Below are 57,431 nucleotides of genomic sequence, written 5' to 3' on the forward strand. Positions count from 1 at the left end.
TATCGGTGCTACCCCGGGTATATTCCAATTATGCCCGAATGCTTCCTCATGGCACGCAAGCTCCACCATCGCTTTAGCCCCATCCTTGGTATATATGAATTCCCGGGCGACATTCCGGGGACCTACGAACCCTGCTTTCTTCTTTGTCAACAATTGCTCTAGTGTAAAGTGAATATAAGTGTTGGTCGCGTTCGGTCCATAAAAGTCGGGGAAATGGCAGATAAGTGCCGGAACAGAAGATTGCTTGATCATCTGTTCCATTTGTAAGCGCAGTTTTCCTTTACGTGTAAGAGGGTGTTTTTCTCTTTCTTCTGTCAGCTTTTCACCCCCGCTTCGCCCGTAGGCATAGATATTGTCTACAACGGCCAACCTGGCGTTGTTTTGTTCCGCTGCAAGGATGATGTTCCCTGTAATCGGACTTAACTTATGTTTCCACTCTTCATAAGGAAGGTTCATGGCATGAAAGATGATGTCACTGCCCTTTGCGGCATGATTAAGCTGGTCTTTATTTTCTGCGTCCCCAGGCTTTATGGTGACACACTCTATACTTCCGAATAATCTGGTCAACTTCTCTTTTCCTCTTGCAAATGCAACGACCTCGACACCCCTGCTGATCAATTCCATGACAAGGGCATACCCCATTCCTCCAGAAGCACCTACCACCATTGCCTTTTTCATTAAAAGTCCCCCTTTAATTAACCACTGGTCAAATATATCCAAAAAAATTTTATCCTATTGATTTCAGGATAAAATTTACGTGCGATTGTGCAAGATTCTCCACTTCCGCGTAGGTTTCATCACAACGGCAATAATGACTGACAAACCCGTGTAGTGCCAGGAATATCGACCATATCTGCTGGATGGTGATCTCATGGTCGCTTAGCTGGATAAGGGCTTGCGCGAATTTTTCATAGGATTCGTTCGGTCCTTTGTTCACGTAGCTTTTGACTTCCTCATCAGCAAGCAGAAACATCATTTCATACTGGCTTTTATGACTCAGGCCGAATCGAATGAAGGCGAGAAGAATCCCCCTCAATTTCCCTTCGTTATCCATATCCTGATCCATCACATCATCCAGCCACTGATCCAACAGCTTAAAATCGGTTTCAATCATGGCATAGAACAATTCTGCTTTATTTTTGAAATGGTAGTAGATGGAGCCGTGACTATAACCAAGCTCAGACGCAATCTGTCTCATGGACACCTGCTGATAGCCCTTCTTCCGAAAAAGCTCACGTGCCGCTGCCATCACCATTTCCTTCGTAAGCTCCTGTGCTACTGCTTTTCTCGGTGACATACAATTCTCATCCTTTTTATTGACCAGTGTTTAATTAAATAATACTTCATATATGATGTTAATGTCAAGGGATTTTTTACCAATAAGAGGGACGGACCTCCGCTAAGCCGGAGGTCCGTCCCTCTTATTTACTTACCCAAAAAACCACCCTCTGATTTGATCAGCTGCCCGGTAATCCATCCGGAGTCATAACTGGCTAAAAATCGGATCAACTTTGCTGCATCCTCGGGTTGACCCAGACGACCCATTGGAAACATCGGAAGCAAGTGATCCCTTAACTCTTCATTGATCCACCCTGAATCGGTCGGACCCGGATCAATCGAATTGACGGTGATGCCAATTGGTGCGAGGCCGACGGATAATGGCTCCGTGATGGCAATTAACATGCCTTTTGATGCAATGTAGGCCAGGTTATTGGGATCCGGACCCTTTGACACCATGTTGATGATCCGCCCGTCTTTTCTTTCAGGAAAGGCTATTCCATATCTCTTCGCAAACTCCATCGTCAGCATGAGGGTACCGCTATTGTTCACTTGATAATGTTTATCCAGAATGTCTTTGTTCAAAGTCCTGAAATTAGCCGGTGACTCGAATGTGGCATTGTTTACTAGTATGCTTGGTGTTCCCAGAGTTTCCTCTACCCGATCCATTATTCGACGAGGCGATCCCTCTTCGCTCAGGTCAACCTCTATATGAAAAGCACGTACGCCCATTTGTTTTAATTCTTCACAAAAGGTTTCCGGAAACTCATTCTCTACTCCATTTCCACTCGCCTCATCAAACGCGGTCCAATGGGTAAAAAAGATATCTGCCCCGGCACCAGCAAGCGAACGGCAAATCGCTGCTCCTATTCCTTTTGAACGGCTTGCTCCTGTCACGATTGCCACTTTATCTTTTAGATTGGTCATTTCATATTCCTCCAATTTTTACAGGAAGCTAATAGATGTCACTAAGAGATGTATATATCCCTGCACACAAAAAAGCGGATACACAAGTATCCACTCAGGGTGTCGGGTATTCAATCACACCAGGTGCTCCTTGTATATGATGGCCAAATAGACACACTTCTCCCGTCAGAATGATAGGTTCATAGTCTATTGATCTCGTTCATCATTACAAGATTGTCCACATGTCTGATTGAAGTCCCCTTTCGTCTACATCTCTCACTAAGAAGTATAATGGAATTTTTTTCAATAGACAATCTATGGTTTTCGAAAAAGCTTCCTTTGTTTCACATAATCAATCGCCTTGGTCTTATTCTTCTGCACAGAGACATACTCAGCTTCCTTTTTATCTCGATAAAAGGAATGAAATCGTTCCTCAGAAAGAATACCATCCCCAATGGCTTTCTTGACCGCACAGTCCGCTTCATCAATATGCGCACAGTTAGAGTACCTGCAGCTCCTTGATAATTCTGTGATATCTTCATAACCTACCAACTCGAGATCTTTCCCATTAGAAGACAATGATCAACTTCCTTCCACATATTTATAGAATCTGACACTACACACCAAGCTTTCACCAACTTAAATCCATCTCCTTTACACTGTTTAAGGGGTGTACAGAATAAATGTAATAGAATGCGTTTTTCTCCTGCAGATGGTTCTTTCATAGCGTTTCTGTTGGTGAATCTCCTTCATAATCATTAATCTCGCAAACTGACAGAAGAAAAAAGCCCAGAAAAGATTTTCTGAGCCTTCAGATCAATGCCCCGAGCCGCCACCGGAGTCACGGCCACCTCCCATGGTGTAATTCCGATCTTCACCAGGTTTAGCAGAAGGGTGAATCCCCTGTACATGCCGGTCGTTTCCCCTTCTCTTTCGCCTGATATCGATGAGTAAAGCAAATAGTAAAGTTCCCGCTATCAGGATCACAAACCACCACATCATTCATCACCCCTTATACAGAGTATGAAGGCACATTGAATTTATCCTTTATTTCAATATCAAATTAATGGTACATCCCCGTATCAAAAATCGATATAAAACGGGTGTTTCGTTTCATCCAAACAGTATTCGATTCTTTCCCTGAAGTTCTTCCAATTGACCATATCCAAAGCTTCCTCAACCGGAAAGAACCCGACTTCCAGACTTTCCGAGGAAGTGGTTGGCATCCCTCCTATCGCCCTGGCTAAAAACAGTGTGTTACAGATCGAACGGCTTACATTCTGAAACACCCCGCAAAATTTGACTACTTCGATATCTATCCCTGATTCTTCCTTCGTTTCCCGGATGGCCGCTTCCTTCAGGGACTCTCCTTCTTCCACTTGTCCCCCCGGCATTTCCCATCCTATTCTGGGACCTTTGATTAACAGGATTTCTCCTTTTTCATTCTGTACGATCGTTGCTGCTGAGATGATATGTTTGGGTGGTGAGTAAATCGTTTGTGTACGAAGATCATTTGGAATTAAAAAACTTCTCCTCCTCTTCCTTACCACTACCAATTATTTCAAAAAATAATAAGGAACTCAATCGTTGTTTTAATAAAAAATGGAAAATCAAAATACTGATTCCCAGTTTTATTTTATAAGGTACAAGGGACAGCTTAACTTAGTTAAGCTATCCAACCGTTATCAAGTCTTCAAAACAATATCAGCACTTTCCCATGGATGAAAGGTATTCAAATAATAATCTTCCGCCTTCCAATATCTATTCTCAAACTTGTCCCGTTTCTGTTTAGCAGTTTCTGCTTCCCGCATAAATCTCTTTTCCCGGGGACAATCCAAAAAGATGAGGTGGTGATAGAAGTCTGCCCATTCCTTCCTTTGGAGGAAGACACCTTCCACGATGATGAGACCTGACTGTGGAAGCGTAATCGTTCTACTGTCACGGGTATCCGTATGTGGATCATAAAACGGAAGGGTGATTTGATTGTCTTGCAACAGCTTGCTAAAAAAGTTTTCTCTTAACCAAACAACGTCCCATTGCAGGTGAAAATATTCATACCACTCTTCAAATCCAGTATGATATCGTCGGTTGCGTTCAACGATGTGGTCATCGATATGAAAGATATGATGATCAATCTTTTCTTTTTTCAGGCTTTCCCTCAGTTGCTCCACAAACGTTGTTTTTCCGGAACGGCTCAGGCCGTCTATTCCTAAGATGGTTCTGTCATCAGATTGAATGGTAGCCAGGAGTTCCTTTATATCAAGTTGGATTTTCATTATGTTCTCCTTTTTTTTAGAATCCGTCTCTATGCAATGTCGCATCAATGGCTTCGCTCATAAAACCCCAATTTATACATGAAATGGCCTCTCATAACAAAAAAGCGGACTTAGAGGGATGTATGAGTGAGCGGAAAGAAGTTTGTAGGTCGTTTGAGTACAGTTATGATCCAGTTTGAGCAACTTTTGATCCGGATTCGAGATTTATGGTCCGGAATCAGGATTTATGAACCGGTTTTCAATGTTTATGTTCCACATTTTTAATATATGAACATCTTGTCGAATATTCACTATCCAGATTCAAGGTCCGTCCCTCTATTATTAAAAGCTGTCTTCATATATCACTGTGCCATCTTGATTGTAGATCGTTAGATGAAGTTCGTTGTGGATGGTGAGATCCCTTTTGTTTTTATCATAAAACAAGATCATTCCTCGTTTACCGTCTAATGGCTGAATGACCGTTGTGCCGTCATGAAACTCAACCTTCACTTCCTTCGCTTCGTCGAGGAGGCGCTCATCGTTTATGATCACATGGGCATGAGGCATTCCGGTATTGCTCAATCCCAGGTTCACTTTTTGATTGTCGTTCTCACTCCATCCGACATAGCCTTCTACCAACTTATCACTCTCGTTGTTGGATAGATAATAGATCCCATTCTGGAGTAGTAGGATGGTAGAGTCCTTTGTCTCTTCAATGGTTAAGGGATAGATATCATTTTCCTTGATAAAGTCGTCCACTTCCTGCCTGGAAGGAGAAGTATAATTGATGTGCTTTTCTTGATTAGAACACCCGATGACGGGATAACCCACAAGTAAAAATGCTAGGAGCACTTTTCTCATAGAACGTTACCTGCAGTCACATAGTCCACTAATTCCTCAACGCTTCCGGTACATACTTCAACCTCTGGCAAATGATAGAATGTCGTTGTCTGAGCAAAGTCACTTACTTCGTCATGAGGGGAGTATAAAATAACTCGTTTATCGAGGCCAAGTGCTATCCCAAGTTCAACATGACTTCCTTTCCCCCCTGGCAATAATACGAGGACCACATCGGATTCGATGATGGCCTGTTTTTCCTTTTCACCAATCTTTTTCAGCTCCTCAACCGTCGAAGCCCTGCTATTCTGAGTCCAGTCATATGTATGGATATACCCTTTTCTTTTTAAACGGTCACTTACTTCACGTACTTGCTTAATGTTATGAAAGCTTGATGCAACATAAAAGTTCATGTGATGCTCCTTTCTTATTGAAATCACAACCTGATTTTACCATAATATCTCAATTAAAAAAGGGAACACCTGCTAACCAGGAAGCTCCCTTCAGAATTTGCCAGATGGAAAAAGGATGCTTACCCACCCGTATAAACACTTGCACAAGATCCCGCTGCCGGTTCATAATAACAATGATTTTTAAATTGACCGGAAAAAGGTTGATCGTACCAGGTTGGAGGACATGGGGCATAGGGGTTGAAATACCAAAGAGCATATTTCGCCGGGTGCTGAGCCCAATAATCCAAATTCTTTTTGGCTAATTTTTTTTCAACCGACCTCGCCCTGTTATAAAAGAGGTTCCCCTTTTGGACGGCTTCAAAGGAATAATTTCCTCCCTGTACATGAAATATGACTTGTCGGATACTTCTCACTTTTTTAAAGTCTAAACAATCCGCTTTCGCACGATTCACGATGACGTTTCCGACGTATAACATACCTTGTTTCCCTTCACCCTCGGCTTCCGCTCGCATCATCCTCGCCATTAAAGCAACATCTGCATCTGTGTATTTGACTCTTGGCATTTTTTTCACCTCAGAAACATTTTATGAAAAAAGCCCACATTGATGTCATTATTTATAAAATAGGAGCGGTTAGTTTTTAAGTACCTCTCTCTATTCAAACAATAAAAGTCCTGGATCCTTGCCACATTGCACCAGCATGGAGTGTAGTTGTCCTCTATGATGATACATATGAGCGACTATTTCTAAAAGCCATTCATATCTTGTGTATGTCACTCCCCAATGGGAGGTTGTTTCCGTGAGAAGAGCTTTTTCTGATAAAGTTTGATAGTTAGAACAAAGTGATTCAAAATGTTCCAGCAATCCTTCTCGTATCGAGGTTAAATCTTGATATGAAACCGATAAATAATAAGCTTCCATATCGTCTTGAGAAGCTTCATTGGATATGCGCCAATCCGCTTCACAAATGAGTGCAATATGCTCTAAAAGTTCTCCGACGGAAAGCTTGTCTGGAGCAGGTCTTACATGTAAGTCTTTCTCTTCCAATTGGTCGATCATTTTCACCAGGGTTTCGATACAAACCTGAATTTGATGTAATGCTGATTTACAATAGGGATTCATCTTAACCTCCTCCAAGGAAAGTTTGTATTTGAAGTTGTAAAGTGTACGTTGTTCAGGATGGATACTGATGCCATCCCCCTATAATTCACCTCTTCTTCCGTTCATTTCCCCTTTTAAAATTACCTGTTATCTTCGCCATGATGAGTTGTACGGCTTTGTCATTTTCAGCCGAGTTCACATTCCTGATAAACTTTTCGGCGTCCTTTCCTTTTAAAATTTTCACCTGTTTCCCTTCATATTCGATAAAGACGGATTGATCTTTGTTGACCCGATACCGAAAAGGAGCTTCATCTAAACGGTTTCTTTTGTCGGTATTATCCATTGTTTATCCTCCATTATTTGTACCTTCTGGTTATTCTTCGTGCGATGTAATTTCCACATAATCACTTCCAGCAATGATTTCCTGCTCATGCATGCTTGTCCACTTTCCAATCGAAACTTCAGGATGATGTTTCAAATAGCTTTGTACAATTTCAAAGCCGATTTTATAGTTGGCCCATTGTGGAATACCTTTTGAAGGATTGCCGCTTCTGAGACCTAAGTAAAGTCTTGGATCGCCTGAATCCCCGATTTCCATTAATTCCTTCACTATTTTTTCTTTTGTTTCTTCATTCATCGCTTCTTTCCAAGGTACATCGATTTGTGGATAGAGGCTACTTGCAAACACATCTGCTTTCCCTTCCATCACAACCGCACCCAATATACTGTGCATCATCCCATCATTGCTTTCTCCCTCAATGGCATGGTTATATTCGTGGGCAACCGTATACTTCAATATGTCTTTATCGAATGATGCCGAAAGCTTCAACACAATCACATCCTCGGCCAGGACGATTCCTTCGACACCACCCATTTCTTCCACAGTGAACGTGTCTTCAGGATTTGCCGGTAAGATAAAAATTTTCTTATTGTCTCCAGGAAGCTGCTTTGCCGATTTGATTAACGCTTCCTTGATGATCTGATCGGTGGAATCTTTATCCCGAATCAAGTCCGCGATTGTTTCTTCTAACTTGTCCAAATTATTCGTGGGCTCAAAAGGAAAAGCTAAGCTGAAACCTTCCATTTCGGACAGCTCTTTGAATGGTTCAAAAACCTGGTCAATGTACACCGTCTCATTGCTGCTTCCAGATTCCTCCCGGACGCTGCTAATGTATTCCTTCATTTCATCATACATGTAAATGATCTCGAACTCCTGTTCATTGTGTGTGAATGTAATCGGAGCTTCCTGTTCCCTCTGATGCACCGGTTGATCATTTGAACAGCTTATGAATAACAACGATATCAATGGTATGACTAGTGTCTTTCCTAATGGTTTCATTCTTCTCACACCTTCCTGCTTAACATGCTCATCCCCTTGTTTGGAAAGGGATAAAACCCCATTTTACTTTTTCTATACGTAAACCACTGGAAAAAGTTTCATTTTACAATAAATATAGCAAAAACTGATTAATAATAGCATCTTTTCTTTTTAATTCGATCAAGGTCCGTCCCTCGATGCATCTCAATGTATTCCATAAAGTTTTACCGAAATAATAAAAGGGAAAAGAGAAGCTATGATCAATCACCTGAGAGGAGGAATTCCCATCTTTGGAGAATCTGGAGTTGCGTTATTTGTCATCATACCGATGGCCATTATCTTGGTCCTTATTATAGCTACGATCCTCTTTTTCAAAAGAAAATCAGAGAAGGATAAAAATTTTTAAGGTTCCAGTGGTCAGAATGGAATCGTTGGAAATTCATAAATAAAGGGTTGGCCCAATAGTCGTTAATGCAACTTTTCGGCCAGCCCCTTTTTAGACAGCATACACGTTTTCTAGCTTTTCATTTGAATAGGACCAGAATATATACCCATTCATTCCACCTGCTGCTCATATTGATCCTTTAGTTTCTCAATCGAAACCCCTGCCTCAATGTAGCTCCTTACCAGCTTCCACTCGCTATGTTTGTTCTTCTTAAATGTATTAAAAAAGATATTGGCTGTCTCCATTGATTTCCCTTGGATATGAATGGTTGCTGATAGGATGGCCATGGTTTCATCTTCCCTTAACGGAATGATGGACATTTCATTTAGATCCCACTTTGCATCGTTGACCTTCACAAAATGAAACCCTTGCTTCCACCCTTCAATCGATTCTTCATAACCAAAGTCTGCGATTTCTCCTCCCGTCACTTCTCTTGCTTGATACTCCTTTGAAATGAAATATGCCAGCTCCATTAAAGATGACCGATTCCAAGCATCCAAAAAAGTATCAATAAACGGTCTGAACGTATCGTCGCTCATAAAATACCCCCTAAAATGATTTGATCAATTATCAGTCTTATCTAAAGGAAACGTAAATCCTGTTTCAATTTCCCAATACCTTCAGCCTCCTGCTCTGAGTAACACATTTTATCCTGAAAATGCGGAAGCCGTATTTATTGGACGGAATTCGCTTTTTGATCATTTATTTTTTTCTGCGCCAGCCAGGTACGTATCATGCTTGGAACGCCAGCTGCCATACTGACCATAAAACTCCACATGACATAGCGCCAATCCCCTGTGAACAGCGCCACACAGATGAAAAATGCCAGTTGACCAACCAGTGCAAACCAGGAAGCAATCCATGCCAGTTTCATATTTTCTTTCACTCAGACTCCTCCTCATTAAAAATCACCCTATACTATCCCTTTCTTCCAATTATTTCAAAACACTCCTCCAAACTCAATCACTTTTATAAAAAAAAGAAACGTTGTTTAGAAAAGAAACGTTGTATAGAAAAGAGGGACGGACCTTGAACTTCTGATTTGAAGTACAAGGTCCGTCCCTTTGTATTAACATTTAAGCCGGTCCGCTACTATATAGGTCTGCATCTATTTGTTCAAAGAACGGACTCGGTTCGCCTACGCTGAACAACTGCAGCTCGTGCATGGCTCTTGTGCAGGCTGTGTAGAACAAACGGCTGAGGCTTTCGTCACCATATGATTGGGCGGATGCGTCATAGAGGATGACGGCGTCAAATTCGATGCCTTTTGCCAGGTAGGCCGGGATGACGATCACGCCCTGTTCGTATTCAAGAGAAGCGCTTTTCATTAGCTTGATGCCTTCCACACCGGTTAAGGAGGCGTATGCGGCTTCACTTTCTTTCGCAGATTTACAAATGACGGCAATAGAATGATAGTCCCGGTCCTGCCATTCTTCAATTTTCGCTGCAATACGGCAGTGAAGTTCATCCTGATCAGCGACCTTGGTGAGCACCGGTTTATCTCCGTCCCGGTCAAATGGGGATATCTGCTCGCCACCAGGCACAAGCCGGCGTGTGAACTCGATGATCGGTTTGGTGGACCGGTAGCTCTGAGTCAGGTTGATCACGTTGGTTTCATCCTGTCCGTAAAGTCCTGTCAGTGTGCTGAAATCCACGTGCTTACGGGCATGGGCAAAAATCGCCTGATTAAAGTCTCCGAGGACGGTCATTTTGGCTGAAGGAAACAGACGCTTGATGAACTCGAATTGAAAAGGTGAGTAGTCCTGAGCTTCGTCGATGAGCACATGCTTAATCGACGTATTGGTCTGAAAGCCGAGAATCAGCTCTTTTAACAATAAAAAAGGAGTCGCATCCTCGTAGGACAGTTCCCCTTCCTCGAGCATGTTCACTGTAGAACGGCAAATATCCTCCCACTCTTCAGGGATCTCCCCACCCCATAATGTAGAAATGTCCGCCGGATCTGCAAAGAGCTGATGATACATTCCCTTCACGTCCACATATTGAAATCTCCCGATCACTTTACGCAGTCCCTTGAATCTCCTGCGAACGATCAATCGGGCCAGCGCCTCATACTCAATCTCATAATCATTCGAAGGATTTTTCTTCTGCAGGTGCTGATGCGCTTTGTGATAGTCCTCATTACTCATCAGTTCTATTTCTTCTTCGACCCAAGGCTTGCTCCGCTCAAGCTTTTCTGCTTCATCGATCCGTTTATGGATCCACTCGGTCAATTTTTCCAGCCTGTTATGAAAACGCAGTGACGTATCACTGGTATAAAATCGTTCATTGATTTGCCTGGCTGTGACGATCGGCTTTCCACGAAACTTAATTCCTTTGAATCGCATACCGGAGTCCTCCAGTGATGTTCTGTATAATTTAATGATGTCAAAGAAATCCGTCGATGCCTTGAAGGAGATACTCGCTGTCCTGGTCCGGTACGATGGGGCACCTGTTTCAGTCAGGACATATTCCAATTGACTGTATGGACCCTCCAACTCGAACTCCGCACTCAATCGATGGTCCAAATATTCCTGAAAGGTCACCTGTTCCATATTCTCTTCACCAAGCTCAGGTAATACGTTCGATACGTAGCTGTTGAACATGGCGTTCGGGGAGAACAGAATGATTTGATCAGCCTTGAGGCTGCCCCGATATTTATAAAGTAAATACGCAATTCGCTGAAGGGCGGCCGATGTTTTCCCGCTTCCCGCTGCACCTTGAACAATGAGCAGCCGGCCGTGATCGTGCCTGATGATTTGATTCTGCTTCTGCTGGATGGTCGCCACGATGCTGTTCATATGGGTATCGGTCCGCTTCCCAAGCACCTCCTGCAAAATTTCATCCCCGATCGTCAGGCTGGTATCGAACATGGAGTCGATGACGCCGTCCCGGATGAGATACTGCCACTTTTTCTCCAACGTCCCTTCGATTGTCCCACCGGGTGTGGTGTATTCTGCGGGACCTGGCGGATAATCATAGTAAACGCTTGAAATCGGAGCACGCCAATCATAGATCAGGAAGTCCTCACCACTTTCATCCGTGAGAGTGGCAATTCCGATATAGACCTTTTCAGGCGCCGCTCCTCCTCCTTCGGTAAAATCAATGCGTCCGAAATAAGGCTTGCCCTTCATGCGTTGTAGAGCGGATAATTTTTTTACTGCCTGCCTGTGAGTGCTTTGACTGACGGTCAACACTTGTGCCTGCTGCCTCAAACTGAGGACGGTTTCCAGAAAGTCATCGAACGTATCCGTATTCACCTTGACCTCATCCCAGAAGTGTTTGCGGATCTCCACCACTTCTTCCTGGCGCCGTCCGGTTTCATCCTCCAGGCGTCCGATTTGCTCCACAATTGTCTCAATGACACGTTCCACACGTTTCTGCTCCTGCCTAATTTCAAGATTCATCCAAGTACTCCTTTTCCTTAAAAAATTGAGGGTTGACGAAAGAGTAAATTATGTTATATAATTATTATTGAGGTAATATGTTTTAATTTACTCATTTTACGTGTTTCTGTTCTAATTTATCACAAATATCTATTCTAATCAATATAAATATGAAGACTGTTGAACGATCGATTTTCGTTTGGCAGTCTTTTTTGTGTGAGAAAAAGAGGGACGGACCTCATGCCTTTATTTGAAAGCACAAGGTCCGTCCCTCTGCATTATAGTAAACCATATCCCTTAGCAACATAACTTTCCATAATCGATGAAGGCACTAAATTCCCACCTGTCGCCCACACTAGATGAGTCGCATGATTTAATTGATTACTGGTTAACGAAAGTGATTCAAGATGCTTACGTATTGGTGGCAAGGTTGGACCTAACATCCCTGCAAGCGCGGAAGGTTCTAATGAAATGGACTCTGATTCATGTAAAAGAGCAAGCATTTTAAATAAGTTCTCATCGCTCACTGTGTACACACCGTTCACGGTTTCCTGCACCATCCTTCCTGCTAATGCCGAAGGGCGCCCGACTGCGAGTCCATCGGCTTCTGTCCGATTGCTTAAACCTATATCCCGGACAGAAATATTTTCGTGTTTTCCAGTCGATAGTCCAAGAAGCATACATGGAGAATTGGTTGGTTCAGCAAAGTAACAGTGAACATGATCACCAAAAACATGCTTCAATCCGTACGTCACCCCTCCAGGTCCACCCCCAACGCCGCATGGCAAATACACGATCAATGGATGATCCCCGTCGACAACTACCCCTTTTTCTTCAAACTGCTGACGCAACCGCAGCGCAGCGACTGCATAGCCCATGAAAAGATCCTTCGAATTTTCATCATCTATGAAGAAACAATTCGAGTCCTTCAAGCATTGCTTTCTCCCCTCTTCAACGGCATAGGAGAAATCATTCTGATGCTCAATCACCATCACACCTTTTTCTCTGAGAAGCTCCTTTTTCCACTCTTTCGCTTCACGTGACATATGAACCGTCACATTGAAACCAAGAGCTGCACCCATGGTTCCGATACTTAAGGCCAGGTTTCCCGTCGAGCCTACAGCAATGGAGTACTGTGAAAAGAACTCCTTAATCGAGGGATCGGCTAACACGGAATAGTCATCCGTCAATTGAATCATATCGTGTTTTAGCAAGAGTGTTTCTGCAAGTTTCAGAACTTCGTAGATACCTCCCCTTGCTTTTATGGAACCGGCAATGGGCAGCTCATTGTCACATTTCAACAGTAGCTTTCCCGGTATAGTGGTTTGATAATACGTTTCTAATTCTCGCTGCATAACCGGGAGCCTTTGGATAGGTGACTCAATGATTCCATTCTTCTCTACTGTTTCGGGAAAAGCTTGTTTTATGTAGGGCGCAAATCGCAAAAGCCTCTTTTCTGCGTCAAAGATATCAGTTCCGTCGACAGTGTTTGTTTCAGAATGTACGCAGGATTTTAGTGATGAGTTTGACCAGAAGGTCTCTTTCATTGCTTTTAGATCGGAAAGCAAAGCCGGTTTCAAGCCGTATGTTTGTTCCATCATTCATCCCCCCTTAATTTACGTATCATTTTACAGAAGTTTCGTATCCTTTAGAAGTTTAATGTTGACTATTTCTTGGAGGTGATGGAACAGCATGACACTGTTTGTAGAATTCTATTATTTTTTAGCAATTTCCGGGGAAATAGTTGTAGAAATTTGGAGGACAAGGCAACTGCTCCCTCGTCCCATAAGAATATATCATAGTGTTTTTGAATTTGTTGGTACAAGGTACCTGTCCCCCTGTCCCATTCGATTGGAATGGAGAGCCATTGTGACGCTTAATAGTATAGTGATTGCCCCAATCATTTGCATAGGGCTTACCGATTCTTTCAATATAATGTATCCGACCACCATTGCCACAAATGGTTCTATATTCAGGAGCAGGGATGTATTCGTAGAGCCGATTTCTGATATGCAGTGATTCCAGATTAGCGGGCATATCCCATGCATGATGATCGCTGTGAGAAAAAGCAGCATCCATATGCTGAACGGAACGGCCTTCAGAATGGAGACTTCTGAGAATGGTAAAAACACGGTCATGAAGATCAACCCTACCATGGTCGAATAAAAGGTCAATAGAATAGAAGAAAGGTGCCTTGCATATCGTTCCACAAGGATCATGAAGACAGAAAATGTAAGCATCGTGAGGAAGATATATCCTTCTCCCATACCGATCACGATGGCCCCTTTCTTCATGATGACCAGAAGCACGCCGAAAAAGCTGAGGAGGCTCCACATCCAGAAAAACAGGCTTTTACGTTCCTTAAATACAACCGAATTGATAAGGGATGTACAAATGGGTGCCGTAGCCAGGATCAAGGCAGCCGTTACGGGTGATGCCGTGGTCAAGCTGGCATAGAAGCTCCAGTGATTCAAAGTCACGCCAATGAAACCGATGAAGAGCAGTGGGATGATCAAGGATTTCAACGAACGAAATTGACGAATTGGCTTGAAGAACACCATAAGCAGGAACAGAGTAATAAAAATAAGCCGTAGAAAAGCGATTTCCATCGGCTTGAAATATTGCACTAAAATCGCACCGAATATAAAATTACTTCCCCAGCATATCACACAAAAAAGGAGGCCCATGTAGAGATACACGGGCTTTCCATTTACCTTTTCTTTCATTTTACCAGCTCATGAGTACTCCAGAGAGACCCATATACCACTTTCCCTTTGTTCATCACCGCCAATCGTTTCGGTCTTCGGGCAACGACCTCTGCTGATGAAGCGGCCTCGACGAAGATAAAGCTTGCATCATCTTCCACTTTCGGCCACTTGTATTCACCTGTTTTCGTCAATGCTGTTGTTCCTCCAGTTATCCACTTCAGACTGTCCCTTAAGGATACTTCATCACTTCTTCTTGTCACCTGTCCGTATTTATACACTTTCTCTAACACGTCACCGTGCCCCAGTGGACTCCAGGAGTCATAGAATCCATCACACCCAAGATGGACTTTCACGCCATGATCATCCAAGAGCTGTATTGGCGGAAGGGATTTTGTCAAAGGAATGGTCGACATAATCGAAACGCCATTTCCCCTCAAACGCTCTGCCAATTCAATTTGTTTCACTTCCGGGACCTCCCCGATACAGAAGGCATGGCTGATAGCTGTCCGGTTCTGCCAGTTGGACTCTTCCACCATATCCATCCACTTATCGATCGTGTAGGTTCCCACATGCCCGCTATCGTGTAGATGGATGTCTACATCCACATTAAACTCCGTTGCGATATTCATCGTTTCATAGAGTGATTTTTCAATAGACCGATCGATTCCTGCAGGGTCAAGGCCTCCTACCATGGTGGCACCATTCCTCATCGCTTCTCTCATCAATGTCGGCACGGAATCTCTTAATAATCCATGCTGAGGGAAGGCAATGATATCTGCGGTGACAGCATGTTTATAGTCGTCCAGTGCCTCGGTGACACCTTCAAGGTTCTTCAACCCAATGTATGGATCAATGTTTACGTGAGTGCGGATATGCGTTGATCCGTTTGAAAGGATTTCGTCGATCATCCGTTTCGCTCTTTGTTTGGTGGTTGGTGCGAGTTCTGTCAGCTCCTCTGCTTCAAACTGCAGTCTTTCTTTCAGGTTTTTAACGGGCTTCGTTGCTTTCCATCCAAGGGTTAGATACGTTTTGTCCAAATGGTTATGCATTTCTTTAAAGGTTGGAATGGCCAAGTGACCTTTTACATCATAGATCACATCAGCAGTCTCGGGTATGGACTGTGTATGAGACAGCTGTTGAACAATTTTCCCTTCCTTGACCCCGAGATGAAAAAGCTCTGTTTTCGTTTCGGTCATTCCTCCATTTTCCATGTTTCCTACTTCAAGCTTCACATTTTTCAGCCAGATCATTGAAACGTCTCCCATCTATTATTTATTGATCAGTACGGATTCAGATTGTGGCAGCACCACTTTTTCCCCGTTTTTATAAACAGAATCAATTTTTGCTCTCCTTGCCACTGCTTCCGCTGAACAGCTTGCTTCGACCAGGACAAAGTCTGCTGCGTCCCCTACTTGAGGCCAAACCTGTTTCCCTGCATCATCCAGCGGCGTGATTCCGCCAGAAGCATATTTCCATGTACGGTTGATGGAGTACTCATCGATCAATCGGAATCGTTCAGCAAGGATATTCAGCTTCTCGATCGTATCCCCGGTTCCAAAAGGTGACCAGTGATCGGTTAAGCTGTCATGACCTACGGATACCTGTAAACCGTATTGATCCAGAGTCGGAACCGGAATGGTTGGGCGGTTAATCGGGATCGTCGTGGTAATATCAATCTCTTGATCTTTCAGAATGGCCATCATGTCTGTAAGAGATTGCCCCTCAAGATCTCCAAGTGCAATGGCATGACTGATCGTGACACGCCCCTTCAAGTTCGCCTCTCTTGTAAAATCAGCAAGACGTTCAAAGGTGAAAGCCCCAAGTGTATCCGGGTCATGAAGGTGAATGTCGACACCGGCATTATGCTCAGTGGCAATGTCAAACGTCGTATAGAGCGATTGATCGATATGTCGGTCCACTGTCGCCGGATCGACTCCCCCAACAAGGGTGGCACCACTTTTCATAGCTTCCCGCATCAGTTCCACTGAATTGCTGCGCAGGAGCCCATGCTGAGGAAACGCTACAATGTCATAAGTGAGGTGATGTTTATATTTCTCTAATGCTTTAACGGTTACTTCCAAGTGCTTTAAACCGGAAGTCGGTTCTATGTTGCAATGCGTCCGGATGTGAGTGTGGCCATTTTGAAGCAGTAGCTCGATCATCTTTTCAGCTCTCTCCTGGGCGTATGGCAATTGCTTAGGCAGCAACTCCTGTTCTTCTTCTATTCTTGTAAAAATACCTTTTGTGATCGGACGGCATGCCTTCCAAGGACCGCTATAGTAGGTTTTATCGATATGGATATGCATTTCACGTAAGGAAGGCAGGATCAGCTTCCCTTTTGCATCCAACACGGCCGCTCCCGTTTCAATCTCTGACTCGTCATTTGAGATGGCCGTGATCTTTCCCCCTTCTATTTTCACATGGGCATATTCCGTAAGGGTTCCTGTCACAACTTCATTCTCTTTCTCAAATCCCGTTTCCATTCTCACATTTTTCATCCATACTGTTTTCATCAAATCAACCTCCACTTTTTATTTACAGGGATTTCGGATGGTGCCATCCCCTATTCGATCGTTGCGTCATTCACCATTAAGTAGTTGGCGGCACTCAACCAGAAATCTTTCACTTCATTGTTGTACACTGCTAAATGCTCGTAGTTTCGAATTGGAATGTATACCGCTTCTTCCATTTCAATGGTCATCGCTTCTTCATATAATGTCTCTCTTACTTCAGGGTCCACTTCTTTTCTTGCCTGCTCGATGAGATCATCAACTTTTTCATTTGTATAATAGAAATGGTTTCCTGGTGAACCGTGTGAAGCAGAGTGGAACAAGTTGTATTGGTTGTAGTCACCGTCACCGGTTGCATTTCCCCATCCACCGATGAACATATCTTGTTCTCCTGTGTCTACAGCTTCAATATATGCACCATATTCAAGCACCTGAATATTCACTTTGATCCCGATTCCTTTCAACTGGGACTGAATGACTTCTGCCATATTGATCCGTTCTTTACGGTCACTCGTAATCAATGTTAATTCGAGACCTTTTTCAAACCCTGCTTCTTTCAAAAGCTCCTTGGCAGAATTCGGATCATACTCATACGGCTTCACATTTTCACTATGACCGAATACTTGTGGACTCATGGCAGCATTTGCTAACGTTCCCACTCCGTTATACACACCTTTAATGATTGCTTCTCTTTCAATGGCCATGGAAATGGCCTGTCTTACCTTTACATTATCGAAGGGCTCTTTTTGTGTATTGAATCCGACATACTCGACGGCTAATCCTTCTGTTCGATACAGATTCAATGTGTCAGAGCTTTCAATACGCTCGATTTCAGTAACGGGCACTTGATCACTGATATGGGCTTCACCCGTTTCAATCATCGCTAATCGTGTCGCGTCCTCTGGTACAACCTGAAACTCGATTCCATCAATATTCGGAAGTTCTCCCCAATACTCTTCATTTTTTTCAAGGTTGATGGACTGACCTGACTTCCAGGATTCGAAGGCAAATGGCCCGGTTCCGATCGGGTGCTTAGCAAGACTATCAGGATTTTCTTTCACAGCTTTAGGGCTCATGATGCTTCCTTCGTTACTTGCAAGGATCGATAAGAGAGGTGCATAAGGAGCATCCAGCTTGAATTGCACTTTATATTCATCCAGTACGTTTATTTCTTTGATCATCCCGAGCTTATCCTTTTGAGGAGACCCGGTGTTAGGGTCCAGTAAGCGGTCGAACGTTACTTTGACAGCCTCAGCGTTAAATTCAGAACCGTCATGGAACGTGATTCCCTCATTTAATGTGAATTCCCATGTCGTATCGTCCGGCTGCTCCCAGCTCTTCGCGAGTGACGGAACTATGTTCATTTCTTTATCAAACGTCACAAGGCTCTCGTACACTTTTTGATAAAGGACATTAGCAGACGGAATATCTGTAATGAAGTGTGGGTCCAAATTGGTTGCATCGGATAATCGTACGACCTTCAGTACTCCCCCTTCTGATTCACCGCCTTGTTTGCTTGCGGTTTCACTTTCTACATTACTAGTCGAACACGCCTGGGTGATGAGCATGACCATCACGATCAATAATCCTGCGATCCCCCTGAAATACTTCTTCTTTTCTTTCAATTCCTTCACTCTCCCTTTTCCGTATTGTTGGTGCCTATCTGCATTATAAAAAAGAAAACAGTGAATGATTTTCAATATCTTTACCAACTTTTTAATTATTTTGACAATTCAAACTTATCACCTTCCCTTTCCATCCCTCTTCCTCTATCTTTGAATTACACAAACCATTTCAATGAGGAGGAAACGTCATGTCGACTGAACTTAAAGTTCAAGAAATTCAATCACCCATACTCAATTCAAAACCGAGCGTTTTTGAAAAAAGGATCAAACCCTTCTGGGACACCTTTTCGAAAAACAAGGCAGCAGTGGTTGGTGGAGGGATCATTCTCTTCTATATTCTCATTGCCCTATTTGCTCCTTTACTTGCTGTTTATGATCCTTATGACATTCAACTGGACAATAAACTCCAGCCCCCGAGTACAGAACATTGGATGGGAACAGATGATAAAGGACGGGATATCCTTGCAAGGATCCTTTATGGCTCCCGTCTTTCAATGGGGGTCGGTTTTGCCGCAGTCGGCTTCGGTGCTTTCTTTGGCATCATCATGGGGTTGATTTCAGGGTTTTACGGAGGATGGATCGATACCTTCATCAGCAGAATCCTGGATGTCATGCTTGCTTTCCCTGGAATTCTATTGGCTCTTGCTATCATCTCTGCCCTGGGACCGAGCCTTGTGAATGTCATGATCGCCGTCGGGGTGTTCTCCATCCCATTATTTGCAAGGGTTGTCCGGGGATCGACGCTCGAAACGAAGAAGCTTGAATATATCGATGCCATTCGGTCGCTTGGAGCCAATGATTTCATCATCATCTTCAGGCACATCCTGCCGAACATTTTATCTCCCATCATCATTCAAGGTTCCTTGCGACTTGCCACCGCCATCCTTTCAGCAGCGGGATTATCCTTCCTTGGTTTAGGCGCACAGCCTCCTTCACCTGAATGGGGTACGATGCTGTCCAGTGGAAGGGACTTTTTATTCACGGCTCCCTACATCGCCCTCTTCCCGGGGTTGGCGATTTCCATCCTCGTACTCGGCTTTAATTTGTTCGGGGACGGCCTTCGGGACGCGCTTGATCCGAGACTGAAATCATAATAAGGAGGAATATGAAATGATATTGTACATTTTCAGAAGATTAATAGAAATCATCCCCGTCATATTCGGTGTGACCCTGGTTGTCTTTCTCATCATGCAGATGGTTCCCGGAGACCCGGCTATCATTCTTGCAGGGGAAGGGGCCTCGAAAGAAGCGATCAACCAATTACGGACAGAGCTCGGCTTGAACCGCCCCTTGTATGTTCAATATGGTGAATACATCATGAATGTCTTCCAGGGTGACCTTGGACAATCTCTGAAGAGTCAACAGCCTGTCATCCAGGAAATCATGACCCGCTTACCGATCACGATTGAACTGGCCTTCTACAGTATTCTCATTACGATTGTCCTTGGAATGACCGCTGGAATCATATCGGCAGTCAGACCATACTCTGCTACCGATATTTCCGTGATGATCGTCGCTTTATTAGGAATTTCACTGCCCAGCTTCTTTCTAGGCCTGCTTTCCATCTATTTATTCTCTGTCAAACTTCAGCTTTTACCTGTAGCAGGATGGGACAGCATGTTGCACATCATTTTACCGGCCTTTACGCTCGGGGTCGGAGGAGCTGCCATCGTTGCCCGGATGACCCGATCCAGCATGCTTGAGGTCGTGAGGCAGGATTATATCCGGACTGCTCAGGCAAAAGGTTTGAAAAGCTTTGCCATTATCTATAAGCATGCCCTTCGCAATGCTTTGATTCCCGTCATCACAGTGGTCGGCCTTCAGTTTGGGGCACTGCTCGGAGGGACGGTATTAATCGAATCCGTCTTTGCCATCAATGGACTCGGCCGTATGATCGTTGACTCGATCCGTACACGTGACTTACCGATGGTTCAGGGCGGGGTACTGGTCGCATCCTTGGTCTTCGTAATCGTCAATCTATTCGTAGATGTTTTATACCGATTCTTTAACAAACGAATTGAACTTAACTAGGAGTGGTTGTAATGAGTAAAAATGTGGTCTTGGAAGTAAAAAACTTAAAAACCCATTTCACTTCGAAAAAAGGAGTGACGAAAGCCGTGGATGGAATCGATTTTGTCCTTCACGAAGGAGAGACGCTTGGGATCGTAGGAGAATCGGGCTGTGGAAAAAGCATGACCTCCCTTTCGATTCTTCGTCTTGTCCCCTCCCCTCCCGGAAAGATTGTGGACGGAACCATTGAATTGAAAGGGAAGGACATCCTTAAAATGTCCGAATCCGAGCTTAGAAAAGTGCGCGGAAACCAAATTTCTATGATATTCCAAGAGCCTATGACGTCATTGAATCCTGTCATACCCGTCGGGGAGCAGATTGCAGAAGCTGTTCGCATCCACCAAAAGCTCGGTAAAAAGGATGCATGGAAAAAAGCGGTCGAAATGCTCGAATTAGTAGGCATCCCTTCTCCTGAACATAGGGCGAAACAAGAGCCTTTTCAGCTGAGCGGCGGAATGAGGCAACGTGTCATGATTGCGATGGCTCTTGCCTGCAACCCGGAGGTCCTGATTGCAGATGAACCGACTACGGCACTTGATGTAACGATCCAGGCACAAATCCTTGAGCTGATGAAGGACCTTCAGAAAAAGCTGAATATGGGAATCATCTTCATCACACACGATTTAGGAGTGGTAGCCGAGCTATGTGACAAAGTTGCGGTTATGTATGCGGGACAGGTGGTGGAATATAGTTCGACGGAACAATTATTCTCCAATCCGAAGCATCCATACACAAATGGGCTGCTGTCTTCATTACCAAAATTGCATGAAGACCAGGCAGAGCTGGAAACGATGCCGGGAAGCGTCCCTTCCCCCTATGACATGCCAAAAGGCTGCCGTTTTTCTCCCCGTTGCGCATTGGCAACCGCACGATGTCACGAGGAAGAGCCACAGCTCAATTCTTCGAAGGATGGCAGTCAAATCAGATGTTTTCTATATAATGCCGAGAAAGAGGTGCAGATGACATGACCGCTGTGATGACTGAAAAAAAACCTATTTTGGAAGTGAAGGGCCTGAAACAGTACTTCCCTATCAAAAGGGAGTCCTTGTTCCAGCCGAAACAAGTGGTGAAAGCCGTGGATGATATCACTTTCACGCTGTACGAAGGGGAAACCCTCAGTATTGTAGGTGAGTCCGGCTGCGGTAAATCGACAACCGGCCGTGCCATCCTTCAGCTGGATAAGCCGACGGAAGGCAGTATCCAATACAATGGAATCGAATTGAACAGTCTATCCAAAAAGGGATTAAGAAATATGAGGGGCGATATCCAGGTCATCTTCCAGGATCCGTTTGCCTCGTTGAATCCGAGACAAACCGTCCGCAAGATCCTGAAAGAAGCCATGACCATACAAAAAGTACTGCCTCCTTCCAAACACGAAGATCGTATGAAGGAATTATTGGACTATGTGGGCCTTCCGATTACGTCACTGGACCGTCTCCCACACGAGTTCAGCGGTGGTCAGCGACAAAGGATCGGAATCGCACGGGCGTTGGCTGTCAATCCCAAAGTAATCATTTGTGATGAAGCCGTATCGGCACTCGATGTATCCATTCAGGCACAAATCTTGAACCTGTTAAAGAAACTTCAGAAGGAATTGAAATTAACGTACCTCTTCATTTCCCATGATTTAAGCGTTGTACGTCATATATCAGATCGGGTGATCGTGATGTATCTGGGGAAGGTGGTCGAGATCGGGACAAAGCATGAGCTGTTTGACAATCCTACCCACCCTTATACCAAAGCCTTGCTTTCAGCCATCCCCGTACCTGATTTTTCTCAGAAAAGAGAAAGAATCCTTTTAAAAGGGGATGTACCTTCCCCATTGAATCCGCCATCAGGATGTAAGTTTCACACCCGCTGTCCTCTGGCAACGGATTTGTGTAAAGCAGAACTGCCTCCTATGACCGGACATGGGGAGCATTTCACACGGTGCCATTATGTCTAAACATATTTTCAGAATCTTAGTTTTCTTATAAAATAGAAAGTATGACTCACCACTTTAGGAGTTCTTCACATGATTACACAAGAATCCTTTTCATTTTATATCATGCTGTCCGTATTAGCCCCAATCATTGGGGCTTTTAGCTTATTATTTCTCTTCCTATTTGAAAAACGTCTGGATCAACTGGAGAAAGAAAAGAACCAACTGCTTCTGAAACAGGAACTTCAGGAAGCTAAATACAACCAACTGAATCAGCAGATCCAGCCCCACTTTTTTTTCAATACGCTTAATGTCATCCTGAGCCTGGCACGTTTGAATCGCAAGGAAGAACTGGTTTCTGCCATCGAGGTCCTTTCCAAATACTTTAAATTCAAATACAAACAGACTGACCCTTTGATCACCATGGAGGAGGAGATTCAATACACCCAATATTATCTCGACATTCAAAGGCTGAGATTCAGAGATCGTCTCCAAATAGTATGGAACGTGGAAGAGAGCTGCAAGTCTTCACTAGTCCCTCCGTACCTCCTGCAGACCCTTGTTGAAAACGCATTTAAGCATGGTCTTGAAAAGCATCCTGGGCAAGGCAAGCTGATCATCATCCTGAATGAACAAAGGAAAAAAGTGTACTTAGAAGTATGGAACAGCTCATCATCTTCTTTGGACACGCTTGATTCTCAAAAGGAAGACCGTGGAATTGGATTACATAATATCCAGAAGCGATTACAGATGCTCTTTCCAAAGGAAGAAATCCTCATTCAGCTGAATGAAGAAGCCAAAGGAACAAGCGTCCAAATCTTTTGGCCACGTATGACCAGAGAAGACAACATTACTTGATGAAGGAGGAAGCGTAATGCATATTTTACTCGTTGACGATGAGCCCCTTGAACTGGAGCAGCTCAACTACATGATTCACGAAAAATATCCTTATTGGACGATTCATACTGCCGCGGATGCGTCACAGGCTTTAAAGATTCTGACGGAACATCCGATTCGCCTTACGCTGCTCGACATTCAACTGCCTGGTAAATCAGGGATCGAACTCGGGATTGAAATGAAGAAATATGATCATATCGACATCATTATGGTCACCGCCTACCAATCATTCGATTATGCACAGGCCTCCCTGCGACTCGGCGCAAAGGATTATTTAACTAAACCGATTATTGAAGAAGAATTATTTCAAGTTCTCAACCAATATAAATACGCATCCATCCAATCCCATATCGTCCAGGAAGCATTAACGATCATCCATGAACAATACAGCGATAAGCTCTCCCTTTCATCATTGGCGAGCCAGATCCATATCAACGGTACGTATCTTAGCAGGAAGTTTCATGAAGAAATGGGGATCAGCTTCTCTGAATATCTGAATGATTTCAGAGTCCAGGCCGCACAGAGATTACTTCGGCAGGACACCGAAAAGTCCATCTCTTCTATTTCTGAAGAATGCGGATTCAGCAGCCAGCACTATTTCAGTTCATTATTCAAGAAGCAAACAGGATACACTCCAAGGGAATATCGGATAAGAGAGAAGGTATAAATCAATGAAGCCACGAACGTACCGTGAATATATACAAGGAACCATCACGTTTGGTGTGGCGTATGGAGTCGTTTCGCTCCTGGCAAGATGGGTGACCGGCAATACGATTTTGTCTTCTCCTGAAACACTCGTGAAATATGGACTGCTTGGTGGAATTGGCTACGCCATGATGGGAGCCACCGCTCTCTTTCTATTCGGGTGGATCACCCCCTATATCAGGGAACGATTCCCAAACTCCATGACTCTAGGGGATGTATTGAAAGAAAGACTCCGAGGCCGGTCATACTGGTTCGTCATGTGGGTATTACTCCTGACAAGCCTGGACTCCCTGCTCATACAAGCACTGGGAGCAGGTGTGCTATTCCACTTTCTATTGAAAACACCGATTTATGTAGGATTACTCGTATTTTTTTTATATTGCTTCTTGTTGTCCATAGGAGGCATGAAGCAAATCCATCGATTTGAAGGGATTCATATCTCGTTTATTTTCGCAGCCATCATCCTGATTCCCGTTTATTTTTTTATCCAAAAAGGTATTTTTCCCGTTTACGATGGATTGCTTCTTTATCATCCCTACTTATTATTTCTGAAACATAATGAAATCACCTTGTTCATTCTTACCGCATTTCTGATTGGATTCGGACAAGTATTGATCGACCGGGCGAGCTGGCAGCGGATTTATATCATTGAAAAATCCAAGGTACGAACATCCTTTATGATGGCCGGGATCATATGGGCGACCATTCCCCTTGCCTTCACCGCGATTGTACTGATTGCGGTTTATGGGCAGGGCTTTGAAAACATTTACTCCATATTGAGTCAGCTGGTGGAGAAAATCGACTCATTGTTTCTGCTTCTATTATTTATCGGCTGCTGCTTCAGTGCCATCGCCTCCACCGTGGGGGCAGAGCTCCATGCCACATCGATCATGGTCATCCGGAATATGCTGAACCACAAGTTCGATTGGAGTGAAGACCAGCAATTGAAAAAGACCTATTTGGTCTCCGGTGTGCTTTCCCTTTCACTCTTTCTCATCAGCTCGATCCTGTCACCGAGTCTGATGGAGCTCATCTTCTTTTTTGCCCAGGTGTATGCATCCATCATCCCGACCATGCTAGTGGTCATCTTTTATAATAGAATGATCCCGATGCTCCTTCCTTATTGCTCATTGATAGGTTTAGGGACCGGGTTGCTGTCTCTACTAAGCTATAATTCAATTCAATCGACCTGGATCAGCTTTTTCGTGTCGAGTGGGTTAGTGGTGATATCCCTGGTGGTTAATGAGATTCGGATTCATAGAAAATGAGACCACACTCGTAATGGTCCGAGTAAGAGAGTCATCAAATAGGCGACTCTTTTGTCTTAAGGACTAAGACATCTACTAATCACAGGTTTGTATGATGTTATCTATAAAGCCTCATCGTGATAGAATGAGAGAAACGATGAAACAAGTTAGAAAATATGAAAAACCATTAAGGAGGAAAGATAAGAATGACAGAATCAAAGGAATGGAAACATGGTGCTCGCGGGCATTCATTCATTACTTCGTTTAGCGGAGGAAAAGATAGTGTTTTAGCTCTATACAAAGCATCGAAGGATGGAGATGCGCTCGGGCTGATTGTAATGCTGGAGGAAGAAGGAAAGCGGTCCAGATCCCACGGAATGCCTCCGGAGCTTATCCGTGCACAAGCAGAAGCGATCGGCTTGCCCGTATTCACTGCAGCCGCCAGTTGGACAGATTATGAAGAAGTCTTCATGACCCTTTTAGAAAAAGCAAAAGATCAAGGGGCCGAAGTGTTAGTGACGGGAGACCTGGATATGCCTGAACACGGCTGTTGGCATGAAAAAGTAGCGAAGAACGCAAGGCTGAAGCTTGGGATGCCTTTATGGGGAATGAACCACCGCGAAGCTGTCGAAGAGTTCATCAATCTGGGATTTGTATCCATCGTTGTAACGGTTAATTTATCCCTGGGCATGCGCACTGAAGATTTAGGTCGCACGTTAACCCATGAATACATAAAGGAACTAGAAGCCCGAGGGATCGATCCTTGCGGAGAAGGTGGAGAATTCCATACTACAGTAGTGGATGGACCGATTTTCAAACATCCTGTTCCCGTTTTAAAACGTGAGATTTTGAATGACGGAGATTATGCTTTTTTGCCTTTGGAGCTGGATCGAGTTAGAACAAACCTGCATGATGATTGAATCAAGACAAAGCTGAAGATCAGATGATTGATCTTCAGCTTTTTGCCTCTATAAATTAAATTTGCACTCCCGATTCCAACACCAGATGTTCTTTGAGTGTTTGCTGTAATGTCCCCTTTGTCTCTATTTGACCGTCAAATGCGACTCCTGTATCAACTATTTTTCTGACAAGCTCTACCCGCAGTCCTGTAAGGATGGCTTTGCATCCCATCATATTAACTCCTTTTAAGATCTTCCCAAATTGAAAAATGACATCCAATTCCATTTCCGCAATACCCGATAAATCTATAATAAGGGTTTGAATTTTCATAGAACTGATTCCCATCAACACTTTTTCTTCCAGTGTATGAACCCGATAGGTATCTATCCTTCCAATTAAAGGCAATACCGCAATCGAGCTATTGATTGGAATGATAGGTACCGATAGATTTTCCACCAGCTTTTTCTGTGACAACAGCTGTTCATCTTTGTAATCAGAATAACTGATAAAGAAATTATTCAGGAACTGATCAACACTGTCATTGATTCTTTTTTCCAAATCAAAGAATTTCTTTCGCGGAGATTCATTATCCTCATTTTGATTATCATATTGATAAAGGAAATACCATAGAGTTCTTCTAATTGCATGTACCCATTCCAGTTTGAATGCAAGTGTGAGAGAATGCTGCGCCCATGCTATGCCTTCTACTTTTGCAAATTTAACCAGCTCTTCTTCTTTGTTTTCAACGATATAATGAGCTAAGACTTCTGCATTCTTTACCAGATCGATGTTTCCCTTTTCTAGAATATCATTGATTTTGCTACTAACATTTACAGCTTCAGATAAGAGTTTTTGCTTAAAATCCTCTCTGTTAGCCGTAAGAAAATCCGCTATATCTTCTTTATTATGGAATGTATTATTCATAGTAACACGCTCCTTTTTTATTCCGGATATATTCCTTATTCGTTTCTATGAATGAAAATCCTTCAAAAACAAAGGTTTCAATTATTAATTGAACATTTTATACCTATATTATTCAAGAGCCCCCCGATGCTTGGGAACACACTCCATTTGCCATGATGAACCTCAGAATAAACTCATCCTCCCGATACAAAAAGGTCAACAAAACAAAAAAAGCAGTAAAGATATCTTAATTTTACATGTCTGAAAATTCTTATAATTAAATAAATACGGAGGGGAGGATGATTAGATGAAGACGAAGGTAAATTGTTTCAGGAGCAGGTTTTTCATGATTGCAATAATGGTACTGATGGTAGCGATTAGCGGTTGCTCCACCAATATGGGGGCAAGTTCAGGTGATCAGGCTGATGGACAGGCTTCCCAGAAGGAGAATAGCCTGGTCATTGCCCGTCTATCCGATGTGGAGAATCTCGATCATCATTTTATGTCAACCATCAATGCGGCAAGTGTAACACACGGTAAAATATATGAGGGGCTTGTCGGCAGAGATAAAAACGCCAAAATTAAGCCATTACTTGCAAAGGAATGGGAGCAGCTGGATGAAACAACGTGGGAATTCAAGCTAAGAGATGATGTCTCGTTTCATGATGGGTCAGCATTTAACGCCGAGGCTGTCAAGAAAACGTTCGATCGATTAACAGACCCAAAGGTGGCTTCTCCTCGAGCTGTTGTTTTCAAAATGGTCAAGGAAGTAAAAGTAGTCGATGATCATACCGTTCAATTTCTTTTATCTGAGCCTTTTTCACCCTTATTATCCATCCTGGCGAGCCATGAAGGCGGAATCATCAGTCCAAAGACCATTGAAAAATACGGGAAAGACATTATCCAAGAGCCGGTCGGCACAGGTCCATTTGTGTTCAAGTCCTGGGAAACGGGAAAAGAGATTGTGTTTAATAGAAACGACAAGTATTGGGGAGATCAACCAACTATAAACCAAGTGGTTTTCAAAGTCGTACCTGAAGAGACAACGAGAATTTCCATGCTTGAAACGGGCGAAGCCCATATTGCAGAACCCCTTTCTGTCACGATGATGGATTCAGTGAAGGCATCCAATAATGTTGAAGTCTACCGAAGTGAAGGCTTTGGTACGGAGTATGTAGGTTTCAATGTGCAAAAAGAACCTTTCAACGATGTCCGTGTCCGGAAAGCTATATCCCATGCGATTGAAATGGACTCCATCATGAAAGGTGTATTCAATAATATAGGAAAAAAAGCGAACTCCTTATTGGGATCTAAAGTGTTTGGCTATCATCCGGATATGAAATCATATGAATATAATGTAAACGAAGCCAAGAGGTTACTGGCCGAAGCAGGGTATCCTGATGGATTCAAAACCACATTGCTTACAATGGACAGTAAGGAAAGGATCAGCCTGGCTGAAGTCATGCAATCCCAGCTCAAAGGAATTGGAATCGACTTAGAAATACAGATTCAGGAGTATGGAAGCTTTGTAGAGCAAGCCACAAGTGGAAATTCGGAAATGTTCATCATCAGTTGGAGAAATGCCACAGGCGATGCGGATTATAATCAATACAATCTATTCCACAGCAATTCCCATGGACCTGCCGGAAATACATTTTTCTATAGTAATGATGAGGTAGATCAATTGATCGAACAGGCACGTTCTGAAATGGATCAAGAGAAACGATTGGAGCTTTATGCAAAATCTCAGGAGCTGGAAATGAAAGACGCGGTCTACATCCCGGTTCGGGTGATTGAAAACATGGCGGCGATTCGAAACAACGTAAAAGATTTTTCAATCAGTCCTGCCGGTTATTTGGAAATCAATGATATTAGCATTCAATAATATTTCACTAAACGATTTAGTAAGATCAAAAATGAGAAGTTGCCTAACTTCTCATTTTTGATTTCTATTTACTTATTCTTTCTTTCCTGCGCTTTAATGGCCACCTTCTCAAGTCCATTTTGTGCAAATTCCACATCTGACTTCGGCATCGCTTTATTATTTTTAAGGTCCTTATTCTTCTGTTTAGACATTCTTTCACCACCCTTTTGGTTGTATTTATATAGTGCACAAGGGTGGCAGCAAATATGAAGCATCTCGACGTTTTTCCTCTCCTACCTTTAAAAAAGTCGACTCCATAGGAATCGACTTAAAGAAATTAAAAAACCCCATTCTCATTGGGTGAATCCTCCGGAATGGCTTGCCCAACATCCCACAATTCAACGATCCGCTCATCCTCGAAACGGAAGATATGAACGACAGCCCCTCCCAGGTCCTCTGGATTCTGTCTCACATGTGAATGGACCGCAACCGTGTCACCGTCCTGGATGGCACGTTTGACATCGAGTATCTTGTCCGGGTTCCCGGCTGCATTCTCCTCCATGGCAGACATAAGCGAATCTGCATCTCCTGGAAAATACGGATTGTGGTGGCGAAAGTCAGGACCTGCGTGACTCTCGTATGCTTCCCGGACGTTTCCTGATGCGACAAGTTCCAGGAATGAGACTGCTCTTTCTTTAATGGTGAGTCTACCATTCATTTCAATCATCCTTTCATTTCAACCGTGATACATTTCATTTTAAAGGAAAAGGATGGAATTGGCGAATGAGTGTCCTTGATTAAAAAAGCATTGACCCACGCAGGTCAATGCTTTAAGATTATCGCTTATTAAACGCATTTAACATCCAAATATGCTGCTCCAGGGATGTTTTAATTCCGATAAATAAATCAGCTGTAGGCTGGTCTTGAGAATCCTCTGCTGTCTCAATGATTTTCTTGGAATCCTTTACGATTTGTTCAAAATCGTTCACTAAGGCATCCACCATTTCAGTAGACGATTCTTTTCCGTTGGATTCTTCAATGGTAGCCGTTTCGAGGTATTCTCTTAGTGTGGCGATCGGCTTCCCTTTAATCGTCAGAATTCTTTCTGCCACTTCATCAATATAATTACCCGCTTCATTGTAGTATTCTTCAAATTTCTCATGCAGGGTGAAAAATTCCGGACCCGTTACATACCAATGATAATTGTGTAATTTTGTATAAAGGACGTTCCAATTTGCAAGTTGTTTGTTAAGTGCCACGACTAATTGTTGATTCATGTATGTTCTCTCCTTTGTCTTTGTTATAAATGTATTATATCCTTATTTATAATTATTATCAATTAATAAGAATTATTATAAATGGATTACATCATTATTTTTTCCACCGATTTTGATAAAATACGTTTTTCTCAAAAATAAAACCAACAGGAGCGCGACTCTTTCATGAGTCCATCACTCCTGTTGGTTTTATAGATCTTTTTGTTCCACATTAAGTTCAATCAGATTACCATCTGGATCGGCGCAGAAAATTTGGGCGAATCCGCTTTTTGAGTTAGGTTTTTCAAGGATTTCAACCTCGTTCTTTTTTAACCATGTTAGAGTATCATGGTAGTTTTCCACTCTTAGGGCAAAATGACCTTCCCTGCTGGATAGGCGTTTATCCTGACGAATGGTCTGGGACGAAGGATCGACGATTAGATGGAGCTGCTGGCCCTCAATTTCATACCAGGCACCTGGAAAACCAAAGTCAGGACGTGTGATTTCGTTTAAACATAATGTTTTCCCATAGAAATTTTTCGCTTTTTCCAGATCAGTCACCGTAAGACTTACGTGATGGAGACAAGTATATTTAATCAAGATCCTCACTTCTTTCTTTTTTTGTATAGAACTGGCCCATTTACACCGTCATCTTCCAACTGGACAACGCCAGCCACCGCTCTTTCTCTTTATAATCCGGCACGATCTTCCCGACAAGTCGCCAGAAAGACCGGTCGTGATTGAGGTGGACCATGTGGCACATTTCATGGACGACCACGTAGTCGATGACATCCCGGGGGGCCATGGCAAGCTTCCAGTTGAACGTCAGCTGTCTTCTCCCATCACAGGTTCCCCAGGTCGTTTGGCTGTCTGTGATGCGGATGGAACGGGGCTTGGTTTTAAAGTGACGTTGATGGACCGCAATGCTATTCTCTACCATCGCTTTGCACTGCTTGTAGTAAAAACGTTTTAACGCCTGTTGGATCCGTTCATCTTCAAGCTCTTTTACTTGGATGTGAAGCGTCTTTCCGTCAAAGGTGACATGATCCTGTGTGATCGATGGATCGTGTTGAACCTGTATAGGGAATGAGTTCCCAAGAAACAAAAAGGGTTCCCCATGATGATACGTCTTCTCTTGTGGTCCATTCAGACGATCCTTCATCTCCTTCGATTTCTCCAGGATCACATCCCATTTATCCTCCAGCAGCCGGATCACCGATTCATCCGGGGTCCCTTTAGGTGCATAGACTTCAATGTTTCCGAAGCTGTCTAAGTAGATGCCAATGGATGACCGGTTCTTATATTTAATCTCAAACTGTATGGTCTCACCAGAATAAGTATGGATCATCTTTTATCCCCTGTATCGGATGGCTAACCCTTTTAAGAAATTCCGCGCATACCGGTCACCGCACACTCTGTAATTGTTATGGCCTTCTCTTCGCAGGATCGCTCCCAATTCGCCTTTTGTGATCACTACTCCAGCCAGATCCAATATCTCGATCATATCCTCACTTGTTAACGAGAGGGCGATCTTTACCTTTTTTAGAAGAAGATTATTCACATGCTCATACGTCAATTCCGGTCGATCCGTCTGTCCCGGTTTTGGTCCTCTTTTAAACGTAATGAAGCCGTTCAAGAATGACTCGTACATTTCATCATCACATGGGATATGGTCTTCATCCTCAATGATCTCTTCCTCGAAATCATCACTGTACTGTGTTTTTGTAAGCACCTTCAGCACTTCTTCCTTTGAGAGCTCAATGCCTCCAAGCTTGAAGATCTCTACCATTTCTGTATTTTTGATATCGAGTGCATATCGTAATCGTATTAATATATCGTTATTATTTAGGTTCATGTGTCGACCTCCTGAGATTTTCCTATCACTAAAACAATAGCTTACCACTATAAGGACTTGTTTTATAGTATGACCTCAATGAAAAAGAAGCTTACCTGATGACAGATAAGCTTCATGAGTCTACACCCGTATTAATGAACCGTTTCAGCCTGCCCCTTAACAAATCTAGCAAAGACAAAGCGAATGAACGGTCCCATGATGACTAGCTGAAGAGGAAGAGCAAAGATGAAATTTTTAGAAGCAATCGAAAAGTAGTTTTCAACTAATGTACTCTCTCCCGGGCCTTCAAAAAAATACGTCATGCCCAATCCAAAAAGCGACATCAAGCAAACCATCCCCACCACCATAAAAATGGAAGTGAACAGAATCACATACAAACTCTTGGATTTGTCGAATGGCAAAGAGAACACCATCTTATGTGCAACCGGTCCGACAATAAATAATTCCAATAGTAACGCTACAATAAAGCCCAAGGTCAGTTGAACCAGGATTCCTGTCAATGAAATCGTGCCCAGCAGGTCATTGATCACTATATTATAAAATGTCATGACCACCACCATCCCTACACACATCATCATTCCAAAATAAAGATTTTCCTTCTTCGTTGTTGGCAAATTCCATCATCCCTTCTTTTGAACACCTAGTCATTATAGCGATTGAGGGATAGGCTGCATAAGTGAACATTTTGTGAACGATTGATGACCGTAGGAGAGTATAATCTTTCAAATAAAAGAGGAAATATATTAGGGTAGAATGAACGATTTACATGCTATATAATGGAATTCAGGAGGTGATATATATGGAAAAGCAAATGGTAGAAATTTTATTAGATCTACAAAAAGAATTTAAAGAGTTTCGAGGTGAGCTACAAGAGACTAAATTGGATGTTAGAAACATCAGGAATGATTTAAGAGAGACTCAGTCTGATGTCAAAAATATCAGTAACGATTTAAAAGAAACTCAGTCCGACGTCAAAGACATCAGTAACGATTTAAAAGAGACTCAGTCCGATGTCAAAGACATCAAGGAAACGGTAAAAAGAATTGAGACATCACAAACAGATGATGTCGTTGCTTTGTTAAAAGTGACCAAACAGAACGCAGAATCTGAATTCCTCTATTTGAATAAAAGACTAACAGAAATCGATAAGCGGGTATTCAATCTTGAGAGTCGGGTTGAACGTTAATGGTCTTCGTAACGTAACAAAGCGACCAAGAACCCAACAATCATCTTTATGACCCCGCCTGCTATTTCTACATCTTTTCTATTCAGGCTTATTTAGTCAATCTCAACTTCAATTCTCCCTTTACCATTACTCCAGCATGCAATGCTTCGCCTTCTCAGTTTAATCCTGTTATACTTACATTACCTACCATAAATCTGAAATGAGTGATGTCATGTTAACCTCATATGAGAAAATAAATCTGTCAGGAAACAAACTTGCTGAAGTTTATCTCCATAAAACTCCGGATAATCGATTTATCGTATCGATACCAGCAATCCACTGGTCTGCAGAATTCAATCAAAAGGATGACATTAGCATTCAAAGTACAAAACTTCAATCCTCACTTAATTTTCATATGTTCCAAGGGGATACAGACGAATTGGTCACAGCTATCGAAAAGTTGGTTCAAAGCCATTCTTAAATACAAGACCCAAAACAGCAAATGATATTTATTTGCTGTTTCTTCATGCTTATCTAGAAAGGTCCGTCCCTCACCGCTTTAGTGCGGTGTGGGACGGACCTTCTTTTAGTTAGGAGCAAGGGGAAATTTCAGTGTGACAGTTGTTCCTTCTCCCGGATAGCTGACAAACTGTATGTTCCCGTTGTATTTCTCCACAATGTTGAAGCAAATCATGAGGCCCAGGCCGGTTCCTTTACTCTTTAAGGAGTAGAACGGAGTCCCGAGGTTCTTCACTTCCTCCTGACTCATTCCACGCCCATTGTCTATAATTTGAATGCAGACTTGGCCTTTTGCTTTGACAGCCTTCACCTTAACGGAACCACTATGCGGAGAGGCTTCGATGGCATTTTTGATTAGGTTGATGAATAGTTGCTTTAATTCAATGGAATTGGCGGCCACATGACAATCCTTCTCCACGTTGAGTTCAATGCCGTTATCGTTCAACAGACCGTACATGTTGAGTAGTTCCGTTACATCTTTGAGAACCATTTCAACATCGACGTTGTCTACCTTCTCCACATTGTCCGGCTTTGAAACGGACAGGAACTGGGAGATAACATGCTCCGCCGTATCGAGTTCATTCATCATCAAGGCAAAATTCTGCTTCTGACTTTGGCTGAATGCAGGGTCCTCAACATAATATTGAAGAAATCCATTCACGACGGTCAAGGGATTCCGGATTTCATGGGCGACAGCCGCCGCCAGTTGACCCGTTGTTCTCATCCGCTCCGCCTGCTGCACCTGTTCATAGTAAACCCGCTGCTTCTGAATCCGCAGATTCGTTAAATGAAAGATAAAGTACAGGAGGATTTGACTGGCCAAGAAGTTCACAACATTACCTACTAAATCTATGTAGATGTAAGGATAGTCCTGCCCCTTGTCTATGAATCCGATATAACCGAATGTAAACGCAATGAACGAAGAATTGATCACAAGCGAAAAATAAAAAAGCCTCTTGTCAAAAAAGAGAATCGAAAAAGCAGGAATAAAACAAAGTAAAACAAACCCCGACCAGGTTTCAGGATACAAGTAAAACAACGCGTAAAAAAAAAAAGGTAGACGAAACGACAGTCATATATCTCATCCACGCATTTTCATACCAAGGATAAATCAATAAACAGCCAGAGATGATCACGATCATCACCCCATGTACCGAGAATCGTGAATTCACCGGATTATCCACCAGTAGACCCGCTATCATCAGGACGATGATGAATGAAACAATCATATAATAGTATTTTTTATGTAATCGACCATTAAATTCCTTCATTAAAATGCTCCCACTAGAAAACTCTATTTCTGTCATTCTATGACAGGACATAGTAACTATCTTACAAAAACCGGGAATAGTCAATAATGGAAATCAATTAAAATGGGAGGGACGGACATTCACAAGGTCCGTCCCTCCTCAATACCTCTTCAATATGATTAGAAAATATTCAACAGCTCATCAAATGAATCAACGGCTTGCGTATATTCTTTCGCTTCACCAAAACCATAGCGGGCATAGATAAATGGAATCCCCGCTTCCTTTGCCGCCTTTTGGTCCCCTACTGTATCTCCAACGTATACAGGGTCATTTAAATGGTTGCGCTCGATGATGAGCTTAATATTTTCCCCTTTTGAAAGTCCTGTCCTGCCAGGGTTCTCGTAATCGATGAAATGCTTATCCAGTCCGTGATATTCATAAAAGGCCTCAATGTATCCGTCCTGACAGTTGCTCACGATAAACAGCTTGTACTTCTTTGCCAGCTCTACAATCACCTCTTCCACATGATGATAGAGACTCCCTCCATGCTTACTTAAGTGCGGGATTTCATGGCGGGACAGATTTTTCAGAAGTTGTTCCCGCTCCTCTTCGTTCAATTCAGGGAACAATCTCCTCCCGATTTCCTTCATTTGAAGCCCCATGGTCTCTTCAAGATGCTTCCTTGTTATGCCTTCTTTTAACTGGTTATGCTCGTTGATGACGCTGTTCCACGCTTCCAGAACGGATTCAATGGGATCCCATAGTGTGCCGTCCAAGTCGAAAATGATGCTGTCCATGCCTTATTCCTCCAGTTCGTTTAGTGTTTTGAGACAGGTAAAAATTGTCATTATATGTAGTATAGCAGAAATTTTCAGTAGGAAGGAGGGGTTTCCTAAGTGATCTATGCTGGTCACATAGATCACACACCAAACAGGAAATTTATGTTAATATAATTAGGAAAGTCATAGACTATAACGGAGGAAAATTCAATGAGCAAACATACAGAGCTGCATAATCTAATACATGAAAGCTGCAAAGAACTCGACTTCTCAGGTGTCGTCCTCGTCAAACAAGGGACAGAAGTATTATCAGAAAGCGCACATGACTTTGCGAATCGATCGGACCAGATTCCTAACACCCCGGGTACACGATTCGGGATTGCCTCTGGGAGTAAGTTATTTACGAGCATAGGGATAGGTCAATTGGTTGAAAAAGGGTTACTCTCTTTTGACACTCGTCTGAAGGATTGTTTGGATATCGACTTTCCTCATTATGATGAACGTGTGAGCATCCATCATCTTTTGACACATACATCAGGCATTCCGGATTATTTCGATGAGGAACTGATGTCTGATTTTGAAGATCTGTGGAAAGAAACACCTGTATATCATATGAGATCACTACAGGACTTTTTGCCATTCTTTCAATCCAGTCAGATGAAATTCACTCCCGGCGATCGATTTCATTATAATAATGCAGGGTTCATCCTATTGGGATTGATCATTGAACAGCAAACAGGGCAGTCTTTTACAGAATACATAGAATCTGAGATTTTCCATAAAGCAGGCATGGTCCATTCAGGCTATTTTTCATTGGACTGCCTTCCTCCCAATACGGCAGTGGGATATATAGAGGAAGAGAATACATGGAGAACCAACCTCTATTCAATTCCTGCAAAAGGCGGTGCTGACGGCGGGGCGTTTATTACAGCATCAGATATGATGAACCTTTGGGAAGCTTTATTTTCTTATAAACTAGTAAATGAAGAAACGACCGGGAAACTGCTGACCCCTCATGTCCATGTGAACGGAGAAGTGCACTATGGTTATGGAATCTGGATGAACCAAAGGAATGATGAAATCTACAAGTTTCATGTGATGGGATATGATCCCGGAGTCAGCTTTCGTGCCTCTTATTATCCTAAACTTGACTTGAAGCTGGCGATTCCGTCCAATAGAGAATCGGGACCGTTTGAAGTGACGAAAGCGCTTGAAGGACATTTCGGGATCTGAGCGTATTAACTAGGGTTCCATCGTCTGGACATTCAGTCATCGAAGAACGATGGAACCCCATTCTTTAAAATGTCATTTTCCATATACCTCAAGTTATAATATTCATCCTTTTTTCCAACAGCTTCAATTGAAATATCTCATAATTCCCCATATTAAAACACCCAGCGCAACAAAGGTTAAAAGCAAGTCTAGTAAAGCCGTCTTCTTCCTTCCATTCTTCAGACTCATCACTGCGTCATATATGCCCTTAAACACCCAAAAAGCCATTAGAGACATCCAGCCGATGGAGTCATTTTGAGGCTGGTCATCAAACATCATGATCCATGCCGCTATAATAAAGGAAAGCAGGAAAACATTGATTGCGATTTTCAGAGGTTTATTCAACTCATAAGGCTCCACTCTTCCACCCTCCTTTTCACATGCCTGCGTTAGATTCCCATCTTTCTTACCGCTTTTAATAAGCTTTTCACCCTGTTCCACTGCTCCCCCAGGCAAATCCCAGATTGGATAATCCTTGCGCTAAAACAGCCTGACGTGCTTGTCATATTCGTTATCCCCATTTCACCGAATCTACTCACACCGGAGTCAAGAATTCTTAATTTACACCATCTACAATAACATAAATTACCAAAAGTTTTACAGAATGAAGTTCTTTTCATTTTTCATATAAAAAAGAGCCTATCCTTTTAGAATAAGCTCTTGGTCAATGGTTTCATAAACTATCCTTTATTCAGCTGGTGACAACTCGCTCTCTGTCACCCATTTATGATTCTTTACTTCTTCTCCACCTGTCACGGGTGTGAAATCCACCATATACACCGTAGTTTCTTCAGCAGATTCCACTGTGGCAGTCGCATCTTTCATCCCTTCCATATGATCTGCGTCCAATACGACCTCATCACCGGAGGTATAAGGTTCCTCCCCATGACCGGCAATTTCTTCATGGATGACCCATTTATGGTCTTTCACTTTTTCTCCACCAGTGGTCGGTGTATAGGTAACGGTATAGACGACGGTCTCATAAGCACCTGAGATCGAGGCTTCTGCTCCCTTCATTCCTTTCATATGGTCATCTTGGATGATGGCTTTGCTTCCTACTGGATATGTCGGATTGGCAGCTTCCTTCAAGCCTTCCGGTACTTCTCCTGAACTGGAGTGGTTCATGTCATCATGATCCATTCCGTCCATTTCTTCCTTCATCTCCTGATCATTTCCGCCTTCATGTCCCGTATCCTCTCCATTGTTGGAGCAGGCTCCCAATAGGAGAAACAGTGCTGTAACGAGTAACAGGATCGTATTTTTACTATTTGTAGTCATGGTCATCCTCCTTTTTATCTTCTCAACCAAGTTTACCCAGTAAAATTGCAATTTATATGGAGAACGGAAATAGAATCATGAAGAATTTATGACAAGTGCTATCCGGATGTCAGGCATTGTGCATAGTTTTTTCATATTTTTTCGTTAAAATAAAGGAAATGACAAAATGAGGTTATACCATGAATAAAATTTCAACCAAGTTAGCCCTCTACTTTACGATCGCGGTTCTCGTGATGGAAGGATTGTTGATGCTCTATCTACATGACAATATCATTGATACACGGGTCGATGAGGAGTTTGAATCGATTCTATCCCGGGGAAACAGTCACCGTGATGTGCTAGAGGATCACTATTCAGAAACGACACTCCACCACATTGCCCTCATGGAATCGAAAACAGAAACGGAAGTCGTGATCACAGATCGAAGCCATAACGTCATCATTGGTTCAAGTGAATTAACAGATGGGATGCGTGAACTAATCCAAGTCACCCCTGAAACACTGACTCGTGAAGGAATGGTCATCGAATCAAATTGGAAGGATATGAATTATTTAGCTACCGTCACATCCTTCGAAAGTGAACAGAACGAAGGATATGTCTATATGTTCAAGAACGCCGCACCGTTACGGAACCTGATCAGCCAATTGAACAGTCATTTCCTTCTCGCAGGAATACTGAGTCTCATCATCTTAACCGGAATCCATTTTCTCCTATCGAAAATCCTCACGCGCCCCTTATTAAAAATGAAGCAGGCGACGGAAAAATTGAGCAAAGGGAATTTCGAGGTGAAACTTCCGGAACTCGGTCAGGATGAACTTGGGGATCTCTCGGATTCCATTCAGAGGCTGGCGTCAGATTTAGAAACCATTCAACGGGAGCGCACTGAATTCTTAGCTAATATTTCCCATGAGCTCAGGACCCCCCTGACCTATGTACAAGGGTATGCCAATGTGACTCTTCGAGAGGACATCCCGGAATCTGAACGAAAAGAATATCTGAACATTATCCAGGAAGAATCCAAAACCATCCTGACGTTAATAGAAAATTTATTTGAGCTGGCAAAAATTGATGAAAACAATTTCTCCATTCAAACTGAAGCCATCAATTCGGACCCTTTTTTTCATAAAGTCATCAACAAGATAACTCCTGTTTTTAAAAGAAAGGGAATCGATCTCATTTTGACTGTGAAGGAGGATTTCCCTTTCCATGCCGATCCAATACGTCTCGAGCAAATCGTTCTGAACCTGTTGGATAACGCCCTAAACCATTCGCCTCCTCATTCAACAACGGAGGTGACGGTTGAGCCAACCGAATCAGGAAATATGAGCCTCGTGATTAACGATCAGGGAATGGGCATCCCACCGGAGGAACTTCCACAAGTATTCAACAGGATGTACCGGGTGGAGAAATCACGTTCCAGGGAATTTGGCGGATCCGGTCTCGGGCTATCCATTGTGAAAGAACTGGTGGAAGCACATGGCGGTCAAATTTCCATCCAAAGTGAACGAAATAAGGGAACATCGATCAACATTATACTGTGAAGCTTGGAGGTCAGTCTGATGAATACCATTTTATTAATCGATGATGAAAGAAGGATGCTGAACCTGCTGGAACTTTATCTGAAGCCTCACGGGTATATATGCAAAAAGAAAAATAACGGCTATGACGCGATTCAGGCGGTTAAGAAACATTCTGTAGACCTGGTCATATTAGATATCATGATGCCTGAGCTTAGTGGCTTTCAGACCTGTGAAAAAATCAGAGAGTTTTCAAATGTCCCCATCATCATGTTAACGGCCAGGGGGGATAAGGATGACGTCATAAAAGGCTTAAACGCCGGGGCTGATGACTATATCACGAAGCCCTTTGATGAAGGGGAACTGGTCGCACGCGTGAATGCTCAGTTCAGAAGGATCAAACAGTATGACCAAGTAGATGATCAACGCTTGACCAGAGGGGCTTTTACGTTGGATGGAGACTCCTACACGTTAAAATATGAGAATGAAATCAGTTCTCTGACGTTAAAAGAATATAAAATCCTGCACTCCTTGATGAAGAACACAGAACGGGTATACACCCGTGAACAGCTCCTTCTCATGGTATGGGATATCCATTCCACGACCGATATCCGAACTGTGGATTCCCATATCAGGAATTTAAGGGAAAAGCTGAAGAAAGCAGGTTTCCCCATTGAACCTCATTTGAAAACAATATGGGGCATTGGCTACCAGTGGAAAATATAACAAAAGATCAAAGGAACCCTATCCTTTGATTTTTTGTTTGTTCACTCCATTAGGCGATTTTCTTACATTCTTCTGCACATTTGAAGCAAGCATCGGCACATGCCTGACAATGATCATGATCATGCTTCTTGCATTCTTCCCCACATGCTTCACAAATCGCAGCACATACTCCAGCGAGATCAGATGCAAATGGTGTCCCTCTTACTAAGGATTGTTCTAAGTATGCACACATATCCGCACATTCCCGATCGTACCGGATACATTCTTTCATCATATTGAGATCTTCTTCCTTTAAACAAGAATCGTAACAATGGTTACAAGCTACCATACATTCATGTAATGCGTTGATGACCGATTGATATTTTTCGTGTGACAATGTGGACTCCTCCTTTAAGATTGTGTATTTCATATACTTAATACACGTTTACTATATCCCGTTCATTCTGTAATAAACGGATAAGTTGGATATATTTAATTAGAAAGAAGTTTCGTTTCATTTGCATATTTATTGCACAATTAGAGGGTAAACAAGGTCATCTTGGAAACATGCCCATAATTTAAGCCTAGGCAGGTATAAAAAGGGACGGACCTCATGCTTTCTTGATGATGCACAAGGTCCGTCCCTTCTTTTGATTAACCTCACCTTTTATGGAATAATGAATAAATGCTCGTTCCATTAGTGCAAGTAACCAATGGAATACCGGATGGATGAGCTTTTTTAGTTCACCGCATATATATATTAGTTTTGATTTAAATCTTGGAGGTATGAATGGTTGTTTGCACAAATCACTGAACGCAAGTACATGAGTTCCAAACATCTTTTTATCTACTTTATCCTCGCACTTTGCGTGGCCGCTTCCCTCTATTTCGTCTACCACAATCATGAATGGTATGATCGGCCGATTGCCGAAGTGATCAGTACGAAGATTGTGGAAACGACGGAGATGGAGGATATGAACGGAAATAAGGATAAGCTCTACTCCCAGCAGATCGTAGCTGAGCTGAAGAACGGGGATCAAAGGGGTGAGACGATCACTCTAACCAATGAGTATTCTTCCTCCGGGGCAACTGATCAGGAATATCGTCCCGGGAATGAATTATTCGTAAGTATCGATTCATCTCCATCAGGAAAAATAGAGCTGACAGGGAACATAGAAGACGTCAAACGGGATACATACATGATGATCATTGGCTGGGTTTTTATCCTTCTCTTATTGGTGGTCGGTAAGAAGCAGGGGCTGTTCTCCCTGATCACCCTTGGAGTCAATGCCGTCATCCTTTCATATGCACTGGACATTTACCTGAACTCAGAGGATATAAGCCTTTTGGTGGTATGCAGCATCGGGGTGATTTTATTTACCGGCATATCCCTTTTATTCGTCAATGGCTTTAATGAAAAAACGTACGCAGCGGTTGTTGCGACCTTGATTGGAACGTTCATGACGCTCCTGATCGCCTATGTTGTGGTCGGATTCACCGCTGGAAACGGTCTTCGTTATGAGGAGATGCAGTTCCTGACCCGCCCATATGAAATGGTGTTCATGGCAGGGATACTTGTGGGGTGCTTAGGAGCGGTGATGGATGTCGCCATCACTCTATCGTCGTCCATCTTCGGACTTTATGAGAAGAATCCGGACATCTCCATCAAAGCGTTAAGAAAGTCGGGATTTGATATCGGCCAGGACATCATGGGAACGATGACGAATATTTTGTTCTTCGTCTATATAAGCGGAGCTATTCCCATGCTCATTTTGTTTTTCAAAAATGCTTCCCCACTTGGATTCACCCTTTCCATGAATCTTTCACTGGAAATGGCGAGGGCACTGACCGGGGGAATCGGCATTGTACTGGCGATCCCGATCGCCATCTTTATATCCATCTTTTTTGTCAGCAGAAAGAAGGCTAGAGCATGACTGTACAATTGTATCTCGCAGCCATCCTTTTCATCTTAATGATCACGATTGGTGGAAAAAAAGGTGCCCGGTCCTTTGTAGCTCTATTTCTTAACTTCGGCGTGCTTCTTTTCACCATTATCTTAATGAATGATCCGAATCTGAATCCGATCATCCTGACGCTGATTGCCTGCACCCTGATCAGCTGCATATCCCTATTTTTCATCAGTGAGATCAACATCAAGACGGTAACAGCCTTTCTTTCGACAATCATCACCACCGGCTTACTACTCTTCTTCATCCTGATGTTGACCGATCAGGCGATGATACAGGGATTCAGTGAAGAGGAAACCGAGGAAATCGGGGCGTTTTCCTTATTTGTCGGAGTGGACTTTGTGAAAATCGGGGCTTCCATGATCATCATGAGTACGATCGGTGCCATCATTGATCTATCCATCTCGATTTCCTCGCCTATGCGTGAAATCGCCTATCACAATCCTGCTATCAGCAGAAAAGATCTATTCTCCTCGGGGCTGAGCATTGGCAGGGATATCCTTGGAACCAGCACAAATACGCTGTTCTTTGCTTTCTTCGGAGGCTATATGGGACTGCTGATCTGGTTCAAGGACCTATCCTACTCGATCGGGGAAATCGTGAATTCCAAAGTATTCAGTTCCGAAATGATCTTCATCGGTTCAGCGGGGATCGGTGTCGCCCTCGCGATTCCGGTCACTTCCTGGATCACGGCTTACTATTTAGTGAGTCGGAGAAGCGAGGCGAGTGACAGGATTGAACGTTAAAAATTTTTTTCAGGATCGAAACTTCTACCAAAAAGCAGAGGCAAACCGATTCTTTCACGTCATCAAAAAGATATGGTAAGATAGCACCTACACTGATGAGATTTTAGGAGAATGACCATGAAAAAAACAATCGACCATATTGGAGTAGCTGTCAGAAACATAGAAGATACCATCCGCTTTTACGAGAATGTTCTCGGGGCGAAGCTGATCGACCGCTATCGAAGCGATGCCAAGGGTGTCGAAAGCGAAATTGCGATCATGGAGGTGGACGGTGCCAGAACAGAATTACTTGCGCCGACGAATAATGATACATCGCCCATCGCACGGTTCATCAAGCAAAAAGGCAAGGGCGTCCACCACATCGCCTATCGTGTGGATGACCTCGATGCCGCTCTGGAAGAACTGAAGCATCAGGGGATCCGCACATTGGAGGATAGCCTTCGCATCAACAAGCATGGCAGAAGATTGATCTATTTGAACCCTGCTGATACGGAAGGCACGATCATTGAGTACTGTGATTATCCCGATGGGGAAAAAATCTAGCCAAATAAAAACGCATTGGACTCAACTTGAGTTCAATGCGTTTTTTGTGCCCTCAAAGACCACTCTTTCGTAATATTCCCGTCTTACGATCTGTTGGTTGCCAAATCATGCACAGCCATTTTAGCTCAACATGAATCCCTATTCCCTAAAATAATACCCACGACCTGTTTCTGCAGCCTCAGCATCCTCCGCATCCGCCTTCGTCACATGAACCGTCCCACGGGGATGCTGAGGCGGGGCATAAATAGAATAAAGTTTAATCGGTGTATCACCCGTATTTATCAAATTATGCCACGTCCCGGCCGGGATCACGATCGCATAATCTTCCTTCACTTCTCTCTCAAAGGTTAAGTTATCCTGCCGGTCCCCCATCCGGACGATTCCCTGCCCTTGTTCAAGACGAAGGAATTGATCAAGGTCCGGGTGGATTTCCAACCCGATATCCTCTCCCGGATTAATACTCATCAAGGTCACCTGCAGATGGCCCCCCGTCCAAATGGCGGTGCGGAATGTGTTATTTTGAACCGTTGCCTCGTCGATATTCACGACAAAAGGGGCAGGACCATAATCCATCGATGCCATCCGACTGTCCTCATCCCCTCCCAGCACACTTAGCCGCCTCGCATGCTCCCATTCATCCTTACACGCATTCGCGAACACCTCATACACCGGCTGATGCTGCGCGTTCAGGCATCCTATCCGGAACTGTTCGTAATCCGTCAACTCCGCTTCATATCCTCTCTGCAGTCCATCCCGGTAAGAATGGAATGGAACACTCTCTACCTGATAAACCGGCTGACTTCCCGTAAGCGAAGTATATAGATTGGTCAGTTGCCACCAGTGACGCTGTTCGTCTTCCATCAGTTGAAGAAGTTCGTGCTGGTGGTATTGATTCGGGGCTGCATGGGCTAATCGGCTGTACAGATCGGCTGTTGCCGCTTTTCTACTGATCCCGTCGAAAAGGAATTCAGCAATCGGCTGATTCGCTTCCTCCCCGGTTCTTGCCATAGGGTTTGGATTCGCATAAGGCTGATACGGATACGTCATCGGAACATTGTACATGCTGCTCATTCCCTTCAGATTTTCACCAAGATATCTTATGTCAGTACCAGAAAAATGTGCTTTTACCCATTTGAACGGATTTACGTTCAAGAGATTACCATTCTATCGTCCGGGTATAGTAAACAAATGGATGCATTTGGAAAAAGAGTGAATGAGGTGATCTTTATGCAACGCTGGTATTTTCCGTTCCTGGTCGGAATCTTCGTCTTTATCGAACTGATCCTGATCGGAAAGCAGGATTTATCGTTTATCCTTACCTATAGTGCAGGGATATTTCTTGGCTTTTTGGTGATTTATTTGTTTAGGAGAAAGCGGGAGAACTAGCCCATTACAGTAAACGGATTCATTATTGATGGACTTCCTGTGTTAAAATAGAGAAAATTCAATCAACCGAATGAAAGGACTGAACCCATGTTACCGTCAGAATTAAGAAACCGCATCCGAAACGGGGAACACCGATCCCATACATCCGGTGTGTGCCAGGATTATGTACAGACCAATTTAGTCGTCCTGCCTAAGGAATACGCCTTTGATTTTTTATTATTCACCACAAGAAATCCCAAATCCTGCCCGATCGTCGAAGTGCTGGAAGCAGGTGAATTCGAATCAACATATGGGAAAGGCTCCGACATCAGAACCGATATCCCCCTCTATCACGTGTATGAACATGGTCAATTGGCGGAAAAGAAAACGCGGATTGATGATGTTTGGCTAGATGATTTCGTCACTTTTCTCATCGGGTGCAGCTTCACATTTGAAAGTCAGCTTATCAAGGGAGAGATCCCTTTGCGGCATATCGAGGAGAATAAGAATGTTGCCATGTATAAGACGAATATACAGACGGAAAAAGCCGGTGTGTTCCAAGGGCCAATGGTCGTCTCCATGAGACCGGTCCCGAATCACCTGGTACAAAAAGCAGCCGACATCACCTCATTATTCCCTAAAATGCACGGGGCTCCTGTCCATATCGGTGACCCTACTGAAATCGGCATCGGGGACATCACCCGCCCCGATTTTGGTGACTTTGTCGGCATCAAGGAAGGAGAAACCCCAATGTTTTGGGCTTGCGGCGTGACGCCTCAAGCAGTTGCCCTGCATGCAAAGATCCCCTTCATGATGACCCATGCCCCTGGTCATATGTTCGTGATGGATTGGAAGAATGAAGAATATTTAAACGAAGAGAAATGATGGAGGGACGGACCTCTAAATGTTAAGAAGGAGGTCCGTCCCCGTCTATTTATAATGGAACCAAGGATTTTCTTGGGGTTAGCTTCTCTTTCGAATTATTGAGTCCGTAAACGGACATTTCCATTCGTTAAGAAAACTTTTTTTCAATGTTACTACCATCATTATACTTCCGATGGGTGAATAAGGTACCTCCATATATCAAGCAAGATTGTAAGAGACCCCGTAAAAAATTCTGCTTATCTACTAATTTCATAGACACTTTAATCATTTTCACTTAATTTGGAGATTTATAGAGAACTGTCAATTTTCAGTGACATAAAATAGAGGGATAATATAATTTTTTGAAAGGTTTGTGATAGATTTGCGGAAAAAAAAGTCTTACACTCCTAATTCTTCCACAAAGAATATTTTCCCGCCTGGTTGTCCAGGTCTTTTCCCTCGCGGTGTTTGTACAAATCCATCAATAACATTGAATAGGGTGGGGACCATCAGTTGCAGCGGAACGATCCGTGGGAAGGTGAGGTGCGATCTCAGACCACTCAAGGGAGTGACTGTGAACTTGACCTCTTCCTTTGACGGCATCACCTTTGAAAATCCTAATCCTGTAACTGATAGCAGGGGCGAGTTCGTAACAACTGCAATCGTTGACCGGAACACCCCCATTACGCCAAATGTCATCATCACAGCTGCGGCTGTCATTATAGAAGAAACAATCAGATCCTCTATTACTGCAAGAGTGGAATGCATTAATTGTCCAGATCCTATCATCACCCCTACCCAAGCAGTACAAGCTGCTCCTAGTCAGTTAAGAACTGTAACTTGTCCCGGGACCCCGATATCTGGCAGAATAACTTGTGAAGGTCTGCCGATTCCGAACGTGGAGGTCAGTTTTGAAGTGACCTCAGCTTCAGGAAAAGTTATTGTGACACCAAACCCCACTCTTTCTAACAATGAAGGAGTCTATTCAGCTACGATACTGGCTTTTCCAGGAGCTCGTGAAATAGTTACGATTGTCACGACAGCAACAATTGGAGGAACCACTGTTCGCTCAGAACCGGAATCTTATGAAGTCATATGCCCAGGGTGCGAAAATCTGGAAATCACTTTCGATGGTCCAAATCAGATCAGCTGTAATGGAACCATTTCAGGTCGACTGACATGTGACAATGAACCAGTGGCCAATATTCCGATTACCTTATCAGGTTCACCAATATTGAATATTATCACTCCTAATCCGGTCACGAACGAGAATGGAGAATTTTCTTCAGTAGTAACGATTAATTTCAACACTCCAAGCCAAGAGGCTGACTATACAGCCCTAGCCACTTTTAACGGAGTGGAAACTACTGCTACGGGGAATGTGTTTGTAGATTGTGTACGTTGCACAACACCACAATTGACATTGAATGTACCTGAATTACAGATTGGATGCGATGGAGGAACCATTACAGGCAGGTTCACCTGTAATGGAGAACCGATATCAAACGCCCCTGTAATCTTGACTCTTCTATCTTCAGGAGAAGTAATCGTGGATCCAAATCCCGCCATCACCAATGCTGATGGCATCTATTCAGCTACATTGAAGCCTGGTCTTAACGTGATAGAAACGATTACAATCATTGCCTCAGCCATGATAGGTGGAGAGGAAGTAAGGTCACCGGCTCGTAATGTTGCAGTGAACTGTCGATGCGAGAATCCAGTAGTCGAGTTGGACAACCCGGGACCAATCAGCTGCCGTACAGTCATTACGGGCAGAGTCCTTTGTCAAGGCATTCCGGTACCGGGTATTACAGTCAATCTAAGCAGTCCAATATTAAATTTTGAAACCCCGAATCCAATCACAGAACCAGATGGATCATTTTCTAGTGTTGCCGCCGTTCAACCTATCACCCCGGTAGAAGAAGGTGTCCCTTATACTGCGGAGGCAGTCGTCTTTGGAATTCCCGTCTTCAACACGAACTTTGTAAGGGTGGAATGCCTTGTATGTGATGGGGTATCACTTACCCTGATCCCGCCTGAAGGAACAGTCGGCTGTGATGGTGCACCTATATCAGGCAGGGTCTTATGTGGAAATACACCTGCCCAAAAAATTGCTGTTTTTTTCAATGTTGATCCAAGTATAGCCTTCATCTCACCAAACCCTGCCATTACAGATTCAAATGGAAACTACTCAGCGGTACTTAGTCCTAACCAGGGAGCCATAGGGACAGTAGAAATCTCAGCAGCCACTTCCCTTGGTGGAAATGGCATCTCCGCCGGTCCTTTTCCTGTCAATCTTAACTGCCCTGTCCCACCTCCTGAATGCCCATGCCGTTTTAGGCTTAACACCCAAGGAAGGGCACAGCCCGGTGCAAATATACGTGTCGTTAGATTCGGTCATGTTCAAGATTATTTAGGGACATTAAACATTACGGTCGTGCAATGCGGGTCAGGTATTCAAGGAATATGTAATCCTGCCGTTGATAATTTCAACTTTGTCTTTAACGCCTCGAATGGGGATAACTTTCAATTTACTCAAGGACGTCGTACGGAGATATTCTGTGAGGACAACCTAACGACTGCCATAGTTGAAGGGACCATCCATGGACGAATCAATAACGGTCCAGCCAGAACTTTTGATGCTAAGATCACAGCCATCCTTAATAGAATGAATAATACCATCACCTGGACCATTTTCGCTACTGATAATACTACCACTACGTTCGAAACCATCAGTCCATTTACCGCTGCTACAGATCCAACATCATTCATTATCGGGTGTCCTTAGAACTGAACATAGCAGCCTGATGAGGGCTGCTATTTCCTTCTCACACACTCTATGCACCTTTACCATAAGACCTTATAAAGAATTATCTACAATGAGAAAAATATTTGAATAACGATGAGGGGAAACCTCTAAGAGGTCCGCCCCTCATCCTGTTACTGAAGGGAATGATAAAGTGATGGTCGTGCCATGACATTTCTTACTTTGGACGTTAACCTTACCACTCATCGCATCTACCATTTGATAGACTGTCATCATACCAAGACCTGTCCCTTTGGTTCCTTTCAGGGAAAAGTACGGTTCACCAAGTCGCGTTACTTGTTCGTAGGTCATGCCTATTCCCGTATCTTGGATAGCAATGAACAATTTTTCCTTTTCATCATAGCTGATGACACTTAATGAACCTCCTGATTCCATTGCTTCTATGCCATTTTTCATCACATTAATCAGAACTTGTTGAAGCTTATTAGAGTCTCCCTTGATGGAGTGAATATGAGTTAATTCAACATCCATCGTCACCCCTTTTTTGAGGGCAAGAGGCATAATGATCTCCTTAGTGCGCAAGATTTCCATTCTCACATCCAGTTCTACTTCTTCCGCCGGATGAGGCTTGGCAAAGGACAAGTAATGTTTAATCACTTCCGTGGCCCGATTGATTTCACTTACAGCAACCTTCGATAATTCAGTATTGAACTAGGGATTTGACTGATCTTCATTAATTAATTAATTAATTGAAGAAAGCCTTTGACTGTTGTCAGCGGATTTCGAATTTCATGACTGATGCTCGCTGCCAGGTGGCTGACGACCTGCATCTTTTCATATTTCATAGATTCCAGTTGAAGAATTACAGTGAGCCTGATCATCTCACAAAGGTAAAAAACAAGGAATGTGGATACCGTCAGAACAAATGAATAAATCGCAAATGCCAGGTAATCCTTGACATCAAAGAAAATCGAAGGAATTAAAAGACCCAGAATCGAATTGCAGAAAGAAAAGAGGGTAAGCCAGTATACTCTAAACCTCCAGGTCATTTCAGATAGCTTTGGAGACAGATAGTATATGGCAACACTAGATAAGATGGTTAAGATAATCGTGACAATCAATCCGTTTCCCATAAACGGGATTCTGACGGCAATCATCGTAATAGACAAACCCAGCAGGACCTTTCTTCCCCCGTGTATACCACCTATTAAAAAAAGGAATGAAACGCAAATCATAAAGGAACCCCATATGCAATTGGATTGAAAGCAACACACTTAGTATAATCAGCAACATATTGGTCATAAGAATTTGAAAAGGCCCCGTATGCGTTTTTCATACTTCGTTTTGATAAATGGTAAAAATTAACTAGCGAGACAGTGATCAGTATGACAAGGAGGTTGATCAGTAATCCGTTTAATAACGCTGAATGGTTCATCATGTATGCCTTCATAATTTTAGGTCTTTAATCGGATGCAGATGAGGTCCGTCCCTCTTATGGATTCACTTTAAACATCCCTGTCATATTCGGTGAGTAGTCTTTGAAATTATATTTTTCGTAGAACGCTTGATTTCCTTCTGAAGCGAATAGTCCCACGAAAGCCTTACTGGGGCCGTGTTCTTTGATGTAGCGCATCAACTCATCCATGATTTTCTTTCCGATTCCCTTAGATTGGTAGTCGGGATGGACCACCACGTCCTGAATGTAGAAATATATCGCACCGTCCCCTACGATCCTTCCCATCCCGATTACTTCATTCCTATCCTTTACCATGACAGAGTACACCGAATGAGCCAATGAGGTCTCGGCAACGTCAAAATTCATATATTCTTCCCATCCGACACTTGAACATAAGGTTACGTATTCTTCCAGGGTCGGGGTTGTATTGGGCATGATTTCATACTGTTTCATGGGGATCCTCCAATAATAGATATTTCTTACTATTCGATGTTTAATAGTTCGACAAAACGTCTCAAAAATCCTCCCAGGGGTGATCCAGTTGGCCCTTCTTTCGAGCTTTCAAAGTAAAAAACCGACTTCTGCTTCAACCAGAAATAGGGTACACCCTAAACCTTGGTTTAGGTCAAGGGTATTTTTTTTATAATAAAAAGGGACGGTTCCAAACAATAGAACCACCCCTTCACTTCCTCACGACACATTATCAATCGTCTTCCCGCCCATTTCAGCTTCCCTGCCAAACAGTCTCGAATACACTCCCGTTTGATTCAGAAGCAGATCCTCATGTTTTCCTTGTTCCACAATCCTTCCATCCTCCAGCACCACAATAGTATCAGCAGATAAAACCGTTGATAATCGATGGGAAACGATGATGATTGTTTGATTCTTCCCGGCTCTCATCACTGCTTCATTGATCTTGATTTCTGTGATCGGGTCCAGTGCCGAACTCGCTTCGTCAAGAATCAGGATCGGAGCGTCTTTTAAGAGTGCTCTAGCCAGAGATAACCGCTGTTTCTGCCCTCCTGAAAGCAGGCTTCCCCTCTCACCGACTGGGGTATTGAGTCCTTCAGGCAGGGTTTCGATGAGCTCGCTCAAGCCGCTATCCTCCAATGCTTTCAAGAGCTCTTCATCCGTTGCGTCACGCTTTCCTATGCGCAAGTTTTCTGCAAGTGTCCCGCTTCTGAGCATCACATCCTGGGTCACGATCGCCATTTGCGAACGGAGCCATGCTGTATCCCATTCCCGGATATCCCGGCCGTCGACTTCAATCCGTCCGACTCCCGTATCGTAGAGCTTAAATAGCAGATCGACTATCGTGGATTTCCCCGATCCACTCGGACCGACCAACGCCCATTTCTCCCCCGCACTGATGGAAAATGACACACCTTTTAACACATTTTCTTCTTTATCCGGGTAAGCAAACGCCACATCCTGGAGGCGGATGTTCCCGACTGCCCGTTCGCCACGCAAGCCTTCTGACACTTCAGCTTCAGAAGCTTCCTCAGAAAGCAGGATGTCAGAACGATCCAGTGCCGGCCCCGTCCGTCTGACTGAAAGCCAGTTCCGGAGCAGTTTCTGCATTTCATTCGCCGCGATGGTCACGAGTCCCCCGGCTGTCAGCATCTGTCCACTCGTCAGCCCCTGATTCCATATTAGTAACGTACTGATCAAATACACAAGACCTAAAGCAAATCCGTTATAGCTCGCAATCACCCCCACCGACTGCATCCTTGCTTTCAGTTCCTTTACAGAGTGTTGCACGAAGGTGTCCCGGATGGAAATGACACTGTCCACTTCACTTTCAGAGACACCCATCACACGTGACAGGTGAATCCCCGTCACCGATTCTCTTAATCTCTCCAGGTATCTCGACGCTTCTTTTCTTGCATCAGCAGAAGCAGACCGGGTCCTTGCCCCAACATAATTAGAAGTCCAATAGAAAATCACGCCGAGGACAACACTAGTAATCATCAAGTATGGATGAATCCAGAACAGCACCAGGCTGTAAATGAAGACCCCCTGCACGCTCGCCATGAACGTCGAGCCTTCCCAAGCCAGGAAATTATGGAGCGTATCCGGATCATCCGACACCCTCGCAAGCATTTCCCCCGTGGGATTATGATGATAGAACGAATACGGGACGATCTGCAGATGACGGAACAATCTGAGCTTCTGCCAATTCGTCACAGTCTTCGCGGTCTGATGACAGAAATATTCGTCGATCACCATCATGACCAGGTCCAGTACGGCTGATAAAATCAAGAGCCACATGAGCCCCCATAGCCAGTTATAGTTTTCATTCGGGATGATCGTATCCACCAGCCAGCTGAGGGCAAGGGTCGGGATCAGGGCCGAAAACACCTGGCTGATCGCAATGACGATTGAGTCTGCGATGACCCACTTTTTATAGGGACGAAGGAAGCTGAGCACCCTTCTTCCGTCACGATTCTTCACTTGGGTGGCCGTCATCCGATCATCTCCTTTTCCAGCTCGCTGTATTGGGCTTTGTATAATTCATAATACTTTCCTCGCATGAGGAGCAGCTCTTCATGGGTTCCTTTTTCCGCCACCACTCCCTGATCGAGGAGGATGATCACATCGGCATTTCTTACGGTCACGAGGCGGTGGGCGATCGTAATCGTCGTCCGGCCCGGGATCAGCTTCTCTAAGGATGCCTGCACCCGTTCTTCCGTTTCCCCGTCCAGGGAGGAAGTCGCTTCATCGAAGATCAGCACAGGCGGCTGTCTCAAGATCGCCCGGGCAAGGGCAACGCGCTGCCGTTGACCACCTGAGAGCTTCAAGCCCCGCTCCCCGACGACCGTTTCATACCGCTCCTCGAGGGAATCAATCAATTCTTTCAAGCCCGCCGCTACCACAGCCTGTTCCAATTCCTCCATGGTTGCATCGGGTTTTCCGTACAATAAATTTTGCCGGAGTGTGCTATTTAGAAGAAACGTTTCTTGAGACACTACCCCGACCTGCTGTCTGAAACTGTTCCGGTTGTATTCAAATAAGTTCTTATCATCAATAAGTATGGAACCCTGCTGAGGTTCATACAGTCCGAGTAAGAGTTGGACCAGTGTACTTTTTCCTCCTCCACTCGTTCCGACGATCCCAATGTGGTTCCCCTGACTCAGAGACAATGAAACTCCTTTCAAGACCTGCTTATCACTACCAGGATACGAGAACCATAGATTCTCCAAGTCAATCTTTCCTTTTACCTGGCCGAAAGAAGGAAGCTTCTCCCCATGTTCTTCTGGCAGATCAAAGTATTCGTAGATTCGTTTCAGGGCAGGAATCGCCTGCTGAATCGTCAAGGCATGCTCCGCCATGGACCTGACCGGCAGAAACATGATGGGGATGAAGCTCAGGCACGCAACGAGGGTTCCGACCGTGATCGTCCCATCCCAGATTGCCCATCCACCGATCAGCATCACGACACCAGGAGCCGCGATATTGAACAGGTTCCCCAGTCGCCAATTCACCTTCCCTATGAGGGCAGCCCGAATCGAGAACTGCTTCCAATCAGAGAGCTTCTTCTCCTGGGTACCGACTTCTACATCCTGCGTCTGGTAAGTCCGCACCAACCTCACACTCTCAATGCTTTCCTGCAGATGCTGATACATATCCGCACTCATCTCCCGCTGGACCGCGCTCATCTTTCGCATCTTCTTCCCCAATGTAAAAGAGGGAACGATATATATCGCAAATACGGCAAACATCACGATGGCAGCTGGCCAAAATAAAACAAACACCGCGGAAAAAGCCGCAATTGCACCTACAACCTGCTGTAGGATACGTGGAACAACCGTATTGTTCAGATTCTGGATCGACTCCACATCATGAGTAAGCCGGAAGAGCATATCTCCCCTCGGCGTCTTTGAAAAGAACGACATCGGAGTCCGGTGCAACTTTCTGAAGGCCCGGATCTGCATGTCTGTAATCACATCGAGACCGATCTTCACCTGAACATATTCCTGCATCGTCTCAAACAGGGACTTTCCTAAGTACGCACCGAGAATCCCGGCTACGACCCAGACTAAGAAATCCAAGTCCCCTCCCACGATCACATCATCCACCAACCGCTTCACAAGAATCGATGGCACGATCGTAAAGAGACCGCCTATGATGGCAAACACAAGAGCCACTACTAGCTTCCGCCAATAAGGCTTAAAATGATTTAATGTTGTTTTTAATAAGTTCATGATTGACCCCCTCACAAAATTTTATTTTATACCAATTTTTTATAATATTCACTATAATTCGAATAGAGTGAGGGGACCCTTCCATTATTATGTAGAGAACAGTTTCCCTTCCAAAGCATTCCTATATCGTTCTGCAGATCGTTGGACCGCATGATTGGCATCTTTTGCTATCACGCGATGAAAGGCATTATAAAGCTTATGGAAAGATAAAGGCTTTACTTTCTCTGCCATTTCCTTCACTTTACCTGCCGGCAGGGGAATGAGATTCGGATAGCTGTACATGAAGCTGACCCAATCCGTATCCGCCACGACCTGAATGATATCACCCGTCAACAGAATCCCTCCCTGCACCCAGTGAAGGACCGCTCCCCCTTTGAAATGCCCTCCAAGACGGTGCAGTGAAATCCCTTCGTTCAAGGTCAACTCTTCCCCGTCCCAGAACCGGATCCGCTCCCCGGGTTCCATGACCCAGGTCTGGTCATCCACATGAAGATAAACGTCCGCATCAAACCGTTCAGCCCACTCCAGCTGGGCAGAGTAATAATGCGGATGGGAAACCGCGATCGCATCGATGCCGCCTAACTCCTCAATGGTTTGGATCGTCTCCTCATCCAGATACGTCACACAGTCCCATAAAACATTATAGCCGCCAGTTGTAATCAAATAGGCCGTCTGCCCGATGCCGAACTTTGGTGTGGTGGTGATGCTGTAAAGTCCCGGTTCTTCTTGCAGAATGGTATTTTGATAGACTCCGCTCTCTGTCATTTCATCGAGAGTCGTAAAGCTTTGACCATCCGGATTGACATACTGCCGTTCTTCCTCACAAATGGGGCATCTTTCAGGTTCTTCATGACTCTTAGGGTATTGGGTTCCACATGTTGTACACACATATTTGTTCATCGTAAATCTCCTCCTCTTGTCGTCTCTTTATCTGATTTCATTATATTCCATTTTCTAGTAGTTCTCTTCCACCAAATGGTCAAATGTATTCTACGACTTTAGGAGGAGAGGGTTAATCCCCTGAATGGTCAATCAACAATAAAAAAAAGCTGAAGAATCACGCTCTTCAGCTCCTTTCATGATGTTCACTTTATCCCCTCTGCAAGCTCCCGCATGGAATTCAACTTCGCAGTCAGTTCCAAGAACCACTCTTCATCACCCGTTGCAAGCGCCAGGTCAATCAGGTACTGGATTTGTTCCTTATTTTTCACATTCGCAGCAGGTATCTTTTTCACCTGTTTGCTCAATAGGGGGATACTCTTGCCTTCAATGGTTTTATTATCACTTGTCACGACTTTAGCTTTTACGGTTTCTCCTTGGATATCAAGGTTTTCAATGTAACCGATGACTAATTCACCCGAATAGGATTTACCCTTGATCCAATCTCCCGTTTTTAAGATCGATTGATCGTTTGACATCATGCATATTCACCTTCTTATAAAAAATTCCAGCTTAACTGTAAAGTTATTTATTACATTTAAATCAAAAGAAAGCTATTTTCCAGCCTTCCTCTATTTTTCTTTATTGATCATATCGACAATATCTTTGATGGTGTATTGCTTTAAATAGTCCCCCAGTTGTTCTTCCGCACCCAGGAAAATGTGAAAGAGAACGCTCTTCATATTCGCCCCTACTACACACTCCTCGTTAGAGTCCGTGCATTTCGGCTGCAGTGAACCTTCAGAGGTGATTTTATAGATATCCCAAAGGTTGATTTCGCTTAACTCCCGGACAAAGATAAATCCGCCGCCCGTTCCTTCTTTTGAAGTAATAAACCCTTGTTTTTTTAACAAACTCAGGACTTTACGAATGCGGACTGGATGGACCCCTGCACTCTCTGAAATGGCATCGCTTGTCGACATGCGATCTGCCTTCAGTGCGAGGTACGTTAAACTGTGAATGGCTAAAGTAAAGTCACTATTCATGGCCTGCCTCCTAAATCAAAAGCTGCGATCTGATCCTTACTGTAATTTTACACATTACAGTTTAGGCAGTCAAGAACACAGATTAGGTTACTTCCTTCTAGTTGGCCATTTTTTGCAATTCTTTGTATGAAAAAGTACGAACCTTTCTCGGAAGGAAGCTGCGGATTTCTTCATCGTTATAACCAACCTGCAATCTCTTTTCATCCAGGATGATGGGTCTCTTCAGCATTTGCGGATTCTCTCTGATTAATGTATATAAATCCTGGAGCGGCAAGGAATCAATGTCTACGCTTAGTTCCTGGTAAGCCTTTGATTGAGTGGAAATAATATCTTCTGTTCCATTTTCCGTCAGGCGAAGAATCGATTTGATCTCGTCAGGTGTCAACGGTTCTGTCAGCATATTGCGTTCCACATATTCGATTGAATGTTCATCAAGCCAGGCTCTTGCTTTACGACAGGATGTGCAGCTTGGTGTCAGGTATAGATTGACCATTTAGTTACTCACTCCTTCTTAATTGTAATAAAAAAAGTAACAGTTACCATAAAAAAATTCTTTTTATCTGGATACACTGTAATATTAATATTTACAGTTTGAATTGTCAACTATCATTTTTATCAAAACAAAGAAACTTCCCCACTTCTGGAGAAATTCCCTTTAAGGTTAAGGCATTGAACTCACAGCAAAATAAATTCCCACGGTCATGACCATTAA

General features: G+C 43.6%; 65 protein-coding genes and 1 pseudogene (2 of these 66 only partly in view). 20 read left to right on the top strand and 46 right to left on the bottom strand.

The genetic code is table 11. From position 1 onward, the window contains the following. From RSX31_RS19620 to RSX31_RS19720, 21 genes are all read right to left on the bottom strand, one after another. Positions 1-678, bottom strand: partial view of an SDR family NAD(P)-dependent oxidoreductase gene (locus RSX31_RS19620; RefSeq protein ID WP_315635742.1) — the 5' portion only. Its footprint begins 255 nt before the window's first position; the window shows 678 of its 933 coding nt (coding positions 1-678); its start codon is at positions 676-678; the stop codon falls past the left edge of the window. 49 nt (positions 679-727) lie between these two features. Further along, positions 728-1,297: a TetR/AcrR family transcriptional regulator gene (locus RSX31_RS19625; protein WP_315635743.1), complete on the bottom strand. Its 570-nt coding sequence runs from the start codon at positions 1,295-1,297 to the stop codon at positions 728-730. A 128-nt stretch (positions 1,298-1,425) separates the two neighbouring features. After that, complete coding sequence (locus RSX31_RS19630) at positions 1,426-2,205, bottom strand: SDR family oxidoreductase (RefSeq protein WP_315635744.1); 780 nt, start codon at positions 2,203-2,205, stop codon at positions 1,426-1,428. Positions 2,206-2,499: 294 nt separating this feature from the next. Further along, the gene (locus RSX31_RS19635; RefSeq protein ID WP_315635745.1) at positions 2,500-2,763 is read right to left on the bottom strand and encodes a hypothetical protein; all 264 of its coding nucleotides are present in this window, start codon (positions 2,761-2,763) and stop codon (positions 2,500-2,502) included. A 237-nt stretch (positions 2,764-3,000) separates the two neighbouring features. Continuing rightward, a complete protein-coding gene (locus RSX31_RS19640; RefSeq protein WP_148968197.1) occupies positions 3,001-3,183 on the bottom strand; it encodes a hypothetical protein in 183 nt (60 codons plus the stop codon). A gap of 83 nt (positions 3,184-3,266) precedes the next feature. Further along, entirely contained in the window at positions 3,267-3,704 is a 438-nt protein-coding gene (locus RSX31_RS19645) for an NUDIX hydrolase (RefSeq protein WP_315635835.1), read from the bottom strand. Positions 3,705-3,869: 165 nt separating this feature from the next. Then, positions 3,870-4,460 carry a kinase gene (locus RSX31_RS19650; protein ID WP_148994509.1) on the bottom strand — a complete coding sequence of 197 codons (591 nt, stop codon included), beginning with the start codon at positions 4,458-4,460 and terminating at the stop codon, positions 3,870-3,872. Positions 4,461-4,781: 321 nt separating this feature from the next. Further along, on the bottom strand, positions 4,782-5,300 hold the full coding sequence (locus RSX31_RS19655; RefSeq protein ID WP_315635746.1) for a hypothetical protein: 519 nt from the start codon (positions 5,298-5,300) through the stop codon (positions 4,782-4,784). After that, positions 5,297-5,689 carry a nucleoside 2-deoxyribosyltransferase gene (locus tag RSX31_RS19660; protein ID WP_315635747.1) on the bottom strand — a complete coding sequence of 131 codons (393 nt, stop codon included), beginning with the start codon at positions 5,687-5,689 and terminating at the stop codon, positions 5,297-5,299. The genes RSX31_RS19655 and RSX31_RS19660 overlap by 4 nt, the downstream gene beginning before the upstream one ends. Before the next feature lie 119 nt (positions 5,690-5,808). Beyond that, a complete protein-coding gene (locus tag RSX31_RS19665; protein ID WP_148967906.1) occupies positions 5,809-6,252 on the bottom strand; it encodes a cell wall hydrolase in 444 nt (147 codons plus the stop codon). Positions 6,253-6,342: 90 nt separating this feature from the next. Next, a complete protein-coding gene (locus RSX31_RS19670; protein ID WP_148994512.1) occupies positions 6,343-6,810 on the bottom strand; it encodes a DinB family protein in 468 nt (155 codons plus the stop codon). An 85-nt stretch (positions 6,811-6,895) separates the two neighbouring features. Further along, positions 6,896-7,132, bottom strand: coding sequence for a hypothetical protein (locus RSX31_RS19675; protein ID WP_315635748.1), 237 nt, complete (start codon positions 7,130-7,132; stop codon positions 6,896-6,898). A 30-nt stretch (positions 7,133-7,162) separates the two neighbouring features. After that, on the bottom strand, positions 7,163-8,128 hold the full coding sequence (locus RSX31_RS19680; protein WP_315635749.1) for a DUF2268 domain-containing protein: 966 nt from the start codon (positions 8,126-8,128) through the stop codon (positions 7,163-7,165). 534 nt (positions 8,129-8,662) lie between these two features. Continuing rightward, positions 8,663-9,091 carry a flavoprotein gene (locus RSX31_RS19685; protein ID WP_315635750.1) on the bottom strand — a complete coding sequence of 143 codons (429 nt, stop codon included), beginning with the start codon at positions 9,089-9,091 and terminating at the stop codon, positions 8,663-8,665. A gap of 134 nt (positions 9,092-9,225) precedes the next feature. Then, positions 9,226-9,438, bottom strand: coding sequence for a hypothetical protein (locus RSX31_RS19690; RefSeq protein WP_282137178.1), 213 nt, complete (start codon positions 9,436-9,438; stop codon positions 9,226-9,228). Positions 9,439-9,628: 190 nt separating this feature from the next. Continuing rightward, positions 9,629-11,956 carry an RNA polymerase recycling motor HelD gene (helD, locus tag RSX31_RS19695; RefSeq protein ID WP_315635751.1) on the bottom strand — a complete coding sequence of 776 codons (2,328 nt, stop codon included), beginning with the start codon at positions 11,954-11,956 and terminating at the stop codon, positions 9,629-9,631. Positions 11,957-12,213: 257 nt separating this feature from the next. Further along, on the bottom strand, positions 12,214-13,533 hold the full coding sequence (locus tag RSX31_RS19700) for a D-serine ammonia-lyase (protein ID WP_315635752.1): 1,320 nt from the start codon (positions 13,531-13,533) through the stop codon (positions 12,214-12,216). A 198-nt stretch (positions 13,534-13,731) separates the two neighbouring features. Further along, on the bottom strand, positions 13,732-14,661 hold the full coding sequence (locus RSX31_RS19705; RefSeq protein WP_315635753.1) for a DMT family transporter: 930 nt from the start codon (positions 14,659-14,661) through the stop codon (positions 13,732-13,734). Then, on the bottom strand, positions 14,658-15,893 hold the full coding sequence (locus tag RSX31_RS19710; RefSeq protein WP_315635754.1) for an amidohydrolase: 1,236 nt from the start codon (positions 15,891-15,893) through the stop codon (positions 14,658-14,660). Before RSX31_RS19710 ends, RSX31_RS19705 begins: the two co-directional genes overlap by 4 nt. A gap of 18 nt (positions 15,894-15,911) precedes the next feature. Beyond that, complete coding sequence (locus RSX31_RS19715; protein WP_148994519.1) at positions 15,912-17,156, bottom strand: amidohydrolase family protein; 1,245 nt, start codon at positions 17,154-17,156, stop codon at positions 15,912-15,914. A 50-nt stretch (positions 17,157-17,206) separates the two neighbouring features. Continuing rightward, a complete protein-coding gene (locus RSX31_RS19720; protein WP_315635836.1) occupies positions 17,207-18,727 on the bottom strand; it encodes a glutathione ABC transporter substrate-binding protein in 1,521 nt (506 codons plus the stop codon). Positions 18,728-18,966: 239 nt separating this feature from the next. Here RSX31_RS19720 and RSX31_RS19725 point away from each other — a divergent pair, with 239 nt between their 5' ends. From RSX31_RS19725 to RSX31_RS19760, 8 genes are all read left to right on the top strand, one after another. After that, a complete protein-coding gene (locus RSX31_RS19725; protein WP_148994521.1) occupies positions 18,967-19,872 on the top strand; it encodes an ABC transporter permease in 906 nt (301 codons plus the stop codon). Positions 19,873-19,888: 16 nt separating this feature from the next. Next, on the top strand, positions 19,889-20,809 hold the full coding sequence (locus RSX31_RS19730) for an ABC transporter permease (RefSeq protein ID WP_113970311.1): 921 nt from the start codon (positions 19,889-19,891) through the stop codon (positions 20,807-20,809). 11 nt (positions 20,810-20,820) lie between these two features. Further along, positions 20,821-21,816: an ABC transporter ATP-binding protein gene (locus RSX31_RS19735; RefSeq protein WP_148994522.1), complete on the top strand. Its 996-nt coding sequence runs from the start codon at positions 20,821-20,823 to the stop codon at positions 21,814-21,816. Then, a complete protein-coding gene (locus tag RSX31_RS19740; protein WP_148994523.1) occupies positions 21,813-22,793 on the top strand; it encodes an ABC transporter ATP-binding protein in 981 nt (326 codons plus the stop codon). Before RSX31_RS19735 ends, RSX31_RS19740 begins: the two co-directional genes overlap by 4 nt. Positions 22,794-22,862: 69 nt before the next feature. Continuing rightward, complete coding sequence (locus RSX31_RS19745) at positions 22,863-23,627, top strand: sensor histidine kinase (protein ID WP_148994524.1); 765 nt, start codon at positions 22,863-22,865, stop codon at positions 23,625-23,627. A 16-nt stretch (positions 23,628-23,643) separates the two neighbouring features. Further along, positions 23,644-24,333: a response regulator transcription factor gene (locus RSX31_RS19750; RefSeq protein ID WP_148967892.1), complete on the top strand. Its 690-nt coding sequence runs from the start codon at positions 23,644-23,646 to the stop codon at positions 24,331-24,333. A 4-nt stretch (positions 24,334-24,337) separates the two neighbouring features. Continuing rightward, positions 24,338-25,639: an SLC5/6 family protein gene (locus RSX31_RS19755; protein WP_148994525.1), complete on the top strand. Its 1,302-nt coding sequence runs from the start codon at positions 24,338-24,340 to the stop codon at positions 25,637-25,639. A 185-nt stretch (positions 25,640-25,824) separates the two neighbouring features. Next, entirely contained in the window at positions 25,825-26,538 is a 714-nt protein-coding gene (locus tag RSX31_RS19760) for a Dph6-related ATP pyrophosphatase (protein ID WP_148994526.1), read from the top strand. Between the two features lie 55 nt (positions 26,539-26,593). On the opposite strand, the gene RSX31_RS19765 is transcribed toward RSX31_RS19760, so the two are convergent. Beyond that, the gene (locus tag RSX31_RS19765) at positions 26,594-27,442 is read right to left on the bottom strand and encodes an STAS domain-containing protein (RefSeq protein WP_315635755.1); all 849 of its coding nucleotides are present in this window, start codon (positions 27,440-27,442) and stop codon (positions 26,594-26,596) included. A gap of 325 nt (positions 27,443-27,767) precedes the next feature. On the opposite strand from RSX31_RS19765, the gene RSX31_RS19770 reads away from it, so the two are divergent. Then, positions 27,768-29,306: a glutathione ABC transporter substrate-binding protein gene (locus tag RSX31_RS19770; protein WP_397548113.1), complete on the top strand. Its 1,539-nt coding sequence runs from the start codon at positions 27,768-27,770 to the stop codon at positions 29,304-29,306. Between the two features lie 68 nt (positions 29,307-29,374). On the opposite strand, the gene RSX31_RS19775 is transcribed toward RSX31_RS19770, so the two are convergent. From RSX31_RS19775 to RSX31_RS19805, 7 genes are all read right to left on the bottom strand, one after another. Then, positions 29,375-29,497, bottom strand: a complete 123-nt coding sequence (locus RSX31_RS19775; protein WP_262371810.1) for a hypothetical protein — start codon at positions 29,495-29,497, stop codon at positions 29,375-29,377. A gap of 125 nt (positions 29,498-29,622) precedes the next feature. After that, positions 29,623-30,012, bottom strand: a complete 390-nt coding sequence (locus RSX31_RS19780; RefSeq protein ID WP_397541180.1) for a nuclear transport factor 2 family protein — start codon at positions 30,010-30,012, stop codon at positions 29,623-29,625. Positions 30,013-30,121: 109 nt separating this feature from the next. Continuing rightward, positions 30,122-30,562, bottom strand: coding sequence for a Dps family protein (locus RSX31_RS19785; protein WP_148994530.1), 441 nt, complete (start codon positions 30,560-30,562; stop codon positions 30,122-30,124). A 189-nt stretch (positions 30,563-30,751) separates the two neighbouring features. Then, the gene (locus RSX31_RS19790) at positions 30,752-31,141 is read right to left on the bottom strand and encodes a VOC family protein (RefSeq protein WP_315635757.1); all 390 of its coding nucleotides are present in this window, start codon (positions 31,139-31,141) and stop codon (positions 30,752-30,754) included. A gap of 40 nt (positions 31,142-31,181) precedes the next feature. After that, positions 31,182-31,889 (bottom strand): M48 family metallopeptidase, encoded by a 708-nt coding sequence (locus RSX31_RS19795; RefSeq protein ID WP_315635758.1) that lies wholly within the window; start codon positions 31,887-31,889, stop codon positions 31,182-31,184. 3 nt (positions 31,890-31,892) lie between these two features. Further along, the gene (locus RSX31_RS19800; RefSeq protein ID WP_315635759.1) at positions 31,893-32,396 is read right to left on the bottom strand and encodes a YehS family protein; all 504 of its coding nucleotides are present in this window, start codon (positions 32,394-32,396) and stop codon (positions 31,893-31,895) included. A gap of 131 nt (positions 32,397-32,527) precedes the next feature. Next, the gene (locus tag RSX31_RS19805; RefSeq protein WP_315635760.1) at positions 32,528-33,010 is read right to left on the bottom strand and encodes a hypothetical protein; all 483 of its coding nucleotides are present in this window, start codon (positions 33,008-33,010) and stop codon (positions 32,528-32,530) included. A gap of 185 nt (positions 33,011-33,195) precedes the next feature. Here RSX31_RS19805 and RSX31_RS19810 point away from each other — a divergent pair, with 185 nt between their 5' ends. Continuing rightward, positions 33,196-33,582, top strand: a complete 387-nt coding sequence (locus tag RSX31_RS19810) for a hypothetical protein (protein WP_315635761.1) — start codon at positions 33,196-33,198, stop codon at positions 33,580-33,582. A gap of 211 nt (positions 33,583-33,793) precedes the next feature. Then, positions 33,794-34,042 (top strand): YueH family protein, encoded by a 249-nt coding sequence (locus RSX31_RS19815; protein WP_148967881.1) that lies wholly within the window; start codon positions 33,794-33,796, stop codon positions 34,040-34,042. Between the two features lie 105 nt (positions 34,043-34,147). On the opposite strand, the gene RSX31_RS19820 is transcribed toward RSX31_RS19815, so the two are convergent. The 3 genes from RSX31_RS19820 to RSX31_RS19830 form a co-directional block, all read right to left on the bottom strand. Beyond that, positions 34,148-34,912, bottom strand: a complete 765-nt coding sequence (locus tag RSX31_RS19820) for a HAMP domain-containing sensor histidine kinase (protein ID WP_315635762.1) — start codon at positions 34,910-34,912, stop codon at positions 34,148-34,150. A 187-nt stretch (positions 34,913-35,099) separates the two neighbouring features. After that, positions 35,100-35,351 (bottom strand): hypothetical protein, encoded by a 252-nt coding sequence (locus RSX31_RS19825; protein ID WP_315635763.1) that lies wholly within the window; start codon positions 35,349-35,351, stop codon positions 35,100-35,102. Between the two features lie 158 nt (positions 35,352-35,509). Beyond that, positions 35,510-36,127 (bottom strand): HAD family hydrolase, encoded by a 618-nt coding sequence (locus tag RSX31_RS19830; RefSeq protein WP_315635764.1) that lies wholly within the window; start codon positions 36,125-36,127, stop codon positions 35,510-35,512. Positions 36,128-36,319: 192 nt separating this feature from the next. On the opposite strand from RSX31_RS19830, the gene RSX31_RS19835 reads away from it, so the two are divergent. After that, positions 36,320-37,342 (top strand): serine hydrolase domain-containing protein, encoded by a 1,023-nt coding sequence (locus RSX31_RS19835; RefSeq protein WP_315635765.1) that lies wholly within the window; start codon positions 36,320-36,322, stop codon positions 37,340-37,342. 123 nt (positions 37,343-37,465) lie between these two features. Here the strand turns inward: RSX31_RS19835 and RSX31_RS19840 are convergent, their stop codons facing one another. Both RSX31_RS19840 and RSX31_RS19845 read right to left on the bottom strand, forming a co-directional pair. Beyond that, positions 37,466-37,822, bottom strand: coding sequence for a hypothetical protein (locus tag RSX31_RS19840; protein ID WP_315635766.1), 357 nt, complete (start codon positions 37,820-37,822; stop codon positions 37,466-37,468). A gap of 246 nt (positions 37,823-38,068) precedes the next feature. Then, positions 38,069-38,665, bottom strand: a complete 597-nt coding sequence (locus RSX31_RS19845; protein WP_148967876.1) for a YdhK family protein — start codon at positions 38,663-38,665, stop codon at positions 38,069-38,071. Positions 38,666-38,838: 173 nt separating this feature from the next. Between RSX31_RS19845 and RSX31_RS19850 the strand changes: the two genes are divergently transcribed. Then, a complete protein-coding gene (locus RSX31_RS19850; RefSeq protein ID WP_315635767.1) occupies positions 38,839-40,200 on the top strand; it encodes a sensor histidine kinase in 1,362 nt (453 codons plus the stop codon). A gap of 18 nt (positions 40,201-40,218) precedes the next feature. Then, a complete protein-coding gene (locus tag RSX31_RS19855) occupies positions 40,219-40,902 on the top strand; it encodes a response regulator transcription factor (RefSeq protein WP_148994536.1) in 684 nt (227 codons plus the stop codon). A 49-nt stretch (positions 40,903-40,951) separates the two neighbouring features. On the opposite strand, the gene RSX31_RS19860 is transcribed toward RSX31_RS19855, so the two are convergent. Then, a complete protein-coding gene (locus RSX31_RS19860; RefSeq protein ID WP_148967873.1) occupies positions 40,952-41,278 on the bottom strand; it encodes a four-helix bundle copper-binding protein in 327 nt (108 codons plus the stop codon). A gap of 427 nt (positions 41,279-41,705) precedes the next feature. Here RSX31_RS19860 and RSX31_RS19865 point away from each other — a divergent pair, with 427 nt between their 5' ends. The 3 genes from RSX31_RS19865 (at position 41,706) to mce (ending at position 44,137) form a co-directional block, all read left to right on the top strand. Further along, a complete protein-coding gene (locus tag RSX31_RS19865; RefSeq protein ID WP_315635837.1) occupies positions 41,706-42,815 on the top strand; it encodes a YibE/F family protein in 1,110 nt (369 codons plus the stop codon). Continuing rightward, positions 42,812-43,594, top strand: coding sequence for a YibE/F family protein (locus RSX31_RS19870; protein ID WP_148967872.1), 783 nt, complete (start codon positions 42,812-42,814; stop codon positions 43,592-43,594). The genes RSX31_RS19865 and RSX31_RS19870 overlap by 4 nt, the downstream gene beginning before the upstream one ends. Positions 43,595-43,711: 117 nt before the next feature. Then, positions 43,712-44,137 (top strand): methylmalonyl-CoA epimerase, encoded by a 426-nt coding sequence (gene mce, locus RSX31_RS19875; RefSeq protein WP_148994539.1) that lies wholly within the window; start codon positions 43,712-43,714, stop codon positions 44,135-44,137. A 138-nt stretch (positions 44,138-44,275) separates the two neighbouring features. On the opposite strand, the gene RSX31_RS19880 is transcribed toward mce, so the two are convergent. Next, the gene (locus tag RSX31_RS19880) at positions 44,276-45,289 is read right to left on the bottom strand and encodes a cupin domain-containing protein (RefSeq protein ID WP_315635768.1); all 1,014 of its coding nucleotides are present in this window, start codon (positions 45,287-45,289) and stop codon (positions 44,276-44,278) included. Positions 45,290-45,364: 75 nt separating this feature from the next. Here RSX31_RS19880 and RSX31_RS19885 point away from each other — a divergent pair, with 75 nt between their 5' ends. The 3 genes and pseudogenes from RSX31_RS19885 (at position 45,365) to RSX31_RS19895 (ending at position 49,154) form a co-directional block, all read left to right on the top strand. Further along, positions 45,365-45,523: a hypothetical protein gene (locus tag RSX31_RS19885; protein WP_315635769.1), complete on the top strand. Its 159-nt coding sequence runs from the start codon at positions 45,365-45,367 to the stop codon at positions 45,521-45,523. 84 nt (positions 45,524-45,607) lie between these two features. Beyond that, positions 45,608-46,387 (top strand): annotated as a pseudogene (locus RSX31_RS19890) (putative hydro-lyase); the annotation flags it as partial. Between the two features lie 553 nt (positions 46,388-46,940). Then, entirely contained in the window at positions 46,941-49,154 is a 2,214-nt protein-coding gene (locus RSX31_RS19895) for a hypothetical protein (RefSeq protein WP_315635770.1), read from the top strand. Between the two features lie 144 nt (positions 49,155-49,298). Here RSX31_RS19895 and RSX31_RS19900 read toward each other — a convergent pair whose 3' ends face one another. From RSX31_RS19900 to RSX31_RS19945, 10 genes are all read right to left on the bottom strand, one after another. Beyond that, positions 49,299-49,790 carry a HAMP domain-containing sensor histidine kinase gene (locus RSX31_RS19900; RefSeq protein WP_315635771.1) on the bottom strand — a complete coding sequence of 164 codons (492 nt, stop codon included), beginning with the start codon at positions 49,788-49,790 and terminating at the stop codon, positions 49,299-49,301. A gap of 80 nt (positions 49,791-49,870) precedes the next feature. Continuing rightward, positions 49,871-50,368 (bottom strand): histidine kinase dimerization/phospho-acceptor domain-containing protein, encoded by a 498-nt coding sequence (locus tag RSX31_RS19905; RefSeq protein WP_315635772.1) that lies wholly within the window; start codon positions 50,366-50,368, stop codon positions 49,871-49,873. Between the two features lie 257 nt (positions 50,369-50,625). After that, positions 50,626-51,042, bottom strand: a complete 417-nt coding sequence (locus tag RSX31_RS19910; protein ID WP_315635773.1) for a GNAT family N-acetyltransferase — start codon at positions 51,040-51,042, stop codon at positions 50,626-50,628. 237 nt (positions 51,043-51,279) lie between these two features. Then, positions 51,280-53,058, bottom strand: a complete 1,779-nt coding sequence (locus tag RSX31_RS19915; RefSeq protein ID WP_315635774.1) for an ABC transporter ATP-binding protein — start codon at positions 53,056-53,058, stop codon at positions 51,280-51,282. Then, the gene (locus tag RSX31_RS19920) at positions 53,055-54,794 is read right to left on the bottom strand and encodes an ABC transporter ATP-binding protein (protein WP_315635775.1); all 1,740 of its coding nucleotides are present in this window, start codon (positions 54,792-54,794) and stop codon (positions 53,055-53,057) included. Before RSX31_RS19920 ends, RSX31_RS19915 begins: the two co-directional genes overlap by 4 nt. Positions 54,795-54,881: 87 nt before the next feature. Next, a complete protein-coding gene (locus RSX31_RS19925; protein WP_315635776.1) occupies positions 54,882-55,694 on the bottom strand; it encodes an MBL fold metallo-hydrolase in 813 nt (270 codons plus the stop codon). Between the two features lie 185 nt (positions 55,695-55,879). Beyond that, on the bottom strand, positions 55,880-56,215 hold the full coding sequence (locus tag RSX31_RS19930) for an IDEAL domain-containing protein (RefSeq protein ID WP_148967864.1): 336 nt from the start codon (positions 56,213-56,215) through the stop codon (positions 55,880-55,882). A gap of 90 nt (positions 56,216-56,305) precedes the next feature. Beyond that, on the bottom strand, positions 56,306-56,719 hold the full coding sequence (locus tag RSX31_RS19935; RefSeq protein ID WP_148994548.1) for an RrF2 family transcriptional regulator: 414 nt from the start codon (positions 56,717-56,719) through the stop codon (positions 56,306-56,308). Positions 56,720-56,816: 97 nt separating this feature from the next. Further along, positions 56,817-57,212 (bottom strand): transcriptional regulator SpxA, encoded by a 396-nt coding sequence (gene spxA / locus RSX31_RS19940; RefSeq protein WP_148994549.1) that lies wholly within the window; start codon positions 57,210-57,212, stop codon positions 56,817-56,819. A gap of 168 nt (positions 57,213-57,380) precedes the next feature. Next, positions 57,381-57,431, bottom strand: partial view of a hypothetical protein gene (locus tag RSX31_RS19945; protein ID WP_315635777.1) — the 3' portion only. Its footprint extends 204 nt past the window's final position; only the last 51 of its 255 coding nucleotides appear in the window; the start codon falls outside the window, past its right edge — the gene reads right to left on this strand; its stop codon occupies positions 57,381-57,383.

This window comes from Rossellomorea yichunensis (assembly GCF_032337515.1).
GTDB lineage: Bacteria > Bacillota > Bacilli > Bacillales > Bacillaceae_B > Rossellomorea > Rossellomorea yichunensis.

Bases quoted from the DNA above. Each gene is read 5' to 3' on its own strand.
- RSX31_RS19760 (WP_148994526.1), top strand. From the start codon at position 25,825: ATGACAGAATCAAAGGAATGGAAACATGGTGCTCGCGGGCATTCATTC.
- RSX31_RS19750 (WP_148967892.1), top strand. From the start codon at position 23,644: ATGCATATTTTACTCGTTGACGATGAGCCCCTTGAACTGGAGCAGCTC.
- RSX31_RS19630 (WP_315635744.1), bottom strand. From the start codon at position 2,205: ATGACCAATCTAAAAGATAAAGTGGCAATCGTGACAGGAGCAAGCCGT.
- RSX31_RS19735 (WP_148994522.1), top strand. From the start codon at position 20,821: ATGAGTAAAAATGTGGTCTTGGAAGTAAAAAACTTAAAAACCCATTTC.
- RSX31_RS19780 (WP_397541180.1), bottom strand. From the start codon at position 30,012: ATGATTGAAATGAATGGTAGACTCACCATTAAAGAAAGAGCAGTCTCA.
- RSX31_RS19730 (WP_113970311.1), top strand. From the start codon at position 19,889: ATGATATTGTACATTTTCAGAAGATTAATAGAAATCATCCCCGTCATA.
- RSX31_RS19795 (WP_315635758.1), bottom strand. From the start codon at position 31,889: ATGATCCATACTTATTCTGGTGAGACCATACAGTTTGAGATTAAATAT.
- RSX31_RS19815 (WP_148967881.1), top strand. From the start codon at position 33,794: ATGTTAACCTCATATGAGAAAATAAATCTGTCAGGAAACAAACTTGCT.
- RSX31_RS19800 (WP_315635759.1), bottom strand. From the start codon at position 32,396: ATGAACCTAAATAATAACGATATATTAATACGATTACGATATGCACTC.
- RSX31_RS19665 (WP_148967906.1), bottom strand. From the start codon at position 6,252: ATGCCAAGAGTCAAATACACAGATGCAGATGTTGCTTTAATGGCGAGG.
- RSX31_RS19755 (WP_148994525.1), top strand. From the start codon at position 24,338: ATGAAGCCACGAACGTACCGTGAATATATACAAGGAACCATCACGTTT.
- RSX31_RS19655 (WP_315635746.1), bottom strand. From the start codon at position 5,300: ATGAGAAAAGTGCTCCTAGCATTTTTACTTGTGGGTTATCCCGTCATC.
- spxA (WP_148994549.1), bottom strand. From the start codon at position 57,212: ATGGTCAATCTATACCTGACACCAAGCTGCACATCCTGTCGTAAAGCA.
- RSX31_RS19685 (WP_315635750.1), bottom strand. From the start codon at position 9,091: ATGAGCGACGATACGTTCAGACCGTTTATTGATACTTTTTTGGATGCT.
- RSX31_RS19680 (WP_315635749.1), bottom strand. From the start codon at position 8,128: ATGAAACCATTAGGAAAGACACTAGTCATACCATTGATATCGTTGTTA.
- RSX31_RS19720 (WP_315635836.1), bottom strand. From the start codon at position 18,727: ATGGTCATGCTCATCACCCAGGCGTGTTCGACTAGTAATGTAGAAAGT.
- RSX31_RS19930 (WP_148967864.1), bottom strand. From the start codon at position 56,215: ATGATGTCAAACGATCAATCGATCTTAAAAACGGGAGATTGGATCAAG.
- RSX31_RS19935 (WP_148994548.1), bottom strand. From the start codon at position 56,719: ATGAATAGTGACTTTACTTTAGCCATTCACAGTTTAACGTACCTCGCA.
- RSX31_RS19705 (WP_315635753.1), bottom strand. From the start codon at position 14,661: ATGAAAGAAAAGGTAAATGGAAAGCCCGTGTATCTCTACATGGGCCTC.
- RSX31_RS19810 (WP_315635761.1), top strand. From the start codon at position 33,196: ATGGAAAAGCAAATGGTAGAAATTTTATTAGATCTACAAAAAGAATTT.
- RSX31_RS19850 (WP_315635767.1), top strand. From the start codon at position 38,839: ATGAATAAAATTTCAACCAAGTTAGCCCTCTACTTTACGATCGCGGTT.
- RSX31_RS19915 (WP_315635774.1), bottom strand. From the start codon at position 53,058: ATGACGGCCACCCAAGTGAAGAATCGTGACGGAAGAAGGGTGCTCAGC.
- RSX31_RS19855 (WP_148994536.1), top strand. From the start codon at position 40,219: ATGAATACCATTTTATTAATCGATGATGAAAGAAGGATGCTGAACCTG.
- RSX31_RS19865 (WP_315635837.1), top strand. From the start codon at position 41,706: ATGAGTTCCAAACATCTTTTTATCTACTTTATCCTCGCACTTTGCGTG.
- RSX31_RS19670 (WP_148994512.1), bottom strand. From the start codon at position 6,810: ATGAATCCCTATTGTAAATCAGCATTACATCAAATTCAGGTTTGTATC.
- RSX31_RS19710 (WP_315635754.1), bottom strand. From the start codon at position 15,893: ATGATCTGGCTGAAAAATGTGAAGCTTGAAGTAGGAAACATGGAAAAT.
- RSX31_RS19885 (WP_315635769.1), top strand. From the start codon at position 45,365: ATGCAACGCTGGTATTTTCCGTTCCTGGTCGGAATCTTCGTCTTTATC.
- RSX31_RS19660 (WP_315635747.1), bottom strand. From the start codon at position 5,689: ATGAACTTTTATGTTGCATCAAGCTTTCATAACATTAAGCAAGTACGT.
- RSX31_RS19835 (WP_315635765.1), top strand. From the start codon at position 36,320: ATGAGCAAACATACAGAGCTGCATAATCTAATACATGAAAGCTGCAAA.
- RSX31_RS19905 (WP_315635772.1), bottom strand. From the start codon at position 50,368: ATGATTTGCGTTTCATTCCTTTTTTTAATAGGTGGTATACACGGGGGA.
- RSX31_RS19625 (WP_315635743.1), bottom strand. From the start codon at position 1,297: ATGTCACCGAGAAAAGCAGTAGCACAGGAGCTTACGAAGGAAATGGTG.
- RSX31_RS19675 (WP_315635748.1), bottom strand. From the start codon at position 7,132: ATGGATAATACCGACAAAAGAAACCGTTTAGATGAAGCTCCTTTTCGG.
- RSX31_RS19715 (WP_148994519.1), bottom strand. From the start codon at position 17,156: ATGAAAACAGTATGGATGAAAAATGTGAGAATGGAAACGGGATTTGAG.
- RSX31_RS19845 (WP_148967876.1), bottom strand. From the start codon at position 38,665: ATGACCATGACTACAAATAGTAAAAATACGATCCTGTTACTCGTTACA.
- RSX31_RS19775 (WP_262371810.1), bottom strand. From the start codon at position 29,497: ATGTCTAAACAGAAGAATAAGGACCTTAAAAATAATAAAGCGATGCCG.
- RSX31_RS19830 (WP_315635764.1), bottom strand. From the start codon at position 36,127: ATGGACAGCATCATTTTCGACTTGGACGGCACACTATGGGATCCCATT.
- RSX31_RS19745 (WP_148994524.1), top strand. From the start codon at position 22,863: ATGATTACACAAGAATCCTTTTCATTTTATATCATGCTGTCCGTATTA.
- RSX31_RS19650 (WP_148994509.1), bottom strand. From the start codon at position 4,460: ATGAAAATCCAACTTGATATAAAGGAACTCCTGGCTACCATTCAATCT.
- mce (WP_148994539.1), top strand. From the start codon at position 43,712: ATGAAAAAAACAATCGACCATATTGGAGTAGCTGTCAGAAACATAGAA.
- helD (WP_315635751.1), bottom strand. From the start codon at position 11,956: ATGAATCTTGAAATTAGGCAGGAGCAGAAACGTGTGGAACGTGTCATT.
- RSX31_RS19765 (WP_315635755.1), bottom strand. From the start codon at position 27,442: ATGAATAATACATTCCATAATAAAGAAGATATAGCGGATTTTCTTACG.
- RSX31_RS19920 (WP_315635775.1), bottom strand. From the start codon at position 54,794: ATGAACTTATTAAAAACAACATTAAATCATTTTAAGCCTTATTGGCGG.
- RSX31_RS19870 (WP_148967872.1), top strand. From the start codon at position 42,812: ATGACTGTACAATTGTATCTCGCAGCCATCCTTTTCATCTTAATGATC.
- RSX31_RS19910 (WP_315635773.1), bottom strand. From the start codon at position 51,042: ATGAAACAGTATGAAATCATGCCCAATACAACCCCGACCCTGGAAGAA.
- RSX31_RS19770 (WP_397548113.1), top strand. From the start codon at position 27,768: ATGATTGCAATAATGGTACTGATGGTAGCGATTAGCGGTTGCTCCACC.
- RSX31_RS19700 (WP_315635752.1), bottom strand. From the start codon at position 13,533: ATGGAACAAACATACGGCTTGAAACCGGCTTTGCTTTCCGATCTAAAA.
- RSX31_RS19825 (WP_315635763.1), bottom strand. From the start codon at position 35,351: ATGAAGGAATTTAATGGTCGATTACATAAAAAATACTATTATATGATT.
- RSX31_RS19740 (WP_148994523.1), top strand. From the start codon at position 21,813: ATGACCGCTGTGATGACTGAAAAAAAACCTATTTTGGAAGTGAAGGGC.
- RSX31_RS19925 (WP_315635776.1), bottom strand. From the start codon at position 55,694: ATGAACAAATATGTGTGTACAACATGTGGAACCCAATACCCTAAGAGT.
- RSX31_RS19785 (WP_148994530.1), bottom strand. From the start codon at position 30,562: ATGAATCAACAATTAGTCGTGGCACTTAACAAACAACTTGCAAATTGG.
- RSX31_RS19725 (WP_148994521.1), top strand. From the start codon at position 18,967: ATGTCGACTGAACTTAAAGTTCAAGAAATTCAATCACCCATACTCAAT.
- RSX31_RS19640 (WP_148968197.1), bottom strand. From the start codon at position 3,183: ATGTGGTGGTTTGTGATCCTGATAGCGGGAACTTTACTATTTGCTTTA.